Source organism: Paenilisteria riparia FSL S10-1204, assembly GCF_000525995.1.
GTDB classification, from domain to species: domain Bacteria; phylum Bacillota; class Bacilli; order Lactobacillales; family Listeriaceae; genus Listeria_A; species Listeria_A riparia.
Genome location: NZ_AODL01000024.1, coordinates 1 through 57,472, shown reverse-complemented (window position 1 = coordinate 57,472; position 57,472 = coordinate 1). Strand labels below are relative to the sequence as shown.

Annotated in this window: 57 protein-coding genes, 5 pseudogenes, 1 riboswitch and 3 other annotated features (1 of these 66 cut by a window edge); of the genes and pseudogenes, 55 read left to right on the top strand and 7 right to left on the bottom strand. The window is 41.3% G+C overall.

The annotated features are described in order from the left end of the window. The 4 genes and pseudogenes from menD to PRIP_RS12225 form a co-directional block, all read left to right on the top strand. Positions 1 to 1,137, top strand: partial view of a 2-succinyl-5-enolpyruvyl-6-hydroxy-3-cyclohexene-1-carboxylic-acid synthase gene (menD, locus tag PRIP_RS12240; RefSeq protein ID WP_036101407.1) — the 3' portion only. 609 nt of this gene lie to the left of the window's left edge; only the last 1,137 of its 1,746 coding nucleotides appear in the window; the start codon falls outside the window, past its left edge; it ends in the stop codon at positions 1,135 to 1,137. Further along, complete coding sequence (gene menH, locus PRIP_RS12235; RefSeq protein WP_036101417.1) at positions 1,137 to 1,964, top strand: 2-succinyl-6-hydroxy-2,4-cyclohexadiene-1-carboxylate synthase; 828 nt, start codon at positions 1,137 to 1,139, stop codon at positions 1,962 to 1,964. The genes menD and menH overlap by 1 nt, the downstream gene beginning before the upstream one ends. Then, positions 1,964 to 2,782 (top strand): 1,4-dihydroxy-2-naphthoyl-CoA synthase, encoded by an 819-nt coding sequence (gene menB, locus PRIP_RS12230; RefSeq protein WP_036101406.1) that lies wholly within the window; start codon positions 1,964 to 1,966, stop codon positions 2,780 to 2,782. Before menH ends, menB begins: the two co-directional genes overlap by 1 nt. A gap of 10 nt (positions 2,783 to 2,792) precedes the next feature. After that, positions 2,793 to 4,216 (top strand): annotated as a pseudogene (locus PRIP_RS12225) (o-succinylbenzoate--CoA ligase). 64 nt (positions 4,217 to 4,280) lie between these two features. Here the strand turns inward: PRIP_RS12225 and PRIP_RS12220 are convergent. Together PRIP_RS12220 and yidD are read right to left on the bottom strand one after the other, a co-directional pair. Next, positions 4,281 to 5,261 carry a metal ABC transporter solute-binding protein, Zn/Mn family gene (locus PRIP_RS12220; protein WP_036101405.1) on the bottom strand — a complete coding sequence of 327 codons (981 nt, stop codon included), beginning with the start codon at positions 5,259 to 5,261 and terminating at the stop codon, positions 4,281 to 4,283. Positions 5,262 to 5,438: 177 nt separating this feature from the next. Next, entirely contained in the window at positions 5,439 to 5,699 is a 261-nt protein-coding gene (gene yidD / locus PRIP_RS12215; protein WP_036101404.1) for a membrane protein insertion efficiency factor YidD, read from the bottom strand. A gap of 72 nt (positions 5,700 to 5,771) precedes the next feature. Here yidD and ytkD point away from each other — a divergent pair, with 72 nt between their 5' ends. Genes ytkD through PRIP_RS12200 form a run of 3 tightly spaced genes read left to right on the top strand, consistent with a single transcriptional unit; the run spans position 5,772 to position 7,433 of the window. Beyond that, complete coding sequence (gene ytkD / locus PRIP_RS12210; protein ID WP_036101403.1) at positions 5,772 to 6,248, top strand: RNA deprotection pyrophosphohydrolase; 477 nt, start codon at positions 5,772 to 5,774, stop codon at positions 6,246 to 6,248. 6 nt (positions 6,249 to 6,254) lie between these two features. After that, positions 6,255 to 6,497: a DUF2584 domain-containing protein gene (locus tag PRIP_RS17020; RefSeq protein ID WP_036101402.1), complete on the top strand. Its 243-nt coding sequence runs from the start codon at positions 6,255 to 6,257 to the stop codon at positions 6,495 to 6,497. A 12-nt stretch (positions 6,498 to 6,509) separates the two neighbouring features. Further along, complete coding sequence (locus PRIP_RS12200) at positions 6,510 to 7,433, top strand: L-lactate dehydrogenase (protein WP_052008903.1); 924 nt, start codon at positions 6,510 to 6,512, stop codon at positions 7,431 to 7,433. A gap of 17 nt (positions 7,434 to 7,450) precedes the next feature. Here PRIP_RS12200 and PRIP_RS12195 read toward each other — a convergent pair whose 3' ends face one another. After that, complete coding sequence (locus PRIP_RS12195; protein ID WP_036101401.1) at positions 7,451 to 7,735, bottom strand: hypothetical protein; 285 nt, start codon at positions 7,733 to 7,735, stop codon at positions 7,451 to 7,453. Between the two features lie 126 nt (positions 7,736 to 7,861). Between PRIP_RS12195 and PRIP_RS12190 the strand changes: the two genes are divergently transcribed. The 13 genes from PRIP_RS12190 to PRIP_RS12140 all read left to right on the top strand — a co-directional run bounded on the left by PRIP_RS12190 (position 7,862) and on the right by PRIP_RS12140 (position 18,511). Further along, positions 7,862 to 8,200, top strand: coding sequence for a thiol-disulfide oxidoreductase DCC family protein (locus PRIP_RS12190; RefSeq protein WP_036101400.1), 339 nt, complete (start codon positions 7,862 to 7,864; stop codon positions 8,198 to 8,200). Positions 8,201 to 8,761: 561 nt separating this feature from the next. After that, on the top strand, positions 8,762 to 9,058 hold the full coding sequence (locus PRIP_RS12185) for a WXG100 family type VII secretion target (RefSeq protein ID WP_036101399.1): 297 nt from the start codon (positions 8,762 to 8,764) through the stop codon (positions 9,056 to 9,058). A 66-nt stretch (positions 9,059 to 9,124) separates the two neighbouring features. Continuing rightward, a complete protein-coding gene (locus PRIP_RS18010) occupies positions 9,125 to 9,256 on the top strand; it encodes a hypothetical protein (RefSeq protein WP_277620097.1) in 132 nt (43 codons plus the stop codon). A 28-nt stretch (positions 9,257 to 9,284) separates the two neighbouring features. Continuing rightward, positions 9,285 to 9,389: a hypothetical protein gene (locus PRIP_RS18285; protein WP_420912125.1), complete on the top strand. Its 105-nt coding sequence runs from the start codon at positions 9,285 to 9,287 to the stop codon at positions 9,387 to 9,389. Positions 9,390 to 9,403: 14 nt separating this feature from the next. Continuing rightward, positions 9,404 to 9,745 (top strand): DUF3958 family protein, encoded by a 342-nt coding sequence (locus tag PRIP_RS12180; RefSeq protein ID WP_036101398.1) that lies wholly within the window; start codon positions 9,404 to 9,406, stop codon positions 9,743 to 9,745. Continuing rightward, complete coding sequence (locus PRIP_RS12175; RefSeq protein ID WP_036101397.1) at positions 9,742 to 10,479, top strand: T7SS effector LXG polymorphic toxin; 738 nt, start codon at positions 9,742 to 9,744, stop codon at positions 10,477 to 10,479. Before PRIP_RS12180 ends, PRIP_RS12175 begins: the two co-directional genes overlap by 4 nt. Further along, positions 10,436 to 10,924 carry a hypothetical protein gene (locus tag PRIP_RS17750; RefSeq protein WP_241434169.1) on the top strand — a complete coding sequence of 163 codons (489 nt, stop codon included), beginning with the start codon at positions 10,436 to 10,438 and terminating at the stop codon, positions 10,922 to 10,924. Before PRIP_RS12175 ends, PRIP_RS17750 begins: the two co-directional genes overlap by 44 nt. Before the next feature lie 666 nt (positions 10,925 to 11,590). Beyond that, a complete protein-coding gene (locus tag PRIP_RS12160) occupies positions 11,591 to 11,890 on the top strand; it encodes a DUF4176 domain-containing protein (protein ID WP_036101396.1) in 300 nt (99 codons plus the stop codon). Positions 11,891 to 12,110: 220 nt separating this feature from the next. Then, a riboswitch (SAM riboswitch) is annotated at positions 12,111 to 12,215 on the top strand. A gap of 142 nt (positions 12,216 to 12,357) precedes the next feature. Next, positions 12,358 to 13,566, top strand: coding sequence for a methionine adenosyltransferase (gene metK / locus PRIP_RS12155; protein WP_036101395.1), 1,209 nt, complete (start codon positions 12,358 to 12,360; stop codon positions 13,564 to 13,566). Between the two features lie 162 nt (positions 13,567 to 13,728). Continuing rightward, positions 13,729 to 14,499 (top strand): carbonic anhydrase, encoded by a 771-nt coding sequence (locus PRIP_RS12150; protein ID WP_036101394.1) that lies wholly within the window; start codon positions 13,729 to 13,731, stop codon positions 14,497 to 14,499. A 141-nt stretch (positions 14,500 to 14,640) separates the two neighbouring features. Then, the gene (asnB, locus tag PRIP_RS12145) at positions 14,641 to 16,506 is read left to right on the top strand and encodes an asparagine synthase (glutamine-hydrolyzing) (protein WP_036101393.1); all 1,866 of its coding nucleotides are present in this window, start codon (positions 14,641 to 14,643) and stop codon (positions 16,504 to 16,506) included. A gap of 807 nt (positions 16,507 to 17,313) precedes the next feature. Beyond that, a complete protein-coding gene (locus PRIP_RS17745; RefSeq protein ID WP_241434168.1) occupies positions 17,314 to 17,571 on the top strand; it encodes a glycosyltransferase family 2 protein in 258 nt (85 codons plus the stop codon). Next, the gene (locus PRIP_RS12140) at positions 17,552 to 18,511 is read left to right on the top strand and encodes a glycosyltransferase (RefSeq protein WP_241434167.1); all 960 of its coding nucleotides are present in this window, start codon (positions 17,552 to 17,554) and stop codon (positions 18,509 to 18,511) included. Before PRIP_RS17745 ends, PRIP_RS12140 begins: the two co-directional genes overlap by 20 nt. Before the next feature lie 930 nt (positions 18,512 to 19,441). Here PRIP_RS12140 and PRIP_RS12135 read toward each other — a convergent pair. After that, positions 19,442 to 20,509 (bottom strand): MupG family TIM beta-alpha barrel fold protein, encoded by a 1,068-nt coding sequence (locus PRIP_RS12135; RefSeq protein WP_036101392.1) that lies wholly within the window; start codon positions 20,507 to 20,509, stop codon positions 19,442 to 19,444. Between the two features lie 252 nt (positions 20,510 to 20,761). Between PRIP_RS12135 and tagD the strand changes: the two genes are divergently transcribed. The 5 genes from tagD to PRIP_RS12115 are packed head-to-tail and all read left to right on the top strand — an operon-like array spanning position 20,762 to position 25,322. After that, on the top strand, positions 20,762 to 21,139 hold the full coding sequence (tagD, locus tag PRIP_RS12130) for a glycerol-3-phosphate cytidylyltransferase (RefSeq protein ID WP_036101391.1): 378 nt from the start codon (positions 20,762 to 20,764) through the stop codon (positions 21,137 to 21,139). A 55-nt stretch (positions 21,140 to 21,194) separates the two neighbouring features. After that, positions 21,195 to 23,051, top strand: coding sequence for a CDP-glycerol glycerophosphotransferase family protein (locus PRIP_RS12125; RefSeq protein WP_052008898.1), 1,857 nt, complete (start codon positions 21,195 to 21,197; stop codon positions 23,049 to 23,051). Beyond that, positions 22,975 to 23,520: a CDP-glycerol glycerophosphotransferase family protein gene (locus PRIP_RS18005; protein WP_077913000.1), complete on the top strand. Its 546-nt coding sequence runs from the start codon at positions 22,975 to 22,977 to the stop codon at positions 23,518 to 23,520. Before PRIP_RS12125 ends, PRIP_RS18005 begins: the two co-directional genes overlap by 77 nt. 18 nt (positions 23,521 to 23,538) lie before the next feature. Continuing rightward, positions 23,539 to 24,546, top strand: coding sequence for an XcbB/CpsF family capsular polysaccharide biosynthesis protein (locus tag PRIP_RS12120; protein WP_241434166.1), 1,008 nt, complete (start codon positions 23,539 to 23,541; stop codon positions 24,544 to 24,546). Continuing rightward, positions 24,534 to 25,322, top strand: coding sequence for a DUF6270 domain-containing protein (locus PRIP_RS12115; RefSeq protein WP_338151594.1), 789 nt, complete (start codon positions 24,534 to 24,536; stop codon positions 25,320 to 25,322). The genes PRIP_RS12120 and PRIP_RS12115 overlap by 13 nt, the downstream gene beginning before the upstream one ends. Before the next feature lie 21 nt (positions 25,323 to 25,343). Here PRIP_RS12115 and mnmM read toward each other — a convergent pair. Beyond that, positions 25,344 to 25,931 (bottom strand): annotated as a pseudogene (gene mnmM, locus PRIP_RS12110) (tRNA 5-(aminomethyl)-2-thiouridylate-methyltransferase MnmM). Beyond that, a complete protein-coding gene (gene mnmL, locus PRIP_RS12105; RefSeq protein ID WP_036101389.1) occupies positions 25,928 to 26,887 on the bottom strand; it encodes a tRNA modification radical SAM protein MnmL/YtqA in 960 nt (319 codons plus the stop codon). Before mnmL ends, mnmM begins: the two are co-directional and overlap by 4 nt. A gap of 148 nt (positions 26,888 to 27,035) precedes the next feature. Between mnmL and PRIP_RS12100 the strand changes: the two genes are divergently transcribed. The 18 genes and pseudogenes from PRIP_RS12100 to PRIP_RS12015 all read left to right on the top strand — a co-directional run bounded on the left by PRIP_RS12100 (position 27,036) and on the right by PRIP_RS12015 (position 46,967). After that, positions 27,036 to 28,436 (top strand): amino acid permease, encoded by a 1,401-nt coding sequence (locus PRIP_RS12100; protein ID WP_036101388.1) that lies wholly within the window; start codon positions 27,036 to 27,038, stop codon positions 28,434 to 28,436. A gap of 81 nt (positions 28,437 to 28,517) precedes the next feature. Further along, positions 28,518 to 28,889 (top strand): hypothetical protein, encoded by a 372-nt coding sequence (locus tag PRIP_RS12095; protein WP_036101387.1) that lies wholly within the window; start codon positions 28,518 to 28,520, stop codon positions 28,887 to 28,889. Then, positions 28,880 to 29,152 (top strand): hypothetical protein, encoded by a 273-nt coding sequence (locus PRIP_RS12090; protein ID WP_036101386.1) that lies wholly within the window; start codon positions 28,880 to 28,882, stop codon positions 29,150 to 29,152. Before PRIP_RS12095 ends, PRIP_RS12090 begins: the two co-directional genes overlap by 10 nt. 41 nt (positions 29,153 to 29,193) lie before the next feature. Beyond that, positions 29,194 to 29,400 (top strand) — a binding site (T-box leader). A gap of 65 nt (positions 29,401 to 29,465) precedes the next feature. Beyond that, positions 29,466 to 31,880: a leucine--tRNA ligase gene (leuS, locus tag PRIP_RS12085; RefSeq protein WP_036101385.1), complete on the top strand. Its 2,415-nt coding sequence runs from the start codon at positions 29,466 to 29,468 to the stop codon at positions 31,878 to 31,880. A 143-nt stretch (positions 31,881 to 32,023) separates the two neighbouring features. Further along, entirely contained in the window at positions 32,024 to 32,671 is a 648-nt protein-coding gene (locus tag PRIP_RS12080) for a response regulator transcription factor (RefSeq protein ID WP_036101384.1), read from the top strand. Beyond that, on the top strand, positions 32,664 to 34,034 hold the full coding sequence (locus PRIP_RS12075) for a sensor histidine kinase (protein WP_036101383.1): 1,371 nt from the start codon (positions 32,664 to 32,666) through the stop codon (positions 34,032 to 34,034). The genes PRIP_RS12080 and PRIP_RS12075 overlap by 8 nt, the downstream gene beginning before the upstream one ends. 157 nt (positions 34,035 to 34,191) lie before the next feature. Further along, positions 34,192 to 34,713: a transglycosylase SLT domain-containing protein gene (locus tag PRIP_RS12070; RefSeq protein WP_036101382.1), complete on the top strand. Its 522-nt coding sequence runs from the start codon at positions 34,192 to 34,194 to the stop codon at positions 34,711 to 34,713. Positions 34,714 to 34,828: 115 nt separating this feature from the next. Next, entirely contained in the window at positions 34,829 to 35,713 is an 885-nt protein-coding gene (gene murQ, locus PRIP_RS12065; protein WP_036101381.1) for an N-acetylmuramic acid 6-phosphate etherase, read from the top strand. A 14-nt stretch (positions 35,714 to 35,727) separates the two neighbouring features. Further along, the gene (locus tag PRIP_RS12060; protein WP_036101380.1) at positions 35,728 to 37,194 is read left to right on the top strand and encodes a PTS transporter subunit EIIC; all 1,467 of its coding nucleotides are present in this window, start codon (positions 35,728 to 35,730) and stop codon (positions 37,192 to 37,194) included. A gap of 100 nt (positions 37,195 to 37,294) precedes the next feature. Next, positions 37,295 to 38,143 carry a MurR/RpiR family transcriptional regulator gene (locus tag PRIP_RS12055; protein WP_036101379.1) on the top strand — a complete coding sequence of 283 codons (849 nt, stop codon included), beginning with the start codon at positions 37,295 to 37,297 and terminating at the stop codon, positions 38,141 to 38,143. A gap of 78 nt (positions 38,144 to 38,221) precedes the next feature. Next, positions 38,222 to 38,463, top strand: a binding site (T-box leader). 135 nt (positions 38,464 to 38,598) lie between these two features. Continuing rightward, positions 38,599 to 38,832: a binding site (T-box leader), on the top strand. Positions 38,833 to 38,898: 66 nt separating this feature from the next. Beyond that, complete coding sequence (trpE, locus tag PRIP_RS12050; protein ID WP_036101378.1) at positions 38,899 to 40,266, top strand: anthranilate synthase component I; 1,368 nt, start codon at positions 38,899 to 38,901, stop codon at positions 40,264 to 40,266. Then, on the top strand, positions 40,263 to 40,874 hold the full coding sequence (locus PRIP_RS12045) for an anthranilate synthase component II (RefSeq protein WP_036101377.1): 612 nt from the start codon (positions 40,263 to 40,265) through the stop codon (positions 40,872 to 40,874). The genes trpE and PRIP_RS12045 overlap by 4 nt, the downstream gene beginning before the upstream one ends. Then, a complete protein-coding gene (trpD, locus tag PRIP_RS12040; RefSeq protein WP_036101376.1) occupies positions 40,846 to 41,865 on the top strand; it encodes an anthranilate phosphoribosyltransferase in 1,020 nt (339 codons plus the stop codon). Before PRIP_RS12045 ends, trpD begins: the two co-directional genes overlap by 29 nt. After that, positions 41,862 to 42,626 carry an indole-3-glycerol phosphate synthase TrpC gene (gene trpC, locus PRIP_RS12035; RefSeq protein WP_036101375.1) on the top strand — a complete coding sequence of 255 codons (765 nt, stop codon included), beginning with the start codon at positions 41,862 to 41,864 and terminating at the stop codon, positions 42,624 to 42,626. The genes trpD and trpC overlap by 4 nt, the downstream gene beginning before the upstream one ends. After that, positions 42,623 to 43,234: a phosphoribosylanthranilate isomerase gene (locus PRIP_RS12030; protein WP_036101374.1), complete on the top strand. Its 612-nt coding sequence runs from the start codon at positions 42,623 to 42,625 to the stop codon at positions 43,232 to 43,234. The genes trpC and PRIP_RS12030 overlap by 4 nt, the downstream gene beginning before the upstream one ends. Positions 43,235 to 43,236: 2 nt before the next feature. Beyond that, entirely contained in the window at positions 43,237 to 44,439 is a 1,203-nt protein-coding gene (trpB, locus tag PRIP_RS12025) for a tryptophan synthase subunit beta (RefSeq protein WP_036101373.1), read from the top strand. Beyond that, positions 44,436 to 45,193, top strand: a pseudogene (gene trpA, locus PRIP_RS12020) (tryptophan synthase subunit alpha). The gene trpB and the pseudogene trpA overlap by 4 nt, the downstream one beginning before the upstream one ends. Positions 45,194 to 45,345: 152 nt before the next feature. Further along, positions 45,346 to 46,967 (top strand): annotated as a pseudogene (locus tag PRIP_RS12015) (putative polysaccharide biosynthesis protein). A gap of 113 nt (positions 46,968 to 47,080) precedes the next feature. Here PRIP_RS12015 and PRIP_RS12010 read toward each other — a convergent pair. Next, the gene (locus PRIP_RS12010; RefSeq protein WP_036101372.1) at positions 47,081 to 47,923 is read right to left on the bottom strand and encodes an NAD(P)H-hydrate dehydratase; all 843 of its coding nucleotides are present in this window, start codon (positions 47,921 to 47,923) and stop codon (positions 47,081 to 47,083) included. Positions 47,924 to 48,024: 101 nt separating this feature from the next. Here PRIP_RS12010 and PRIP_RS12005 point away from each other — a divergent pair, with 101 nt between their 5' ends. From PRIP_RS12005 to tnpA, 12 genes and pseudogenes are all read left to right on the top strand, one after another. Next, positions 48,025 to 48,432 carry an NUDIX hydrolase gene (locus PRIP_RS12005; RefSeq protein ID WP_036101371.1) on the top strand — a complete coding sequence of 136 codons (408 nt, stop codon included), beginning with the start codon at positions 48,025 to 48,027 and terminating at the stop codon, positions 48,430 to 48,432. An 83-nt stretch (positions 48,433 to 48,515) separates the two neighbouring features. Next, positions 48,516 to 49,928: a dipeptidase PepV gene (pepV, locus tag PRIP_RS12000; RefSeq protein WP_036101370.1), complete on the top strand. Its 1,413-nt coding sequence runs from the start codon at positions 48,516 to 48,518 to the stop codon at positions 49,926 to 49,928. A gap of 142 nt (positions 49,929 to 50,070) precedes the next feature. Further along, entirely contained in the window at positions 50,071 to 50,934 is an 864-nt protein-coding gene (gene dat / locus PRIP_RS11995; protein ID WP_036101369.1) for a D-amino-acid transaminase, read from the top strand. A gap of 61 nt (positions 50,935 to 50,995) precedes the next feature. Next, the gene (locus PRIP_RS11990; protein ID WP_036101368.1) at positions 50,996 to 51,346 is read left to right on the top strand and encodes a nuclear transport factor 2 family protein; all 351 of its coding nucleotides are present in this window, start codon (positions 50,996 to 50,998) and stop codon (positions 51,344 to 51,346) included. Positions 51,347 to 51,497: 151 nt separating this feature from the next. Next, positions 51,498 to 51,929: a MarR family winged helix-turn-helix transcriptional regulator gene (locus tag PRIP_RS11985; protein WP_036101367.1), complete on the top strand. Its 432-nt coding sequence runs from the start codon at positions 51,498 to 51,500 to the stop codon at positions 51,927 to 51,929. A gap of 6 nt (positions 51,930 to 51,935) precedes the next feature. Further along, on the top strand, positions 51,936 to 53,411 hold the full coding sequence (gene mdrM, locus PRIP_RS11980) for a multidrug efflux MFS transporter MdrM (RefSeq protein ID WP_036101366.1): 1,476 nt from the start codon (positions 51,936 to 51,938) through the stop codon (positions 53,409 to 53,411). A gap of 319 nt (positions 53,412 to 53,730) precedes the next feature. Continuing rightward, positions 53,731 to 54,543 carry a phosphotransferase family protein gene (locus PRIP_RS11975; RefSeq protein ID WP_036101365.1) on the top strand — a complete coding sequence of 271 codons (813 nt, stop codon included), beginning with the start codon at positions 53,731 to 53,733 and terminating at the stop codon, positions 54,541 to 54,543. Next, complete coding sequence (gene trmB, locus PRIP_RS11970) at positions 54,534 to 55,175, top strand: tRNA (guanosine(46)-N7)-methyltransferase TrmB (protein ID WP_036101364.1); 642 nt, start codon at positions 54,534 to 54,536, stop codon at positions 55,173 to 55,175. The genes PRIP_RS11975 and trmB overlap by 10 nt, the downstream gene beginning before the upstream one ends. A 55-nt stretch (positions 55,176 to 55,230) precedes the next feature. Further along, positions 55,231 to 56,071 (top strand): annotated as a pseudogene (locus tag PRIP_RS11965) (MBL fold metallo-hydrolase). A 120-nt stretch (positions 56,072 to 56,191) separates the two neighbouring features. Continuing rightward, on the top strand, positions 56,192 to 56,425 hold the full coding sequence (locus tag PRIP_RS11960; RefSeq protein WP_036101363.1) for a metal-sensing transcriptional repressor: 234 nt from the start codon (positions 56,192 to 56,194) through the stop codon (positions 56,423 to 56,425). 100 nt (positions 56,426 to 56,525) lie between these two features. Further along, the gene (locus tag PRIP_RS11955) at positions 56,526 to 56,936 is read left to right on the top strand and encodes a cupin domain-containing protein (RefSeq protein WP_036101362.1); all 411 of its coding nucleotides are present in this window, start codon (positions 56,526 to 56,528) and stop codon (positions 56,934 to 56,936) included. Between the two features lie 197 nt (positions 56,937 to 57,133). Next, a partial coding sequence (tnpA, locus tag PRIP_RS11950; RefSeq protein WP_036101361.1) for an IS200/IS605 family transposase occupies positions 57,134 to 57,472 on the top strand: 339 nt, incomplete at its 3' end.

Below are 57,472 nucleotides of genomic sequence, written 5' to 3'. Positions count from 1 at the left end.
CATGAAGTGTTGGAGGACGCAGTAATTACGCAGATTATTGAAGCATGTGCTGGCAAGCGTGGTGTTTTTGTGGCGGGACCGCTAGATAAGAAGGCTTTCTCACCAAAAATTGTGGCGCTTGCAGAGCAGATTGGTTGGCCGATTTTGGCAGATCCGTTGTCGCAGTTACGTAGTTACGGGACGTATAGCGATGTCGTGATTGACCAGTATGATGCGATTTTGCAAGAGGAGACGGCACGTGTGGCGTTGCAACCGGAAGTCGTGATTCGTTTTGGGGCAATGCCGGTGTCGAAGTCGCTTTCGAAATGGCTGGAGGGACTGGAAGACGTGATGTTTTACGTGGTGGATCCTGGTGCAGCTTGGAAAGACCCGATTAAAGCGGTGACGAACATGATTCATTGCGATGAGCATTTCTTGGTGCAGGCATTGACGGAAGGCTGGCAGGAGAAGACAGAGCCTAGTTGGACGAGGATGTGGCATGATTTGAATGGAAAAGTGCAAGCGGTGATGCAAGAGCATATGGCGGAGCTTGAGCAATTGGACGAAGGCAAACTTGTGTATGAATTGCGTGAGTGGATTCCGGAACGTGCGGGACTGTTCATTGGTAATAGTATGCCGATTCGTGATGTAGATACGTATTTTGCGCAAATTGATAAGCAGGTACGGATGCTTGCTAATCGTGGCGCGAATGGGATTGATGGCGTAGTTTCTTCTGCGCTTGGTGCGAGTTTGACGGAACAGCCGATGTATTTGCTGATTGGTGATTTGTCGTTTTATCATGATATGAACGGACTTTTGATGGCGAAAAAGTATGGCCTGAACTTGACGATTATCGTTGTGAATAATAACGGCGGCGGGATTTTCTCATTTTTACCGCAGGCAAAAGAACCGAAGTATTTTGAGACGTTGTTTGGAACGGGAGCGGATCTTGATTTCCGTTATGCGGCGGCGCTCTATGAGGGGGATTTCCATGAGGTGAAGGATTGGAATGAACTGCATGATGCGCTAGATAAGGCGCAGTTCCACAAGGGACTCGATATTATTGAGGTGAAGACGAATCGGTATGAGAACGTCGACGGGCATCGGGCTTTGTGGGCGCGGATTGCAACGGAGATTCGTGAGGCGTTGACCGAATGATGCGGATTCGTGATGTGGCATACCATGTCGTGGAGACGAATCGGGCGATGATGGGACGCGGAACGTTGCTTTTGTTGCATGGATTTACGGGATCGCACGCGACGTATGATGGTATTTTGCCTATATTGGCCACGGATTGGCATTGTGTGACGGTGGATTTGTTGGGGCATGGTAAAACGGATGCTCCGCGGGATGCCGCGCGTTATGCGATGCGTGAACAGACGGCGGACTTGATTGCGATTTTGGACGGGCTTGGTGTGACGGAGGCCATGGTGTTGGGATACTCGATGGGAGGCCGTTTGGCGCTAGGCTTAGCGGTGGAATACCCGAATCGGGTGAGGATGCTGGTACTTCAAAGTGCTTCGCCAGGTCTTGAAAATGCGCAAGACCGGCAACTGCGCGCGGCTCGTGATGCGGAACTTGCGATGCGGATTGAGGCGGATGGTGTCGCCAATTTTGTGGCTGGGTGGGAACGGTTGCCACTTTTTGCAACGCAGGCGAGTATTCCAGAAACACAACAAGCGAAAATTCGCGAGGAGCGCTTAAATCAGCGTGCTAGCGGGTTGACAGGAAGTTTACAAGGAATGGGGACGGGTGTTCAGCCTTCTTTTTGGAAGGATTTGCCGTCGCTTGCTATTCCGACCTTGCTTTTAGCGGGGCATGAGGACCAGAAATTTTGCGGGATTGCGCGGGATATGAAAGACGCGTTACCTGATGCAAAATATATAACCATTTCCAATGCGGGGCATACGATTCATCTGGAACAACCGGAATGTTTTGGCTATGCGGTGCGCAATTGGCTACGAATTAGAGGAGGAACGAAATAATGGGTTTTGATTGGAAGAAAGAGAAGGATTACGAGGAAATTAAGTATGAAACTTACGAGGGTATCGCGAAAATTACGATTAACCGTCCGCAGGTTCACAATGCGTTTACACCAAAAACAGTGATTGAAATGATTGATGCGTTTACGATTGCGCGTGATGATGCAAAAGTTGGCGTCATTATTTTAACAGGGGAAGGCGAGAAGGCATTCTGCTCTGGTGGCGATCAGAAGGTTCGCGGCAACGGTGGTTATGTTGGGGATGACAATATTCCTCGTTTGAACGTGCTTGATTTGCAACGTTTGATTCGTGTGATTCCAAAACCAGTCATTGCAATGGTCGCTGGTTGGTCTATCGGTGGCGGAAATGTGTTGCAACTGGTGTGTGACTTGACGATTGCGGCGGACAACGCGAAATTTGGTCAAACAGGACCGAATGTTGGTAGCTTCGATGCAGGTTATGGTTCTGGTTACTTGGCGCGCGTTATCGGTCACAAAAAAGCGAAAGAAGTTTGGTTCATGTGTCGTCAATACACGGCTGCTGAAGCGCTTGAAATGGGCTGGATAAACACAGTTGTGCCGCTTGCAGAGCTTGAAACAGAGACAGTTGCCTGGGCGAAAGAAATGTTGAAGAAAAGTCCGACGGCGCTTCGTTTTATTAAAGCTGCATTCAACGCGGACACAGACGGTCTTGCCGGCATTCAACAACTAGCGGGCGATGCGACATTGCTTTATTATACGACGGATGAAGCGAAAGAAGGACGTGACGCGTTCAAAGAAAAACGTGATCCTGATTTCGACCAATTCCCGAAATTCCCTTGAGGTGACAATAATGGAACTAACCAATTGGTTGGAAAAACGAGTGCGGCTTTCTCCAAAGAGGACCGCGCTTGTTTTTGATGGTAAGCAAGAAACTTTTTTAGATATATATGATGCTGTGCAAAAAGTGACTGGGCAACTGGCTTCTTTTGGTGTGCGCGACGGGATGTTCGTGGCATTGCTCGGTAAAAATGACCGCGATACTTTTCTGATGATTCATGCGTTGCAGCAACTAGGGGCCAAGACGGTGTTTTTGAATAACCGGCTGACCGCGACGGAAATGGGATATCAAATTCGAGATGCGCAGGTAGAACGGTGTTTGTATGCGGCAGATTTCGCGGATGTGATGCTGAATGCGGCGGGGGATATACGGGCAGTGGCTTTTACGGAAGTTATGATGGTGGAGCCTGCTGGCGTGACGCAAGCAGTTTCTCATTTTGAAATGGAGGCGGTGGCTTCGATTATGTATACTTCAGGCACAACGGGCAAACCAAAAGGCGTGATGCAAACATTTGGCAACCATTGGTGGAGCGCGACGGGGTCTATGCTGAATCTTGGTTTACAGGAGGGGGACAGTTGCTTTGCGCCGTACCAATTTTTCATATTAGCGGCTTGTCGATTTTAATGCGTTCGGTGATTTACGGAATACCTGTATACTTAGAGGAACATTTCGACGCAGAACGTGTTGATCAATTGTTGCATAGTGGCAAAGTAACCATTATCTCCGTCGTAACAACGATGGTGCAGCGCTTGCTAGATACATACACAAAATCCTATCATCCGAAATTCCGTTGTATGTTGCTTGGCGGAGGCCCTGCTAGCAAAGCCATATTAGAATCCTGTTTCGCAAAAGGTATTCCACTCATTCAATCATACGGTATGACAGAAACCGCGTCACAAATCGTGACACTACCTCCAGAAGACGCACTACAAAAAATCGGCGCATCAGGTAAGCCATTATTTCCAGCAGAAGTTAAAATCAGCAACCAAGATGAAATACTGCTAAAAGGTCCTAATATAACGGCGGGCTATCTGCATAATGAAGCGGCAACACAGGCTGCCTTCGATGCTGACGGATGGTTTCAAACAGGAGATATTGGTTATCTCGATCAAGATGGCTTCTTATTTGTTCAAGAACGGCGCTCTGATTTAATTATTTCAGGTGGTGAAAATATTTATCCTACAGAAATTGAACATGTTTTGTTAGATTATCCAACAATCCTAGAAGTAGCTGTTGTGGCAAAGCAGGATGACAAATGGGGAGAAGTTCCTGTCGCTTTCTTAGTTAGTAGTAAAGAAACATCGGAAGCGCAATTACATCAATTTTGTAGAGAAAGACTAGCCAAATATAAAATTCCGCACCAATTTCATTTTCTTGATGAATTACCAAAAACAGCTTCACAAAAAATTCAACGGCATAAATTAAAACAACTATAATCAAGATAACAAAAAGAATCCAAACAAAGGGCTTCCCTCTGGAATTTGGATTCTTTTTGTTACTTTAATAATTCAATGCTGTCTTCAATGCCGCCAAATTATCTTTCATAATCGACATATAATCACGTTTTGCATCTATATCTTTTTGTGTCAATGTCTCTAAGTTATGCAACTTCATTGTTTTCGTGTTTGTTTCTTTTTGGATGACATCAGCGATTTTAGAGTTTGTATTTTGTTCTAGTAAAATATAAGGGATTTTCTCGCTTTTAATCGTATTTACAATCGTAGTTAGTTTCTTTTGGGAAGGTTCGTCGCTTGTGGAGATGCCAGCAATCGGAATTTGTTTTAAGCCATATTCCTTTTCCCAGTAGCCATACGCTGCATGCGCGGTGACGAAATCTTTATGTTTTGCAGTTTCAGCCATTGATTTGTACTCTGAATTCAATGATTTTAGCTCAGATACAACTTTATCGTAGTTTTTGTTGAATGTTTCTTTTTGAGCGGGTAGTTCTTTGCTGAGGTTGTCGCGAACGGTTGCGGCCATTGTAATCATATAGTTCGGATCAAGCCAAACGTGGGGATTAATATCGCCATGGTCGTGCTCATGCTCATGCTCATGGTCATGAGCATCTTCACCTTCATCTTCATCTAGTAGTTCTTTCTCTTCATGAGACATCGTCGGCAAATTCAAATTATCTGTTGTTACGACAAATTTCACGTTGTCGTTTTTCAAAGATTGTTTCGCTTTATCAACAAAGCCCTCCATACCAAGGCCGATATAGAAAAATAAATCGCTATCGGCAATGTGCATCATGTCTTTTTGTGTGGGCTCAAAGCTGTGTGCATCAGAGCCTGGGGGATAGACGGAATGTGCATCTACATATTTACCACCAATTTGTGATGCTAAGTATTGTAAAGGATACACAGTTGCATATACGGTCAATTTGTCGTTGTCTTTCTTCTGTGCATCGCTATTGTCACCACATCCTGTTAAGAAAACAGTCACAACTAATAATGTACTAAGTAAAAATGCTAATTTCTTCAAAAATGGAAACCTCCTAAATCGAAATGATTCTTATTTGATGTGCAAAAATAATAAATCGTAGTCGTTACGATTTAACATCAGAAATCTATAATAACGCATCTGGAATGAAAAAGCAAGACTTAATATGGATTTTTTCAGAAAAAATAGGAGAGGTCCACGCGTTCCTTGCACCGACTCCTACTTTTCATTATAATGGTGATGATGGTGGTGAGCTTTGTCATCGCATTTAAGAGGCACTAAATCAACGCCGCCTTTATGCAATGGATGACATTTTGAAATTCGCTTAATAGTAAGCCAGCCGCCTTTTAGCGCACCGTGTTCTGTAATGGCTTCCATGCCGTATTGAGAACATGTCGGATAGAAACGGCACGTACCAGGTTTAAGAGGCGAAATATAGTTGCGATAAAGCTGAATACCGCCTAACATAATTTTCTTCATTTTACTAATCACCTTCATTAAATAGGATATAATTATCGTACCACAAATTTGAAAAAAAGAAAGGGAAGAAGCATGTATACGTACCAAGATTCGCTAGGTAATGCCGTTTCGATTCAGTTTAATGCGACAAAAGAAGCAGATGATGTGCTTGTCATTGCGCGATTTCATGATGCATGGCTGTTTACGTCACACAAAACGCGAGGTATTGAGTTTCCTGGTGGTAAGGGGGAGCGTAAAGAGACCAATGAGGACACGGCAAGACGTGAAACAATGGAAGAAACAGGCGCCAAATTGGACAAGTTACATCGAATAGCGCAATATGAAGTAAAGACGGCAGAGCGTATTTTTAGCAAACGAGTCTTTTTTGCGAATGTGATGGGTTTTGTCAATCAGGTAGACTATATGGAAACGCATGGCCCAATTCTTATCGCGGGAGATTTAAGAGATATTGTCAAAGCTGAGTCATTTAGTTTTTTCATGCGTGATGAAGGAATGCAGGTCGTGATTCAGGAAGTTATGCACCAAATGCAAATAAATAATTGGAGGTAGAAAAAGATGGGAATGCCATTAGAAGTCAATACAATGATCGTAACAAAGGGCAAGGAAAAGCGAATTGAAGGTAATTTTTTTGAATTGAAGAAAGAAGGGTATCGTATTTATCCGATTGATGTGCCGGTAGAAGTGCGGACGACGAAGGAAAGCGAAACAAATGGAATTGCAGTGCCATCGAAGCTGATTTGGGAGAATAATACGACGATTATTACATATGAGCTCGTGTCGCTAAATTCAAGCAACTAAGGAGGAAATGATTTGACTCGGAAAGTTGGAATTATTGGGGTTGGAAATGTGGGTTCGCAAGTGGCTTTTTCGCTTTGTACGCAGGGCATTTGCGATTCTCTTGTTTTAATTGACAAAAATGCAAAAAAAGCGCAGAGTGAGGCGTTTGATTTGTTGGATATGATGGCGTACACGCATCCTGTTTCGATTACAACGCAAGATTACGCGGCGCTAGATGATGCGGATGTCGTTATTTTGGCGGCGGGTCCGGAAATGATGGCGCAGGAAGATCGACTCAGTGAGCTGGATGAAACGCTAGCGATTTTAGACGATGTTTTGCCAAAACTGCTACACACGGCTTTTCATGGGATTTTTTTGGTGATTACGAATCCGTGTGATGTGGTGACGCATTTTGTGCAGGAGCGAACTGGCTGGGATAAGCAGCGCGTGTTTGGGACTGGGACAGCGCTTGATACGGCGAGAATGAAGCGAATGGTTGGCTCTACTTTAAATGTGTCGCCAAGTTCTGTTGAAGGTTTTGTACTTGGTGAGCATGGCGATTCGCAATTTGTTGCTTGGTCGACGGTACATGTTGCTGGAAAGACAGTGAGTGGCTCTGTGGCTTTAGATAGAGATAAGGTAGAGCAGGAAACGCGAGATGCTGGATGGGCAATTTTGCAAGGCAAAGGTTGTACAAGCTTTGGCATCGGAACGACGGCAGCTATGATTACGAAAGCGATTTTGACGAATGAACAGCGAATAATTCCTGTTTCAACATTTGACGCGAAAAAAGGCGTGTATATAGGCTTACCTGCCCTCGTTGGACGATATGGAGCAACAACTTATTATCCGAAGCTAAACGACTCTGAGAAAGCGCGTTACGATACCTCTATAGCGGTTATTAGACAGGCAATAGAAAGTAAAAATAACACCAAACCAAAAAAGTTGAGCCCTTAATCAAGGACCCAACTTTTTTATGCATCTTTATTTTTAGCGGATAATCGACGAACCCAAGCCACGATACTGATAATAAGTGAGAAAATGTATTCACCAAGCGTTGCGATAAAGATTGAAATCGCGATTTCGGCTTGAGAAACACCGCCACCATAAAAGCTAATAAAGAAAACAATAGCACTTGCAATCAAGCCCATTGTTGCTAGAAAATACTTGAACCAGCGCCATTTTAAAATGAATTCAAAAATGCACACAGCGACAATGAAAATCGCAAAAATAATCAAAGTTAATGTTGAAAATATCATAGTTTCTTCTCCTTTGGTGAACCAAGCGTTCGTGTAGTATGAGACAAATCCCAGACCATAAAAACATTCTACCATAGTTTTGCCAGAATGATAAGCGGGAAACGAGATTTTAGGAGGTAAGTTCTCATGAAAGATATTGTATTGTATGATAGGAATTGCCATTTTTGTAAGGCCAGCAAGCGATTGTTTGAGAAACTAGACTGGATGAATGTCGTGGATTGGCAAGCTTTGCAGAGTGTGAATAGACCCGATTTTTCGCAGGAAGAATTAATGGAGGAAATTCATCTTATTACTCCAAAAGGAGAGGTGAAAAAAGGTTTCTTCGCGATTCGACGGATGTTGCTACGCTTTCCATTAACCGGACTTATCGGGCTTATTCTACACTTGCCATTTCTCAAACCTGCTGGTCGATTTGGTTATAAAGTTGTCGCGGATAATCGGACGTGTACATTTCGTAAAAAATAATGTTTTTTTGTTCGTGACAAGGACGAGGAAACATGTTTCAATAACGTGAAAACTAAATTAAACTCTTATCCAGAGAGGTATAAGAGACGTGAAGTCGTTTGATAGCAACGACTTCACGTCTCTTTTTGTATATCTTGCCCACCAACATGTATGTCAAGCTGATTTATTATTACGAGCAGATGATAGGTGGGGTGGGGCGCCATCATTTTATCGCCAAAAAGGAGATGTGATAAACGTAGTTGGCAGGTCCAAGAATGGTTGGCTAAAATGTACGTTAGGAACACGGTATGGTTATTTACCTAATTCGACAAGGTATCTCAAGGAAAAATAAGAGATGTAGCCTTAGTCGACAGATTATTCAGTGAAACTATGTTGCAATTAATATAAACCTGCATAGTGCCTTCTATTTGTTTCGAAGGCTTTTTTTGCGATGAAGATTAATTAGTGGAAGTTATCTGTTAGAAATTGAAATAAAATAAAAAATAGTTAACGATTTACAGTTAATTAATTACTATGATACAATATGTGCGTTACATAGCGAAAATGGCGAGGATGAAATGTATGTCAGGTCAAATTAGAATGAGTCCAGCGGAGTTATGTGATCGCTCAAAAACGTATGGTCGTAAAGGGCAAGATATTGAACAGATTTTACGAGAATTACAACAATTACAGGAACAATTGCGTGGGGAATGGGAAGGTGCCGCTTTCCAAAAATTCGATGAGCAATTCCAAAAATTGAAGCCAAAAGTAACCGAGTTTTCGAATTTAATGCACCAAATAGAACAACAATTGAGCATAACAGCTACAGCTGTGGAAGAGAATGATGTGAACTTATCGCGTAATTTTGGATTACAATAAATGATGATTGAATGGCCATTTGATATAGCGTGGCCTTTTGGCTATAGTCAAAAAGAGGTGAGATGAATGGATGGAGAAATCGCAAGTAATAGAAGCGTAGTACAAGATCAAGTGATTGCTTTACGGCAAACGGTAACAGATTCGAATGAGGCACAAAATCCAAATATAGATATGCAAAACAACGCTACAAGGAAATAGTAAGTTACATAGTGTTGTTGAGAAAGAGATGGATATTGTTCACCGTTTTCGCCAGGCTTTTCTAGTGGACGTCTCTAACCTTCAACGTGTGGCAGAAGCGATGGAAGCCCAGGATCAACAACTTGCCAAATGAAAGGGGCAACAGAGATGAATAAGGTCGATGAAATAACACGACAAATCAACTGTTTATCTGAGGAGATATGTGAAACAGAAAATGCACAGCATCAATTAAAACGAACAGAAGAAGCATTAGTAATGCATTTTCATCGTAAAAAGAAATTTTTTAATAGTATGCAAATTTACTGGCGAACGGGAGATATGGCAAACCGCATTGCAGACCGTATTCTTCAATTGCAACGAGAAGAAAATAAAACGATGGATTGTTTGGCAGAGCAACAAACTGGAGTTCGTCGCCAAATACTGGCATTGGAGATAAAAGAAGATGAGCTGTATCGTGCTAGAAAAAAAGCATGGGAGGAAGACGAATGAGTGTTAATATGTTTTTGGACAGTGCGGATGAACAGATGCAGTCTATTCAGAGTATGTGCCAAATGTATATCTCAGAAATGGAACAAGTCAAAGCAACTATCACATATTTTACAGCAGAAACAGCTTTAAAAGGGAGAGCATATGATGCTGCTAAAGAATATTTTGAAGCAACCTATGTTCCGCTTGCCAATGGGATTATATTGATTGCTGAAGCAGTACAAAAAGCGGCTAAAAAATTAGTAGAAGAGTATCGGACAGAAGTGGATGAGAATTCGTTGCAAGAAGATGCACTGCGAAATCAATTGCGACAGTTAGGTGATTTGATGGAGGAAAGTACGATGTGTTTCGCACCTTCCGCGACGTCATTGTCAGGGGCTGAGTTTAGTACAAATCCATTTTTACCGTTTTATGAAAATCAGAAACAAGAGATACAAGGTAAATTAGATAAATTACTCTCATATGATATCGCTTCAGCAACGTTATTCGCGGAAGTAGAGAGCATAATAGTTTCTGTAGAAACTGGCTTAAGGAAGGTAAACAGTGGAAGAAATTTTGATGTCGCAACAGGTATATATGCCACTCCCGCGGAAGATGATTCAGACTGGAGCCAGACAATCCAAAACAATTATCAGGAATATTTAAAGGTCACTAAAACTGGCTTATTGGCTGGGGGATATGCGTCAACGTTGAATGTTCTTAGGGCTGAAACAGTGGCTAGTAGCAAAAAAAATTAAGGGTGGAACATGGCATAATTCACCTGTAAAGAGTACAAAATCAGGGTTAAAAACGTGGAAGCAAGTAAATGGCGATGTGAGCCGATTTAAAGATGTTAAAAATGCTCGTAAAGTAGACTCAATTTTAAATGGTACAGGAAAAGCTTTTCCTAAAAGTCTAGGTGTTGCAGGCGCAGCGGGAGTTGTTTTGGATGGTGCTGCGACGTATTTAGAGCGAAAGGATGAGTATGGGGAAACAAGTGCTGCGATTGACGGAGTAGTGCATACTGGTACAGCTGTGGGGTCTATTTATGCAGGCGCAGCAATAGGGTCATTGATTCCAATTCCAGTTGTTGGGACATTAGCGGGCGCCGCTGGAGGTTACCTCGTAAATGGGGTTGCCAATACACTGTATGATGGGTTTGCTCATGGAAAGTGGAACCTAGATAATTTCAAACTCTGGTAAGGGGGATTAGTTTGAGGAAAATGATATATATAGGAGAGGCAGATGGATATACTATCTATTTCGATTCTAAAAAGAAAGACCTATTAAAGTCAAAAAAGAGTAGATTGTTAAATAATGAAAAGACGAAAAATAATTCTAAATATATTATCTTAACTCTCATCACACTATTGTTAGTAGGTAGTTTCACAGGATTCTTCGCAAAGAGACAGCTTTTTTCAGGGAAATATAATGACAGTATACTGATAATTTTATTATTAATTTGGATATTTGAATTCCTTTTTTTTAACTATTATTGTTCATCGTGCTTTATACAAGGACGTGAAGGAAGCGGAGCCTGCAACAAAAAAAAGAATTTGGCAAAGCTATTAATAATAGTAATATATGGAATATTTTCAATAGCAGAAAAGTAACTTTTATGAAGAAGATATTTGCTTGGGCACTCACTTTAGTGGTTGGATGTGCTACAATAGGGTTCATAATTGGTCTGTGCTTAGCTAATCAGCAGGGTTATTTCATAGGAGCTCCGATAGGCAGCGAGATTATAGTTTTAAGTTTATTCGGCGTTCTCCCCTTTTTAACTGTTTTCTTGATTTGGGATAATAACTTGATACGTTGGTTTAACATTGTTGGGAAATATCAAAATAAGAAATTGGAGGGCAAGTAATTATGGAAGATAGAGTATTACCATTAGGAACAATTGTACTATTGAAAGACGGAGATGGTTCAAGATTAATGATTGTGTCTAGAGCAAGTATTGTGGAGGATCGTAAGAAAGAGGTTTTCTATGATTACGGCGCAGTGCTAATTCCGCAAGGGATGTTATCACCAGAAGCAGTATATTTTTTTAATAAAGAAAATGTTGAAACTGTTCTATTTGAAGGTTTTAAAAGCGAAGAAGAAGAAGCATTTGCTGAACAATATGATGAAATGGTGAGCCAAACTAAAGTGCCTAAGGGATCCGTTTGATTGCAACAAATAAGATCTCAGTAGTATGCGAAATAAATTCTTGCCAAATATCTAATTTAGCTCTATAATAGTATTTACCGACAAGTTATATTGATTATTTGCCTATCATTTGCCCACCAACTTTTGAAAAAAGATGAAAAGTAATGATAAGCAAGAAATCAAGAATAATGATATACTAGCATTTTGAAACAAAATGAAAAATAGTGAAAACTAAATTAAACTCTTATCCAGAGCGGTAGAGGGACTGGCCCTTTGAAACCCGGCAACCTACAGTAATGTAAGGTGCTAACCTGTGGCAGGAAGTAATTTTCCTGATCGATGAGAGCGAAGGTATTGTAAATAGTAGCCTTTTCTCTAGTTCCGCGCGCAATTGGCAAATTAGAGGGAGGGCTTTTTGTTTTTGTTATCATTTTAACGAAACAAAGCCGCAACTTCGCGATGGAGAAGAATAAAGGAGGAAATAAGAAATGGCAAGAAATCGTCATTTATTCACATCAGAATCGGTTTCTGATGGACATCCAGATAAGATTGCGGACCAGATTTCTGACGCAATTCTGGATGCAATTTTAACGAAGGACCCTGATGCTAGGGTTGCCTGTGAAACAACAGTAACAACAGGACTCGTACTAGTAGCGGGGGAAATTACAACATCCACTTACGTAGACATCCCAAAAATTGTGCGAGATACGATTAAAGAAATTGGTTATACGCGTGCAAAATATGGTTTTGATGCAGAAACATGCGCGGTTTTAACAGCGATTGATGAGCAGTCGCCTGATATCGCGCAAGGTGTAGACGTAGCGTTAGAATCCCGTGATAATGAAGAGGCAACGATTGACGCCATTGGAGCGGGGGATCAGGGATTAATGTTTGGTTTTGCAACGGATGAAACCGAAGAACTAATGCCGCTTCCAATTTCGCTTGCGCATGCCTTATCCCGCAAAATTGCCGAATTACGAAAAAATAATGTGTTAACATACCTACGTCCAGATGCGAAAACACAAGTGACAGTCGAGTATGATGACAATAATCAACCAGTTCGTGTTGATACCATTGTCATTTCGACACAACACCATCCGGATGTTACACAAGAACAAATTGCAACAGACTTGCATAAATTAGTCATTGAAGAAGTCATCGATGTCCGATTGCTTGATTCTGAAACGAAATATTTCATCAATCCAACAGGACGCTTTGTTATCGGCGGACCTCAAGGCGATGCAGGCTTAACAGGCCGCAAAATCATCGTGGATACCTACGGAGGCTATGCGCGTCATGGTGGTGGCGCATTTTCTGGTAAAGATCCAACAAAAGTCGATCGTTCAGGCGCTTATGCCGCGCGCTATGTTGCCAAAAACATCGTCGCAGCAGGCCTTGCGAAAAAAGCAGAAGTCCAGTTAGCATATGCAATTGGTGTTGCTCATCCGGTGTCAATTTCTATCGATACTTATGGCACGAGTGAATATAGCGAGCAAGAGTTAATCAATGCAGTGAATCAATTTTTTGATTTACGTCCAGCAGGTATTATTCAGATGCTTGACTTACGCCGACCAATTTACCGCCAAACAGCAGCATTCGGCCATTTTGGGCGCCTTGACTTGGACCTGCCATGGGAACGCACAGATAAAGCGGTTCAAATGAAAAATTTCTTACAAAATACAGCGAATGTGAAATAAATAAAGAACGAGAAACTAGCTTTGGCAATTGTCAAGCTAGTTTTTTGGATAAAAAGTAATATTTTTTAAGAGGATATGGAAATTCTGTCACAAAAAATACACATACAAATGAATCGTTATGTAATATAATAATTAAGTTACATAACGAAGGGGGTTTTCACCATGAAAACAAAATTACTGGCAGCATCAGCAATCGCGGCATCACTTGTTTTGGTAGCAGGATGTGGCAATAGCGAGGCAAGTGATTCAAAGAAAGAAGAGAGCAAGAAAACAGAAACAACAGCAAAGCATGAAGATCACTTAGATTATCATGATCAAAAGTCGTGGCAATTTGAAGCAGGAGACACGCAGTCGCCAATCAATATTGAAACAGCAAAAACAACGAAGATGGAAGACAAAGGTACTATTGAATTGAATTACAACCAAAAAGTAACAGACGAAGTTGACAATGGCCATAGCATCCAAGTTGATGATGGCGGTACAGCACTTATTAACGGACGTAACTTTGAGTTAAATCAATTTCATTTCCATGCCGAGAGCGAGCACACAATGAATGGCAAACATTACCCAATCGAAGCGCACTTTGTAAACGAAAGCCAAGATAGCCGTCTAGCTGTTATTGCTGTTTTCTTTAAAGAAGGAAAAGCAAATCCAGCGTTTGAAACCATCTTATCCAACATTAAAAAAGGTGAGAAAACAACTGTTAGTGAGCCAATTAATGTCGCTGCACTGCTTCCAACCAACAAAACATATTACCACTATCTAGGTTCCTTAACAACACCACCACTATCTGAGAACGTAGAATGGTATGTCATGGCAAATCCAGTGGAAGTTTCTAAAGAACAAATCGCTGAATTTAACAAATACTACGACGGCAACAATCGTAAAGTACAACCACTGCACGATCGTCCAGTCTTGAAACATACAGACTGATATAGCTATGTATAAAGAGTTTGGAGGCAACTTCAAACTCTTTTTTGCGCGATGCTGTTCAAACAAACCCTATTTATGATATGATAGACGTTGTTGAAAAAGAGAACAAGACTAGTATAATAATAGAGGAGAAATGTGACGATGTGTGGATTTATTGGATGCGTGCATGACCGCATTGCTGAAATTACCGGCGAACAAAAAGAAACATTTAAACAAATGAATGATATGATTACCCACCGTGGCCCTGATGATGAAGGGTTTTTTACAGACGAGCATGTTCAGTTTGGTTTCCGTCGCCTAAGTATTATTGACGTAGAGAACGGTCATCAGCCGCTGACTTATGAGAATGAGCGTTATTGGATAATTTTTAATGGTGAAGTGTATAACTATGTGGAGCTGCGTGAGAATTTAATGAAAGAAGGCATGACTTTCGAGACAAGCAGTGATACAGAGGTTATTATTGCTACATATGCCAAATACAAAGAAAAAACGGCAGAACAATTACGCGGTATGTTCGGTTTTGTTATTTGGGATAAAGAAGAACAGACCGTCTATGGCGCGCGCGATCCATTTGGTATCAAGCCATTTTTCTATGCAGAAGAAGACGGCAAATTGTACATGGGTTCCGAGAAGAAATCGATTTTACACGCGTTAAAATCAACCAAATTAGATGAAGTATCTTTACAAAACTACATGACATTCCAGTTCGTTCCAGAACCTGATTCCCTAACACAAGGCGTGAAACGTTTAGAGCCAGGTCATTATTTCACGAAAAAAATCGGCGGAGAAATGCAAATTAGCCGTTACTGGAAAGCCCAATTCCAACCTGTAAGCAAATCGGAAGATACATTCATTAAAGAAATTCGAGATGTCATGTACGATTCTGTAAAAATGCATATGCGCAGTGATGTGCCAGTTGGTTCGTTCCTATCAGGAGGTATTGATTCTTCTATCATTGCAGCTATTGCAAAAGAGTATCATCCAGCAATTAAAACCTTCTCAGTAGGCTTTGAGCGCGACGGTTTTAGTGAAGTCGATGTTGCCAAAGAAACTGCCGAGAAATTAGGCGTAGAAAATATTAGCTATATCATTACACCACAAGAATATATGGACGAATTACCAAAAATTGTTTGGCACATGGACGATCCGTTAGCTGACCCAGCTGCGATTCCTTTGTACTTCTTATCCCGCGAAGCACGCAAACATGTAACTGTTGCTTTGTCTGGAGAGGGTGCTGACGAGCTGTTTGGCGGTTATAATATCTACAATGAACCAAACTCTCTTTCTGTTTTCAACAAGATGCCAGGTGTCCTAAAATCGATGCTACGTGGTGTTGCGAATGTAATGCCGGAAGGAATGCGCGGCAAGAGCTTCCTAGAACGCGGAACAACACCGATGGAAGAACGCTACATTGGAAATGCCAAAATGTTCACGGAATCAGAGAAAAAGATTTTGCTACCGAAGTATCAAACAGGGCACGACTATACAAAAATTACTGATCCATTATACGCAGAAACAGTTGGTTATAACCCTGTAGAACGCATGCAGTATATCGATATTCACACATGGATGCGCGGTGATATTTTGTTAAAAGCAGACCGTATGACAATGGCCAACTCGCTAGAAGTTCGCGTACCGTTCTTAGACAAAGAAGTATTTCGTGTAGCAAAAGACATTCCAGCTTCCATGAAAACAACTAATGGCACAACAAAATATGTCTTGCGTAAAGCAGCAGAAAGCTTTGTACCAGATCACGTGCTGAATCGCCGCAAATTAGGTTTTCCAGTGCCAATCCGCCACTGGCTAAAAGATGAGATGAACCAGTGGGTGAAGAATTTGATTCGAGATTCAGGAACAGACCATCTTATCAATAAAAAATACGTATTACAATTGTTAGAAGATCATTGTGCAGGAAAACATGATTATAGCCGTAAGATTTGGACAGTTGTTATCTTTATGATTTGGTACGATGTATATGTAGAGAATAAATATAATTTTGGTAAGTAATCTAAAGCGATTAAAATCCTTACATGGGTTTTAGTCGTTTTTTATTTTTAATAGGATATTATTTCTAAAAATGGCTAATGCGAAACGTGTCTCATTGTCTTATTGTATGTCCATAGCACAGTGAAAAATTTAATGAACGCGTTTGCAAGTAGGTTTAATGTGTATTTATTGTGAAATATATCGCAAAAGGTTGAAACTGCTATTAGTAGGAGTATACTTAGCTTTAGAAATTAAATATCACATGTAACGAGTCTGGGACATAACCCAAGTAAATCGGCGACAAGCGCTCGCATTCAGGGAATTTGGCGGACTTCCGGTTCTCACATACACCAGTATGCTCCGCTTCCGGCTTCCACCAAACTCCCTGAATACAAACGCTTTCGCTCGATTTGTGTAAAGCAAAATTTTTCGTATTACCCAAAGTAAATGGCTCGGCGGTTTTGCTTTATCTTGAGTTTTGTCCCAACCTCGTGTGGTTTTATTTTTCATAATGTGACATTATTAGCGTTTGAATAGTCGAAAGGAAGTGGACCTTAGGAAAACTAGAATGATTCTCACCCAAAATCTGGCTGAAATAGTTCAAGATATTTTTAGTGCAAGGGAATAAAATATACAGTGTAAAAAAACAGGTGCTTCTTATGACTAAAGGGTGTTTAGATTTTAATCATTATTTTTAGAATAATAATTAATTAATATTTAACAGAATAATATGTATATTGAAATTTAAAGGAGCTAGTGTGATGTATGAAGTAAAACGAAAAAAAATCATCTTTTCTTATTTCTATCATCGGTTTTGTATTATGCTTTATGATGCTAGAAATGATTGGTTTCTGGAGGACAGGTAATATTTCGACATCATTTAGTATTTATGGGTGGGGAATGGTTATTTATCTCATCATCAAAATGACATTATCGATGTTCTACAAACCAAAGACAAATGCACCACCTGATTTGAAGGTGACGGTCGTTATTCCAGCATACAACGAATCGAGTGAAGCGGTTTTACGTCTGATGGCTACGATTCAAAAACAGACCTATCCGATTCATGAAATTTTTTTTTGTTGAAGATGGTAGTAAGTCAAAAGATGCGGTAAATGCTTTGCGAAAGTATGTGGCGGAGAATGATCTACCTAACACGAAAAATATTATCATTCATGAATTAGAAAAGAATCAAGGAAAACGTCACGCTCAGGCGTATGCGTTCGAGCATTCGACGGGAGATGTTTTCTTTACAATGGATTCGGATGGGGAAATTTTTGAAGATACATTGTATGAGTTACTGCGCCCGTTTGCAGATCCGGAAGTAATGGCAGTAACTGGGCATATTAATGCGCGTAATCGGGCTACTAATTTGTTAACACGATTACTGGATATGCGTTACGATAATGCTTTTCGTGTGGAACGAGCATCACAATCGGTAACAGGGCATATTCTTGTCTGCTCTGGGCCGATTAGTTGTTACCGACGCGAAGTAGTGATGGACAATTTGACACGATATTTGAATCAGACAGTGCTTGGTGTTCCGGCTTCTGTTGGGGATGACCGTTGCCTAACCAATTATGCCATTGAAAAAGGAAAAACAATGTATCAGTCGACAGCAGAATGTATTACAGATGTTCCAGATTCCATGGGTGTCTTCTTGAAACAACAAACGCGCTGGAGCAAGTCGTTCTTCCGCGAAACCTTTATCTCCATGCGGATGATTCTGACACACCCAATAGTCTTTCTTTGGTCGTTCCTAGAATTAGGACTGTGGCTTCTTTTTCTAGCTGCTATTGGCTATAATGTGTTCTGGCATTTCTGGGATTTAACATGGGTAGATTGGATATTTTACTTGGTACTAGCATGTTTATCAGCCTATGCGCGAAATGTGCATTATATTTTTAAATATCCACTATGTTATATGATGGCACCGATTTACGGATTGATCCATTTTTTCACAATTCATATTGTTCGTTTAACTGCATTGGCAACGTTACGTGTAGACAAATGGGGCACACGTTGATTGCTAGATGACAAAAGATATGTTGTCATTTGATGGATGAAATTACAAAAGAGAAATAGGGACACCTCTCTGTCAGCTTTCACTGGCATCGGGTGTCCCTATTTATTGTGTAAACGTAATTTCAACAAGCAAAGGAGAAGTATGTGTTTTGATGCTATATATAAAATATTTGTATAATCAGAAATTCCTCAAATAACGTAAAAAATGTATAGAATATGTATATATTGTGAAATAAAAAATAAAGTATTGTATTCATGAAAAAATGCTTGTATAATTTATTTATGTTGGGGGTGAATCTAAGATAATGCAATCAGGTTTATTGAAATTAGCAAATGAATTTTTATACTCAGTTTAGTATGATTATAATTTTTTGTTATTTTCGAATTATTGTTTTATATAACCAATCTGTTTCCAAAGTATTCTATACGAAATACAAATTAGAAACGGATATTTTTGGGGAGTATTACATAAAATGATTTTTAAAAATTCGCGGATAACAAATTTCTTTCGCTAAAGCTAATTATTAAGCGATTGTAAAATAAGTTCCATAAATTTCAGCAAGAGCATAGGGAATATGTATTTACTGTGAAATAATTGAGAATCCCTTGTATTTGAAAAAAGTTGGCTGTATAATTTATCATGTAACGGGGGGCGAATGGCTGGTAAAAATCGGTTAGAAAATAGCCAATAAGTTCATTTGCGAGACACGACTTTTGTAAAATTATTCTAGTTATTTTACGGATTTACGTAGCAATCATTGAAAGGCTACTCTATTTGTGAGATGCTTTTTTCATTTTCACTAGCTGAACCAAGTTATTTTATACAAAACCAGCAAAAATGTGTAAATAAGGTGAAAGATGCCAAGAACTATTGAATAAATGCATGTCGTTGTGCAATAATGAAAAGCGCAGAGTTGCGATGTTAGTAAGCTTATTCTTGAATGATTGGGTGTAGCTTGACAGACTGTCCGGGCTTTATAAATGGAAGTAGCAATATCGCCTGCTTTGTTAGACAGCCAATATTATTTGATTTGAGATCGACAGGTAGGTCTTTGCATGTAATACAAATTTCTCCTTGATAACGACCAAATAAAACATTATCAACTGTAATAGTGCCAACAGGTCTTGTATTTTTACTGGTGGGTTGGATTTCAAAATGACTGAGTGCTGGGCGTGAATTTTCTAAACGGATAAGATCACGAGCGGGATCCATACGATTTCTGTCAGTGGAATGGAGCTGTTTCACTAGTTCTGGTGCCAACATCTCTGTTAGGACACAGTCAAGCATTATTGTACCATCTTTTGCGTAAGCTGCAAATTGTTGTGTTGTTTCATTGCGCAATGCTGGATCACCAATATACACATGATCAACACCCAGACTTTCTAGTTCTAGTGCAGCTAAAAATGGATGACAAGTGCGATGTTTCTCTAAAGTTGGGAGCCCTTCAAATAGTGGTTGCCGTAGTATACCATCACCTGGAACAAATGCGGCAATTTTCAAACCGTATTCATGAAGAAAGTCATTGGTTTGTTTGAAAAATAGGGTATCTAAACCAGTATGCGGTTTTGGATAGTAGTTATGAAATGCCTCAACTTGTGTTATATCAACCCCAGCTTGCAAAAGCGCCTCTAAAAATGGCTGGTTAATCGTACTGGCATTCAGAAAAACTTTGATTTTTGTTGAAAGTTCGGCAATTTCAAGTGTAGAAAGACCATAATCAACGCGAAGTCCAGCTACTCCAAGGTTCGTTAGTTGGTCGGCATGCTGAATATCTAAATCTAGGTATTCTAGTGATTTTGCAGAAATATCAAGAATGAGTTGCATGTTATTTTTCATGGCTGCGTTGGCAAGCCTCGTTAACAGATGTTTGTAATTCGTTGGATTTTCTTCAGGAATATGTAGCGAACTAAAAATAAGTGAGAAATTATTTTTTGCCGCTTTCTCGATGGTTGTTTCAAACTCATTATTTTCGGAAAGATATACGGAAATACCAAACATGTGAAAAACACCTTACTTTCATATATTTTAGCTTAATTATACCTACTATGAAATTTTATTTCAAACGATATAAAGGTTTTTATAATTCGGAAAATTAGCTTAATTTCATTATATTTTCAAAAACAAAAATTTAAATATTAACTTAATTACGTTTTTTGGATGTAAAATTTTTTATTTTCGAAAATTTAATATAAAAATACTTTTTTGAAGAAAAACTAAAACGGGAAGGTGGAGATTTGATGAAAAAAAGTTATTACTTACGGTACTTTTGATTTACTACACTGGGGGCATATTCGCTTGCTAGAACGTGCAAAAGCACTTGGAGATCATCTTACCGTTGTGCTATCTACCGATGAGTTCAATAAACTAAAAGGAAAAGAAGCATTTCATAATTTTGAGCAACGCAAATATTTACTGGAAGCTATTAAGCATGTGGATGTAGTGATTCCTGAAACGACATGGGATCAAAAAATAACGGATATTCAATCAAATGAGATTACCATTTTTGTAATGGGAGATGACTGGAAAGGGCAGTTTGATTTTTTGACGCCTTATTGCGATGTCTGCTATTTAGAGCGAACAAAGGATATATCAACAACCTATATCAAAGAACAATTAGCTCGAGCCTAATCTTCAGTCGAACCTATGAAACTATTTTTTTTGAGAAAGCAAGGAGCTATGAATCATGAAAGTTGGAATAATCGGATTTAATATTTTTTCGCCAGGTGGAACAAGCAGGAGTAATTTGAATGTAACAAAAGAATTCAATCAAGAAAAGGTGGATGTTGTTATTTATAATGCGCGACCGTTTTCTGCAACTGATATACTTACGCTTCGCCATCAGGAAAAATTGAGCAATCGCGTAACTTTCCAGATGATTCAGGAAATAGGCAAGGATCAGACAATTGATGTGTATATTATTACGCGGGAAACTTTCTTTGTTCTAGGCCAGTTGATTAAACATCATTTTCCAAATGCGATGGTTATTGGTGAAATTCATGCGCCATTAAGCCTGCTTCCAGAAAATTTAGCGCAGGATTTGTACGGCTTGGATTGGGTAAGAGTTGCGACAGAATCAATCAAAAAAGAGTTTCAGACGAAATATAATTATTCCTCTATATTAGTGCATCATGTCAGCACGCATCACCTGTCACTGCCTGAGAGCAAGCTACAAAATGAGACGAGTAATTTGTATGTTCTTTCTCGTTTTGAGGATGATGTGAAAGATATTTCTTACGCAATTCGACTTTTAGATTATTTAGTACATTATTGTGACGCAAAGCATATGAAGCTCTATATTGAAGGATATGGGCCGTCGGAAATGTTGTATCGCAATTTAATTAATGACTATGGTTTGCACGCCAATGTTTTTTTCAATCAGGGGACGCCAGTAGACTATATCTACTTTTCTACATCGCGGTACGAAACGTTTGGCTATTCCATTATTGAAGCATTAGCGAAGGGAAAGCGGGCTATTTTGTATCCAGGAGAAGACGGGGTACTTCGAGAGATTTATGGGAACCCGAATAATATTCAGTGGATTTCTAAAGATGTTCAAAGAGATGCAATGCGCATACTACGATTCGTTGATGCAGTTCAAAAAGTCAATTATCGTCAGGCCCTAGCGGTTATTGCTAATCCGAGAAACTACGTGGCGCTTTATGAACAAGCATTACTACAATTTAAAAAGCAAAAGCAAAAAAATTGGAAATTACTAAAAAGTGAAGAAGAGATTTGGGGAAGTATTCTTGCAGATCAAGTAGAACGAATTCCACTTATTTATAAACTATATAATAGTGTGAAAGACAAACCAATTGTTGGCCCATTGGTGACTAGTGCACCTGTTAAAAAAACAGTGAAATCGGTTTTTGATTTTGTGCAAGAACGAAAGAACAATCGGAAGCAAAGTCTTGAGGTGCAGGAGGACATATTTTTTATCGAATCATTTCATGGTAAATCTTTTTCGGGAGACCCGAAGTATATCGCACTTTGGATAAAGAAAAATAGACCGAATGCAAAGATTTTTGTTAGTTCGGTAAACCAGTTAGTTGATATGGAAGTTCGACATTTCGGCATGGAGTCGGTTCGTCTTGGTAGCTTACGTTATCAACAAATGTTTCGGAAAAGTAAATATGTCATTGTCAATGGCAATACATTGGATAAAGTTGGGAAATCTCCGAATCAGGTTATTATTCAAACTTGGCATGGCTTACCTTTAAAGAAAATGGTAGCTGATTTGGAAGATCCGAAACATCGCAAACAAGAACTTACTGCGTTTTTGCCGAGAATGAAAAAATGGGATTATCTTCTCAGCTCGTCTACCTTCAACACAAAGCTATTTACTTCGGCTTTTGCACTCTCAGAAAATCCAGAATTAAAAATATTGGAATTGGGCGCACCGCGAAATGCGTACCTCATTCAGAATAGAAGTTCGTATAGCGAAAAATCGCGAATTCATATGAAGTATTTTAACCGTCCGTTTAACCCAGAAAAAAAAGTATATTTTATTCTGTCCAACGTGGCGAAAGCAAGCACGAGATGAAATAACTAGTGTGAATTTAAAAGAATTGATAAACCTTCTGCCAGAGGAATATGAAATCATCGTAAAATTGCATCCATTAGAAACAAAGTTACGTAGGTTTTACAAGTCACTGGATGCAAGGATTCATTGCTTCTTTAATGAGCTGGTAGATATTCAGGAGCTTTTTTTGCTAGCAGATATATTGATTTCGGATTATTCTTCTGCGATTTTTGATTACGCGCATTTGAATAAGCAAATTATCATTTTGCAAGAGGATTCGGAGAAATACGCAAAAAAAGTTGGTTGGTATTTTGATATGAAGAAAACGTGCCATTTAGAAGGTAAGTCCTATACGACAACAACATTAGCAAATGCCATATTACAGCATGATTCGCATGTGCTTAGCTATTGTCATGCGATTCAAAGACGCATGCTAAGCAATGATAGCGTCACATTAAACGATATTTTACTACATCAATTGTTTTCTTAAGAAAGGTTGTGAAGAGATTTGGCAACAAATAATGACATCGAATTTACAGATATTTATAAATTTCAATGTGGCTTTGAAAAAATGAAAGTGGTTGTTAAAACATTCTCCAATAAGAATATTTTGGAGTTAGCACGAGAAACACAGCCTATTTTGGACATGTATAAAGAAATTTTGGCACATGATTATGTACTTTACATGCATGTTGGGCAGTCTTCTTATTTTATTCGTCGCCAAGATGTGCACTCGATTTGGCAAAGAAAAGATTTAATTCAGTATGGCGATTTATTTTATTCGTTACATGCTGTTCCTGCTGAGAAAGAGAATAAGCTTGCACCAAAACGGTTAGTTGTTATCTTTTCGCCAATGCCAGGGAAGGATGAGTATCATAGTGCGAATATAGCGCACCGTTGTTTTACACCATCATTTCCGAGTATTCAAAAGCATTTAGTGAAGAATACGCTGGTGATGCGAATTATGGACTTGAATTTATCGTATGGTAGTCATTATGTGAATACGTTTAACTATACGAATATGGAGGATGATATTCAAGGCGCGATTCGTTTTGTCGTGGAATCGAATCATGTCGATTCAGATGATGTCGTTTTGTATGGTGGTTCTAAAGGAGGAACTGGGGCATTGTATCACAGCATGCTAGGTGATTATAATTCGGTAACAGTAGATCCGATTATTAGTACAGAGCAGTACAACCAAGAGAACGATCTCCATTTCTTGCGAGATTTCCGTAAAAAGAGTCTTTTGAATGATTTGAAACGGCTAGCAAATCAAGAAACGACGCGTCGAAGAATTATTTTTGGTTGTCCACTCATTTCTTTTAATTATAATTTATATACGCAAATTCCGTCTGATTCTATCGAGATTCGTAATGTGTTTGATTCTGCTGTGCACAAACATGCGGATATTTCGAGGAATACAATTATTGAGCAGACAACATGTATCAACGAATTATTGCTTACATCGAAGAATCTCATTAACACGGTAGATCAAATAGCCGCATTGACGGAGTAAAGGAGACGAGTAAGATTACACTTACAAAAATCGCAATTGTAGGTTCCTGTATGACACGAGATAATTTTAATACATTGTTTAATCCAACGTATAAGGAGGATTTTGAATGTGTTTTGCATCAGCATCAATGTAGTATGCTGAGTTTGATGTCTCCTGTTTTATCCATACCAGAAGACGTAGCTATGGACCAGATGAACGCTTTTACGAGTTGGCACTATTGTACAGAGCATACAAAAGAATTTCTATCGCAGCTACACGAGCGCCAGCCGGAATATTTGTTGCTAGACTTGTATGCGGATATTTATTTAGGGGTTGTGGAAACCGCAAATGGATATTTTACGTATAATCCAAAGTTTGCTACATTTCCTCCTGTTTCTAATCAGGCAGGCAGGCTAACTTTGGATGGGGAGTTTGAACGCTATTTAGCGGTTTGGAAAGTGCATGTGCGCCGGTTTTTTGACCATGTGAAAAAAGTTGCACCGTCGTGTCAGGTTATTCTTGTAAAAGCACGGTTTGTCGATGTTTTTGCAGATGGTAGCTCGCTTAATGCTTGGCGAGAAAGTCGCAAGTATCCAACGGTGGATACGGAAATGTTGAATACACTGTGGGATGAACTGGATAATTATGTAGAAGAAAATTTTCCAGTTCGTGTGTTAGATATGAGCAAAGACGCTTACACACTAAACGCCGAACATCCTTGGGGTTCTTTTTACGTACATTATACAGCCGATTTTTATCACGATTTTTTAGCGAGACTGATTACCTTAACAAAATGAATAACACAAAAACCAGTTTCGTTAATGAACGCGAGCTGGTTTTTGTGTACGTTTTTCGATTGCGATGACGAACGGTGGGTTATTGCGTTGGTTGGTAAAACGATATTGTAATACATGGAATTGATTTTGTGGAAGTAGTTCGGTGTACGCTAAGACCGCATTTTTTTCGGCTTGTCCTTCTGGATGACCGTGGTAGATGACTAATATGACAATTCCTCCGACGGAAAGCAGAGATAGCGTTGCTGTGATGGCTTCGATGGTCGAATCGGCAAGTGTGGTAATTGTTTTGTCGCCTCCAGCAAGTAGCCGAGATTGAAAATAGCTGCCTTGATGGTCTGGGAGCCTACTTTATTTGCTATGTTGGCATGTGACTCTTGAAAAAGCGTGACTTGTTGCTGTAGCTTTTTTTCAGTGAGATTGTGTGTAGTTTGTTTCTATCGCTTTCTGTTGAATATCAAAGCCGTAAACATGTCCGTTGACGCCGACTAGTTCTGCAAGAAAAGCTGTGTCATGGCCATTTCCGACGGTTGCATCAACGACCGTATCGCCAGGCATGACAATTCGTGTTAATAAATCATGGCTAAAAGGTAAAATCGCTTTTAAGTTCATATGTGGCCACCGACTTTTGCTGTGCTATAAAACTTACCTTGCCAACTATCTCGGCGCACGAGTTCGGCATCGATGGAATTGAGAACTTCCCATTTATTTAGGCTCCAAATTGGTCCGATTAAGTCATCGATGGCACCATCTCCTGTAATGCGGTGAATCACCATTTCAGGTGGCAAAATCTCAAGTTGATCGCAAACAAGGCTCACATAGTCGTCTTTTGTTAGAAATTTCAGTTCGCCGTTTTGATATTGTTGCACCATTGGCGTACCTTTTAATAAATGCAATAGATGAATCTTAATTCCCGCCACGCCGCTTTCCACTACTTTTTGCACGGTTTGCATCATCATTTCTGGTGTTTCTCGAGGCAAGCCGTTAATGATATGTGTGCAGACGCGAATGCCACGGGCGTGTAGTTTTGCGACACCTTCGACATAGCAGTCATAATCATGTGCTCGGTTAATCAAAACGCCTGTCTCGTTGTGCGCGCTCTGAAGTCCTAATTCGACCCACAAATAAATCCGATCGTTTAGCTCGGCCAGATAGTCTACAACGTCGTCTGGCAGGCAGTCCGGACGTGTGGCAATTGATAAGCCGACAACACCTGGTTCACTTAACACAGATTCATATTTCTCGCGAAGTTCAGCGACAGGGGCATGCGTATTCGTAAATGCTTGGAAATAAGCCATGTATTTGCCATCTTTCCATTTCGTATGCATTTTTTCTTTAATCGTGTGAAACTGGGTTTGCAAATCATCCACACGGTCCCCAGCGAAATCACCAGAACCCGCTACACTGCAAAAAGTACACCCCCCGTGTGCTGCAGTGCCATCACGGTTCGGGCAGTCAAAGCCACCATCTAGCGCCACTTTAAACACTTTATAACCAAAGTGCTCGCGCAGGCAGTAGTTCCATGTGTGGTAACGTTTATTGTCATTGGAATATGGAAATGGGTTCATTGTTTGTCAATCTCCTTCAATTATAAAAAAGTATCATCCTTGCTATTTTATCACATTTTTTCGGGCTTGCGGTGATGGATTCGTTGTGCTATGATATAAAAATACTTTAGTTTGGTAATGTGTTAAACTTATTTTGGAGGCAGAAGTGATGAGTAAAACAAATAAGAAAATGGGCTATCTTGTATTAACATCCCTCGTTGTAGGGAATATGATTGGATCGGGGATTTTCATGTTACCACGACAAATGGCTGCAGTGGCAAGCCCACTTGGGATTACGTTAGCGTGGATTTTAACGGGAACAGGGGTGCTAATGATTGCTCTTGTATTCGGGAATTTGGCTGTGCGACGACCAGACCTGACGAGTGGTGCGCAAAGCCATGCATTCGAATTATTTCGTAACCCAAAATGGAAACGACTTGCGGGATTTATCGCGGTTTGGAGTTATTGGGTCGCGAATTGGGCGGGAAATGTTTCAATTATTACGTCGTTTGCGGGCTATTTATCGGTATTTTTCCCTGTTTTAAATAGTAAACAAATTGTGTTTTCGTTGGGGTCTTATACGCTTGGGCTTGGGCAATTGTTGACATTTATTATTTGTTCGTTGCTACTTTGGGGCGTTTGTTTGATTATTATTCAAGGTGTTGGTAGTGCTGGACGGATTAATTTCGTTGCTACTGCCGCAAAAATTATCGGATTCTTTCTGTTTATCGTTGTCGGTTTATTTGCTTTTCAGTCGTCGGTGATGGGGGAATGGTATCACCCAGTTGTGGACACGAGCGGTTTAGAGCACGGCTTGCTGTCACAAGTGAATAGTGCGGCGATTGTAACATTATGGGCATTTATTGGGATTGAATCGGCGATGATGTTTGCTGGGCGCGCAAAATCTGGAAAAACAGTTCGGGCGGCTACGATTTCAGGACTTATTATCTCGGTTTGCTTGTATACGACGATTACAATTTTGGCTCTGGGGCTTATTCCTAAGTCGAAGTTGCTACATTCGGCGAGTCCGCTTGCTGATGCGTTGAATGTTGTGACGGGGAGTGGTGGTTCAGCTGTGATGGCGTTACTTGCGCTTGTTTGCTTATTTGGTTCGGCAATTGGTTGGATTATGATGAGTTCAGAAGCACCATATCAAGCAGCAAAAAATGGGCTTTTCTTGCCGTTTCTGGCGAAGGTGAATAAGAATGGGACACCTGTTCTTGTGTTGGTTTTGACATGTTGTGCATCACAGTTATTTATTTTGTCGACATTGTCGGGAAATATTGCGGCGGCTTATGATTTCGTCGTGAAAGTATCAACGCTTGCGTTTCTCGTGCAGTATTTCATTTCACCGCTTTTCCAATTGAAGCTAACGCTTACTGGCGCAACGTATGAGACGAATTCAGTTGCGAAACGATGGTTTGACGGTTTCATCGCCGCACTAGCGCTGACGTATGCGTGTTGGATTATAAAAAGTGGGACGGAAGATTGGCATGTTTTTGTGCTAAGTATTGGCTTATTTTTGTTAGGCTTCTTACTTTATCCTTTGATGAAGTATAAACGTTCATAATACGGCTTATTTTCGTTGCTTTATTCGCATAACTATGCTATTTTTTAAGAAGACTTTGGGAAATGTGAAAGAAGTGGGAGAATGATAATTTTATATCTGGTTTTGGCGATTCTTTGTTTGATGGTTGCCACTGCTTTTTACGGGAAATTTAATATGAAGAAACATTGGCTTGGTGTCGCGGCGCTTGTTTTGCTGGCGGGGCTAATGGTAGTGTTTTTTAGACAGACATTCTTTGTGACTGGGAGCCCTTATTATGAGATTCATAAGCAAGTTGCGTCCACGGACCTTTCTTCGGAATCGGTAGAAGGAACGAAAGTAAATCAGGTACTGGATGAAAGTACGCAGAAAAAAGATTTTACTTCAAAGCCTGTGACGGATAAGTCACTTGCGAAACAGATGAAGGTTTTAGTTCCTAAAAAAAGGAAAAAAAAGCGTCGTATTGGGTGTCGATAGAAGATGCGGATAAGAATCGAGTTATTCATATCGAGTATGCAAGCGATAATTTAAAAACGGGTCGCGGCATTGGTTTTGGCGATTCTGTAAATCAGGTAACGAAAGCTTATGGGTCATCGTATCGTGATTTGACGAAATCAGATCGATATGAGCAGGAGCTTGTTTATGAAGATAAGGATAATAATATTGAATTACGTTTTGGTTTTTGGAATGATAAAGTAGAGATGATCTGGTTGACTTCACTTGATAAAGCGCCTATTTAAAAGGTTGTCAAAGCGTTTCTTATAGGCTACAATAGAGCTATTGATTCGCGAAGAAGAGGAGTAGTAGTGCGATAGATTCGTGTATAGAGAGGTGACGGTTGCTGCAAGTCACACACGTTGGCGCATGAACTTGCCTTGGAGCATAGATGTGGTTTTAGACCGCCGTATTATCTGCGTTAAAGATATTGAGTTGAGTGGACACACTAATTTGGGTGGTACCGCGGGAGCTGGATACTCTCGTCCCATGGCATTTTTTTGCTATGGGATTTTTTTGTTTACGCCCATAGCACGATACGAAAGGGAGTTTTGGAAAATGACGTTTAATCACAAAGAGTTGGAGCCGAGATGGCAGAAGAAATGGGAATCTGAGAAGACTTTTAAAACAACGGAAGACGCGGATAAAGCGAATTTTTATGCACTCGATATGTTTCCTTATCCATCGGGAGCTGGTCTACATGTAGGACATCCGGAAGGCTACACGGCGACAGATATTTTGTCTCGTATGAAGCGGATGCAAGGCTATAACGTGCTTCACCCGATTGGTTGGGATGCATTTGGTTTGCCTGCTGAGCAATATGCGATTGATACAGGAAATGATCCAGCTGAATTTACGGCGCATAATATTGCGAACTTTACTCGCCAAATTAAGGCGCTAGGTTTCTCATATGACTGGGATCGTGAGATTAATACGACTGACCCTAGCTATTATAAATGGACACAATGGATTTTTACAAAACTATACGAAAAAGGCTTGGCGTACGAGGCTGAAGTTGCGGTGAACTGGTGTCCTGCGCTTGGAACGGTGCTTGCGAATGAGGAAGTTATCGACGGCAAAAGTGAACGTGGAGGCTTCCCGGTTTTCCGTAAGCCAATGCGTCAATGGATGTTGAAAATTACGGCGTACGCGGATCGTTTGTTGGATGATTTGGATTTGGTAGACTGGCCGGAGAATATTAAAGATATGCAACGCAACTGGATTGGACGTTCGGAAGGTGCGGAAGTGTCTTTCCAAGTGAAGGATAGCGATGCGGAATTTACGGTGTTTACGACGCGCCCGGATACGCTTTTTGGAGCAACGTATGCAGTGCTTGCACCAGAGCATGATTTGGTGGATAAAATCGTGACGGCAGATCAAAAAGAAGCGGTTGCAGCGTACCAGAAACAAGTTGAGCTTAAAAGCGAACTAGAACGTACAGACCTTGCGAAAGATAAGACGGGCGTATTTACGGGCGCTTATGCGATTAATCCAGCAAACGGAGAAGAAATGCCGATTTGGATTGCTGATTATGTATTGATTCAATACGGAACTGGTGCGATTATGGCGGTACCTGCACATGATGAGCGCGATTACGATTTTGCGAAACAGTTCGGTTTGCCAATTAAAGCGGTACTTGCTGGTGGAAACGTGGAAGAAGCAGCCTATACTGGCGATGGCGACCATATCAATTCTGCATTTTTGGATGGACTAAATAAAGACGATGCGATCACCAAAATGATTACTTGGTTGGAAGAAAACGGCGCTGGTACGCGTAAAATCAGTTTCCGTTTGCGTGACTGGTTATTCAGTCGCCAACGCTATTGGGGTGAGCCTATTCCTATTATTCATTGGGAAGATGGCGAAACAACGACGATTCCAGAATCAGAATTGCCACTGTTGCTTCCGAAAGCAACGGAAATTAAGCCGTCTGGAACTGGTGAATCGCCACTTGCTAACCTAACGGATTGGGTGAATGTGACGGATGCAAATGGCCGCAAAGGCATGCGCGAAACAAATACGATGCCACAATGGGCTGGCTCAAGCTGGTACTTCTTGCGTTATATCGATCCTGAAAACACAGAAGAACTTGCCGATAAAGCAAAACTTGAAAAATGGCTTCCAGTCGATGTATATATTGGCGGTGCTGAGCATGCTGTATTGCACTTGCTTTACGCTCGTTTCTGGCATAAATTCCTCTACGATATCGGTGTTGTTCCAACAAAAGAACCATTCCAAAAACTGTTTAACCAAGGGATGATTTTGGGTGGAAACAATGAAAAAATGAGTAAATCTCGCGGCAATGTTGTCAATCCGGATGATGTTGTCGAACAATACGGTGCTGACACGCTACGCCTTTACGAAATGTTCATGGGACCTCTGGAAGCTTCGATTCCATGGAATGCGAGTGGTTTAGAAGGCGCGCGTAAATTCTTGGACCGAGTTTGGCGTTTGTTCATTGAAGAAGAAACAGGTGAAATTAACGCGAAAATAACGCCAGAAGCCAATGTTAATCTTGAGAAATCTTATCACCAAATGGTTAAAATGGTTACCGAACACTACGAAAACCTGCGTTTCAATACAGGTATTTCGCAATTGATGATTTTTATTAATGACTCCTACAAAGCGACTACCGTGCCGAAATCTTACGCAGAAGGATTCGCACAACTGCTCTCACCAATTGCGCCTCACTTGGCCGAAGAACTTTGGCACCGTCTAGGCCATACGGAAACAATTACGTATGAAGCGTGGCCAACATTTGACGAGTCAAAACTAGTCGAAGATGAAGTAGAAATCGTCTTGCAAGTAAACGGCAAAGTAAGAGCGAAAGTCACAGTTGCTAAAGACCTAAGCCGTGAAGCTTTGGAAGAACTAGCACGTAATAATGATAAAATCAAAGAAGAAATCACTGGCAAAACAGTACGCAAAGTCATTGCTGTGCCAGGGAAACTAGTCAATATTGTTGCTAACTAAGTAGCATACCGAACCACTTTTTCGCCTTGATGGGATGAAGTGGTTTTTTGATTTTTAAAGAATTCTTAAAGGTTTCCTTTTTGTCAATTTGGCGTTACAAATATATGATATGATAATAAAAAAGATATATTAGGGTGATGAACATGAATGTACTTATTGCCGATGATCAAAAAGATATGTTAAGGATAGTATGTGCGTATTTTGAAAAAGAAGGTTTTACTGTCTTTCAAGCAGAAACTGGCGAGGAAGCATTAACGATATTTTACGAAGAAAAACTAGATTTAGCGGTACTTGATTGGATGATGCCAGGTATTAATGGTATCGAAGTTTGTAAGGAAATGAAGGCGACTAGCGGATTGAAAGTAATGATGTTGACAGCTAGAAGTGAAGGAGAGGATGAATATTTCGCATTGGAGGCGGGAGCCGATGATTATGTGAAGAAACCTTTTTTTCCAAAAGCGTTACTAGCGCGTGCCAAGAATCTAACTGGATTTCATAATGTAATTCAAATAGCGGATATCACGATCGATACATACGCCAAAAAACTATACAAAGATGGCAGTGATTTAAACGCAACGAAAACCGAATATGGATTGATGCGCGTCTTATGCCAAAATAAAGGCGGGATTTTAAATCGAACACAGCTATTAGATCTTGTTTGGGGTATTGATTATGAAGGCGAGGAACGGACCATTGACACACACATTCGCAGACTCCGTGAAAAAATAGGCGGTTCACTGATTAAAACACATCGTGGAATGGGATATAGTCTCGAGGCTTCGGATGAGTAGACTTGGCAGGAAGCTTACATGGCGAATTTCTGCCGTTGTGATTGGTGTCTTTGTGTTATCAATCCTTTTGAACCAATTTTTCTTGCCGAAATATTATTTTCATGAGATGAATCAGCGGGTAACACAGGCGATGAAAGCAGTAGAGCGCTGGGATAAGCGAAAGATTGAGACCGATATGACGCAGTTGGAGAAGAAGTATGATGTGACAATTGTTTCAGAGCCGCTTAGTACGAGTGTGGAAAATCTCAATGAAATGTTGGGGCTGGCATTGTCACGTAAGCAAATCGCACTGAACCGTTTCTGGGTAACTGATGAGACAGTAAATCAGCTGAAAAACGGAGCTATTGTGAATAAATTGTATGATCAAGGGAAACAGAAATCGAGTTTTCTTGTGAGCCTGAATGAGAAAGATGGCTTACTTGTTTTGGCGGGAGTTTCGATCGCAGATTACAATGAAACGGCGAAAATTATTAATGAATTCAACTTTATGATCATGCTGTTCGGTACGATTTTAGTTGTCGCGCTCACGGTTTTCTTCTCTCAAAAAATAACGAAACCGCTGGAGGAACTTCGGATTGTTGCAGATCATATTTCGAAATTAAATTTTGAAAAAGTGGCAATCAATACAAAGGACGAACTAGAGGACTTGGCGACAAGTATTAATGTGATGAGTGATGATTTGAAAACAGCGCATCATGAGTTGCTGCGACGGAATAAAGATTTGAAGTATTTCATGGCGGATTTAACGCATGAATTGAAGACGCCGCTTGCTTTAATTAAGGCTTATAGTATGGGTATTGAGGACGGTTTGGACGACGGAACATATATGAAAACGATTGTGAAGCAGACGGATCAAATTGGTCTAATTATTGAGGAGCTACTACGGTTCTCTAAAATGGAAGCAGACCCATTAAATATAGAAAAGATAGAGGTTCGAGCGTTATTTGACGGCTTACTAGCGAATTATCAAGACATGATGGATGTCGATGTGCGAATAAAATCAGAAGCAGACCCAAAAATCACGATTTTAGCGGATCGTGTGAAAATGGAAATGGTGTTCAATAATTTACTGACAAACGCGATGAAATATGGTGTTACAAAGCAAATGAAAATAGAATGGCATGCGCAAGACGGTAAACTTTACTTTCTGATTCAAAATAAGACAACCATCCGTGATTCGGCTGTTTTAGAACATCTTTGGAAGCCGTTTTACGTACGCGAAGCATCGCGCAATAAGAATTTTTCTGGAACAGGGCTAGGCCTTGCGATTGTTCAGGCTGTGATGGAGCAACATAAATATGACTTTGGCGCCACATTACAAGATGACTGGATTACATTTTATCTTATTTTTGATATAGCTTGATTTAGGAGAGGGGAAGCAAGTATGAAAACAAAAAACATTATAACGAGCATAGCACTTGTGGTACTTGTCGCTATTGCGCTAATGATATGGATATGGAAGCCAGAGGAGACAATGCAAGCTGCAAATTTATTATCTTATTATTTGAGAGGTTAAGGTTATGAAAAGAGAGACATTTATTTTTATACTGGGTGTACTGGCTAGTTGCGCGCTCGTGTTTCACTTTTATCAAGTACATCAGGAACGCGCTGAAATGATGACGATGATTACCGAAACAGCAAAAAAACATGATATTCCGGCGTGGATTCCACTTTCTATAGCAGAAACAGAAAGCGGCTTTGATCCTAAAACAATCGGTGACCATGGTAGCTCGTTTGGCTTATTTCAACTTCATCGTGGCGGTTTAGCTCCAGAAGAATGGAATGATGACGACCTATTAGATCCAACCAAAAATATTGAAGTTGCAATTACAAACATGACGAGAGCTTACGAACGCGCACAAGGAAAAGGCTTAGAAGGAATCCAAATGCTAACCTATATTGCGAACACATCAGGCTGGCCGACACAACGCGGCACAGACTGGACGGATCAAAACACGAATTATAATAAAAAACTAGCAAAGAATTTTAAAAAACATATTAAAGTAAAAGAATTAACAAATAATGAATGGCTTAGCAACTAATGTTAGGCTGTTTTTTTTGACACAAAAATGAAACTTTATTTCAAAATATGAAAATAAATATTGAAATTTAATTCCGAATGAGGTACAATAAAATCATGAAAGAGGTGTTCTTACAATGTTAGAGAATTTATCTACGGAAAAACGAAATGAAAAAACAGCATCTTTAGATACGCTATCAGTGAAAGAAGCGTTACAAATAATGAATGATGAAGATGCAAAAGTGACAGGTGCGATTGCTGCAAATCTTGCGTCAATTGAAACCGTTATCAAAGATGTGATTACAAGTTTTAAAAAAGGTGGTCGATTGGTTTATGTCGGCGCTGGAACAAGTGGCCGTCTTGGTGTACTGGATGCCGCAGAATGTGTTCCGACGTTTGGAGTTCCGGCGACAATGGTTGTTGGTTTAATAGCAGGCGGCGAGAAAGCATTTTTACAAGCGATAGAAGGTGCTGAAGACTCGGTGATTTTGGGTAAAGAAGACTTAGAGGGTATTGCGCTAACAGCAGATGATTATGTATTAGGTATTGCGGCAAGTGGTCGTACGCCTTATGTTATCGGTGCGTTAGATTATGCCAAACAAATTGGTGCCAAAACAGGTGCGCTATCTTGTAACACAGGTGCAGCAATCTCCGCACATGCAGATACAGCGATTGAAGTGGATTGTGGTCCTGAAATTCTTACTGGTTCCACACGTTTGAAAGCGGGTACAGCGCAGAAACTCGTACTAAACATGATTTCCACGATTTCTATGATTGGTATCGGAAAAGTCTACAAAAATTTGATGGTCGATGTGATGCCTACCAACGAAAAACTGGTAGAACGTTCGAAACGTATCATCATGGAAGCGACAGAATGCGATTACGATACAGCAGCAAACTATTACGAATTAGCAAACCAACACGTGAAAACAGCAATCGTCATGATTTTAACCAAAACGGACTTTGCGACAGCCACAGAAAAATTAGCAGATGCAGACGGTTTCATCCGACGGACATTATAAAGGAGTGAGCGAACATGACAAAAGAACAAGACTTAGGTCAAAAGATTTTTGAAGAAGTTGGCGGCATGGAAAACGTTTCTAAAATCGCACATTGTATGACTCGCGTGCGTTTAGGAATTAAAGATACAAGTAAAGTAAATGTGGAAGGTCTTAAAAAGGCACCAGGCGTTTTAGGTGTCGTAGAAGACGACACACTTCAAATCATCGTTGGACCGGGCTTTGTAAATAAAGTAGCCGGCGCGATGTGTGACATGGCTGGTGTGAAGCTAGGTGAAGTATTACCTGATAATCTTGACAGCGCAGTAACAAGTGATGATACAGCGAAAACAGGGAAACAACTCGTAGAAGAAAAAGCAGCAGCGACAAAAGCAAACATGAAACAAAAGCAAAATAATACATCAGGTTTTAAACGTTTATTAAAATCAGTAGCTAATATTTTTGTTCCACTAATTCCAGGGTTTGTTGGAGCAGGCCTAATTGCGGGTATTGCGGCAATTCTTTTCAATAATATTCAAGCGGGCAATCTCGATACAGCAACTTGGATGCAATATGTAACGATTTTAACTGTAATCAAAAATGGTATTTTCTCATTCTTAGTTATTTATGTTGGTATTAATACAGCGCAAGAATTCGGTGGCACACCCGTACTTGGTGGGGCTATCGGTGGGGTAACCTTATTGATGGGTGTGACGCCTGAGACACCGATTAAAAACATTTTCAATGGTAGTGATATGGTTGCAGGACAAGGCGGTATTATCGGGGTACTTTTAGCGGTTTACTTGCTTTGTGTGTTAGAGAAATTTTTACGTAAATGGATTCCAAATTCATTGGATATTATTTTAACACCGATGATTGCGTTGCTTATTATTGGCTTGTTTACGGTATTCATTATTATGCCGTTTGCCGGGGTTATTTCGACTAGCCTTGTTGGTAGTATCAACTGGATTATCGCAAAAGGTGGGCTGTTCGCTGGATTTGTTCTAGGGACGCTGTTCTTGCCGATGGTAATGCTCGGGTTACACCAAGTGTTGACTCCTATTCATGTTGAAATGATTGCACAAAATGGATATACAATCTTACTTCCAATGCTTGCAATGGCAGGTGGCGGACAAGTTGGCGCGTCAATTGCACTTTGGATGCGTTGCCGTAAAAATAAACCTTTAGTTAACATGATTAAAGGTGGCCTACCTGTAGGTATTCTAGGTATTGGTGAGCCGTTAATCTACGGTGTTACAATTCCGCTAGGTCGTCCGTTCATTACGGCATGCCTAGGTGGTGGTATTGGTGGAGCGGTCATTGGCTTCTTCGGAAACGTTGGTGCGATTGCCATTGGTCCATCAGGCGTGGCATTAATTCCGCTTATCGCTAATAATACATGGTTGGAGTATGTCATTGGTTTACTTGCGGCTTATATCGGTGGTTTCATCCTTACGTATTTGTGGGGAACACCAAAAGATGCAATGGAAGCTGTGGAAGCATAACAAAAAGATGGTGGGACGAGTTTTTCGTCTCACTTCTTTTTGCAATTCGTGCTATAATTGAGATATTAGAAAAGCAATGATGGAGGTGGCAACGTTTATAATGGGAAGCATCATTAATCGCATTCAAGGAATGCTGGAAGAATTGCCGAAATCAGAGGCGAAAGTGGGACGCGCCATTTTGGACGACCCTAGCAAAATTGTTAAAATGTCGATTCATGAATTGGCGGGATGTTCTGGTGCCAGTGGGGCTGCGGTCATTCGTTTTTGCCATTCCATGGGGCTAGATGGTTTTCCCGAACTGAAAATGAAACTTTCGGTGGAGCTTGTGAAGCCTGAGAAAACGGGTTATTATGATATCGAGCCGAATGAAGATTTTGAAGAAATTACGCGTAAATTAGTATCGAACACGGTTCAGACGTTGAATGATACAGTAGGACAGTTGGATAAGGAAAAAATATTACTGGCTTGTGATATGTTACAGCAGGCGGATACGATTTATGCTTACGGTGTCGGTGCTTCTTGGTTGATTGCCGAGGATATTGCACAGAAGTGGATGCGTGCTGGAAAACACGCTGTAGCGATAGCTGATCCGCATATTTTAGCGATGGCTTTTGCGGCTGGTTCTAAAAAGGCATTGTTCTTCGCGATTTCAAATAGTGGTGAGACGAGCGAAGTGTTGCAGTTGGCAGATGAAGCGCAAAATAATGGGCTGAAGCTGATTAGTTTAACGCGTTTCGGTCAAAATAAATTAAAACAAAAAACAGATGTGGCACTGGAAACGTCGCGTGCACCGGAAACAGAGTTGCGAAGTGCAGCGACAAGTTCCAGACAGGCACAATTTCTGGTGATTGATATTTTATTTTATTTCTATGCATCGCATCATTATGAGGATATGATTGAACAAATAAGGGCATCACGCGCGGCAACAAATCGATTTAGAGAATCGTGAGTTACATAGGTTGCGCTATTTCTTGAAAAGAATTGCTTGACTTCTGGCGAAATATCCGCTATTATAAGTTCTATATTAATTCTTGCGTTGATGAAGAGTAAGTAACATGATGGACGTTTTTTAGAGAGCTGATGGTTGGTGCGAATCAGTAGCGAAAATGATGTGAATGGACTTCGGAGCGACTAAGCTGAACAGGATTTTCCTCAGTAGGAGTTAGCGATTAGGCCTTATCGTTACACAAGGCAACCCATAGTTATGTGGGATTGAGTGAATCGTTTTTCGATTAATGAAGGTGGCACCACGGGTCTCCCGTCCTTATCTAATTTTATTAGGTATGGAGGGAGGCTCTTTTTGTTGGGGGCGTTCGAACAAAGCGAGAATGTAATCCCCTAGTACAACGAAGCAAAGCAAGAATGAAATGCGTAATAAGATGAAAAACCAAGATTGACCATAAAACCAAAGCATAAAGCAAGAAGAGTAAGCAAAAATGATTTTTATAGAGAGTCAGTGGCTGGTGTGAACTGATAAAATCCTTTTGCTGAAGTGGTCCTTGCGCGTGCGGCTTTGAACGAAGAAGTAGGAGCTGCCGGGTTCTCCCGTTAACGAGATAGAGTATGAACGTGTACTCGAATGAGATGGAACTTTGTTAGTTCTAATATGAGGTGGTACCGCGAATTTTCGCCCTCTAAAGATACAGTGTATAATGCTGTCGTCTTTAGGGGGCTTTTTTGTATATTGAAATGGAGGAATGGAAGATGAGATTAGTGAAAAAAATGCAGGCGGATACGATTACGGCGATTTTGGCGTATGAACGTTTAGATGGGAAAAATAAAGCATTGCTGGAAGGTGCGGCTCGGGATGCGGATGTGGGGCGCTATTCGATTATTGCGATGGACCCGGTACACGAGATTGCGATTCATGGGACGAGGTTCGTAATGGATGGTGTGGAAAGAACAGTGACGGATCCGTTGTTGGAACTGGATCGGTTGATTCGAACGGAGAGCGGGGCGGAGTCGGTTTTACCTTTTGAAGCTGGGGCGATTGGGTATGTTGGGTATGACACGATTGCATTGTATGAGGACTTGGGCGAGATGCCGATTGAGACGCGTGATGGACTAGCGGATAGCCATTTTATGTTGTATGAGTCGTTTTTGATTATGGATCATCAGGCGGAGGAAATCATGCTGGTACAGGATAATTGTTATACAGGGCGTGCAGAAAGTGAGATGGAGCGCGCGATGATGTTGATGCGGGAGCAGTTGGTGACGCCGAATGAGTGGGAGTTGCGTGATGTGATGGTGGCGCCGATGGAATATGCTAGCAATACGACGAAATCGGAATACATGGCGTTGGTGGAACGTGCGAAGGCGCATATTCGTGATGGAGATTTCTTTCAAATTGTTTTGTCGCAGCGTTTAGAGGCGAAGTTTACGGGAGATGCGTTTGATTATTATCGGAAATTGCGATTGCTGAATCCTTCGCCGTACTTGTTTTTTGTGGATTTTGGTGAGACGAAGTTGATTGGGTCTTCGCCGGAGAGTTTGGTGAGTGTAACGGGGGACGTTGTGGTGACGAATCCGATTGCGGGGACGCGTAGACGGGGGGAGACGAAGCAGGAGGATGAGCGTCTGGCTGACGAGCTACTACATGATGAGAAGGAGCTGGCGGAACATCGGATGCTTGTGGATCTTGGCCGGAATGATATTGGGAAGGTTGCTGTGACAGGGACGGTGCGTGTTCCAGTGTACTTGACGATTGAGCGGTATCGCTTTTTGATGCATTTGGTGTCAGTCGTGGAAGGACAGTTGAAACCGGGGTTGACGGCAATGGATGCGTTGAAATCGGTATTGCCAGCTGGGACGGTTAGTGGGGCGCCTAAGATTCGCGCAATGGAACGGATTTATGAGTGGGAAAATGTAAAACGTGGGCCTTACGCGGGTGCTGTTGGGTATTTGACGCACCGCGGGGATTGTGATTTTGCACTGGCGATTCGGACGATGGTGTTGCATAACGGAACGGCTTATGTGCAGGCGGGCGCAGGTGTCGTGTATGATTCGGACCCTGAGAGTGAGTATTTAGAGACGTTGCAAAAAGCAAAAGCATTACTGGAGGTTGGGAAATGATTTTACTAGTGGATAATTATGACTCGTTTACGTATAACTTGGAGCAGTATTTGATGGAATATGCGAGTGAGGTTGTTGTGAGACGGAATGATGCGGCGGATTTGATGACGATGGCGGAGCGCGCGACGGGGATTGTGTTGTCACCGGGACCTGGGAAGCCGAGCGAGGCTGGATTGCTGGAAGAGGTTGTGCGGGTGTTCGCGAAACAAAAGCCGATGTTAGGTATTTGTTTGGGACATCAAGCGATTGGCGAAGTTTTCGGTGGGACAGTGAGCCAGGCAGAGAAAATTAGACACGGTAAAGTTTCGATGATGAAACAAAGTGGTGGTGCGATTTTTGCTGGACTGGGTGAGGAATTGGAAATTATGCGGTATCATTCGCTTATTGTAGAGAAGGCAGATTTTCCGGAAGATTTAGAAGTTTTGGCACGATCGCTCGATGATGATGAAATTATGGCGATGCAGTTGCGTGATTATCCAGTTTATGGGTTACAGTTTCATCCAGAATCGATTGGAACACTTGACGGAAAACAAATGATGGCTAATTTTGTGGCGATTGTAGAGAAGGAGGGAAAGCAGGATGGAAGCGTATTTGCAAAAAGTATATGACCAACAAAATTTAACGCGAGAAGAAATGCGTGATGTAGCGACAGCCATTTTTGCAGGGAAGTTGACGCAGGCACAGATGGCGGCTTTCCTGATGGCTTTGAAAATAAAAGGAGAAACGATTGAGGAGATGCAAGCAATCGCAGAAACGATGCAAGGGATGGCGATGCAATTACCGATGGATGGCGCGAATACGATGGATAACTGCGGAACCGGCGGTGACAAGTCGATGAGTTTTAATGTGAGTACGACGTCCGCGTTTGTATTGGCAGCAGCTGGTATCAAAGTCGCCAAACATGGCAATCGTAGCATTTCAAGCCGGTCGGGAAGCGCGGATGTGTGTCAGGAACTAGGCATAGATATTTCGCTTCAAGCGAGCGATATGGTATATTTACTGGAGAATGCTGGTATTGCTTTTCTATTCGCACCGCATGTTCATCCAAATATGAAATATGTGATGGGCGTGAGACGCGAACTGAATACACCGACGATTTTTAATTTAATCGGACCGTTAACAAATCCTGTGAAGCTTGAAACGCAGCTTATGGGCATTTACCGTCGTGATTTATTAGCGCAAACGGCTACGGTTCTTGGAAATTTGGGCCGGAAACGCGCGATTGTTGTGAACGGTGGTGGTTTTACCGATGAGGCTTCTCTTGCAGGTGAAAATCATTACGCACTACTTGAAAATGGTGAAGTGACGCTACACACGTTTACGCCAGAAGATGTGGGTATGGAAAGTCGTGATTTGGAGGCAATCAAAGGTGGCAATGCGAAACGAAATGCAGAAATTTTGTTATCCGTTTTACAAGCAGAGCCAGGTGCTTATTACGATACTGTTGTCTTAAATGCAGGACTAGGTTTGCTTGCTCACGGGAAAGTATCCACATTAGAAACAGGAATCGAGATGGCAAAACAATTAATCGATAGCGGCGCGGCATACGCCAAATTAACGAAATTACTAGAATGTCAGAAGGAGCGATTAGTAGGATGACGTTTTTAGAAGAAATTTTAGCTAAAAAAGCGCAAGAGGTGGCGGACATGCCATTAGAGAAAGTCAAATTGGAACGCCAAAAGCCTTATTTTTATGATTTTTTACAAACGAATAAAGAGGCGGTGCAACTTATTGCAGAGGTGAAACGAGCTTCTCCCTCAAAAGGTGCTATTAATTTGGATGTTGATCCTGTTGCACAAGCAAAAAGTTATGAGAAAGCAGGAGCTGGCGCGATTTCTGTTTTAACAGATCAGGCATTCTTCCAAGGAAATATTGAGGACTTGCGGGCTGTTGCGAAAGCAGTATCGATTCCTGTGTTATGTAAAGATTTTATCGTCAGCGAAAAACAATTAATTCGTGCGAAAAATGCTGGGGCTTCTATCATTCTGCTAATTGTCGCAGCGCTATCAGAAGACGACTTGGCAACGTTGTACAAGCAGGCGGTTTCACTTGATTTGGAAGTACTTGTCGAAGTGCATAATGAAGTGGAATTAGAAGTTGCGGAACGTTTAGGTGCGAAATTAATTGGCGTGAACAATCGCGATTTACATAGTTTTGTCGTCGATATTGCGGTTAGTGAGCGCGTTGCCAAGCAATTTTCGCGAACGGATGCTTGTTATATCAGCGAAAGCGGAATTCGCGAATCTGCCGATGTCGCCCGTGTTGCGAAGAACTACCAAGTGGTGTTAGTTGGCGAAGCATTAATGCGTGCAGAAAATGTAGAGCAAGCAGCGAGCAAACTGAAGGTAGACCGCGTATGACACAGGTCAAAATTTGCGGTTTGAAATACCGTGCAGACGTTGATGTAGCAGTAGCCAATGGTGCGGATATGATCGGTTTTGTTTTCGCAAGAAGCAAACGTCAAGTCACAGCAGATCAGGCGCATATGCTTGCTAAAAAACTCCCAAGCACAGTGAAAAAAGTAGGCGTTTTTGTGAATGAAAGCCCGTCCGAAATCAATCGTATCGCAGCAACAGTGCCACTTGATATCGTGCAATGTCATGGTCAAGAAACCCCAGAAGAAGTCGCTAAAATCAACTGTCCAACCATCAAAGCCTTCCAAGTGAAAGACGGCCAAATTAGCGGGAACATCGAAGTCTACCCCAATAGCCTCCTGTTGCTTGACGCACCAGCTTCCGAATACGAGGGCGGTAGCGGTGAAACGTTTGACTGGGAAAGCCTCAACGATACCATTTTGCCACAAGAAAAAATCATCATTGCAGGCGGATTAAACGCAGAAAATGTCCAAATGGCAATCGCAAAATTTCATCCATTCGCCGTTGATATCTCATCTGGTGTCGAAACAAACGGTACGAAAGATCCTGAAAAAATCATCACATTCATCCAAAAAGCAAAGGAGTCGAAATAAATATGAGTTACAACGCACCGAACAAAGCTGGTTTTTACGGCAATTATGGCGGACAATTCGTCCCAGAAACATTAATGAAAGCAGTCACAGAACTAGAAGCAGCTTACGAGCAATCCAAAAAAGATGAGGCGTTTCAAAAAGAACTAAACTACTATTTACGCGATTATGTCGGTCGTGAATCACCGCTTTATTTCGCGGAACAACTAACCAAACACGCGGGCGGCGCCAAAATTTACTTAAAACGTGAAGACCTCAATCACACAGGCGCGCACAAAATCAATAACTGCATCGGTCAAGCCTTGCTAACTCGCCAAATGGGCAAAAAGAAAGTCGTCGCAGAAACAGGCGCAGGCCAACATGGCGTCGCAACAGCAACCGTAGCGGCTCTGTTCAACCTTGAGTGTACGATTTTTATGGGAGAAGAAGACATTCGCCGTCAGCAGTTAAACGTTTTTCGAATGGAACTTCTCGGCGCAAAAGTTGTTAGTGTTTCAGGTGGTAACGGTACGCTCAAAGACGCTGTCAATGAAGCTTTGCGTTATTGGGTTGCCAACGTAGAGGACACGCATTACATCATGGGTTCTGTCCTAGGACCACATCCATTCCCGCAAATTGTCCGTGATTTCCAAAGCGTTATCGGCAAAGAAGCACGCGCTCAGCACCTTGAAAAAGAAAACCGCCTTCCAGAAGCAATCGTAGCTTGTATCGGCGGAGGCAGCAATGCGATGGGACTTTTCTATCCTTTCGTGAACGATAAAGCAGTCAAAATGTACGGCGTCGAAGCAGCAGGCTCCGGTCTTGATACCGCTTTTCACGCAGCGTCCTTAACGAAAGGTGAAATCGGCGTCCTGCACGGCGCGATGATGCACATTTTACAAGACGATGCCGGTCAAATCCAAGAAGCTTATTCGATTTCCGCGGGGCTTGATTATCCGGGAATTGGTCCAGAGCATAGCCATTTCCGTGATGAAGGTCGCGCCGAATACGCCTCGGTAACAGACGATGAAGCCGTCGAAGCGTTTCAATTACTTTGCCGCACAGAAGGTATCATCCCAGCATTGGAAAGCTCACATGCGATTGCTTTTGCCGTGAAACTAGCAGCCAAAATGAACCCCGAAGAAAGCATGATTGTGTGCCTGTCTGGTCGTGGTGATAAAGACGTGGATCAAATCCGCGCACGTTTGAAAGGAGATAACGAAAAATGAAATTACAACAAGCAATCGAAAAAGCGCATGTAGCCGTTGTCCCATACATGATGCAGGCGACGGAGGTCTTGGCCAATTAGAGTCTCAGATGCAACTTCTAAGCGATGCAGGCGCGACAGCTATCGAAATCGGTATTCCTTTTTCCGACCCAGTGGCAGACGGTCCAGTCATTCAAAAAGCCGGATCACGCGCACTAGCAGACAATATTAGCTTAGAACAAATTCTAAACCGATTAGCAACAAGCAAAATAGACATTCCACTCGTTGTTATGAGTTATTTCAACCCAATCTACCATTTAGGCGTAGAAAAATTTATCGAACTAGCACAAAAAACACCGATTAAGGGGTTAATTATCCCTGATTTACCGTATGAACATCGCGACCTAGTCCAGCCATACCTTGAAAACACAGATATCGCGCTCATTCCACTTATCTCACTAACCAGCCCGAAAGAGCGTATTGAGCTAATCGCCAAACAAGCGCAAGGCTTTATCTACGCAGTCACAGTAAACGGCACAACCGGAGAACGCGCCGTGTTCGGAGACACGATTGACGAAACCTTAACTTTCTTAAAACAGGTCAGCCCAGTCCCCGTGCTAGCCGGATTCGGAATTTCGAACTTAGACCACGTTGCTCGTTTTGCGAATGTTTGTGACGGTGTGATTGTTGGGAGCAAAGTGGTGCAGCTATTGCACGAAGGCAAGCATGAGGAACTTAGCGCATTTATAACAGGAGCGAGTCAGCTCACAAGATAAAAAGCGAAAATTTTTTTTCGCTTTTTTTTTTGATATTTTTCAACTAATGATTGCAAGCTTGTGCAAGAAGGAGTAAACTAAAATTTAGTTGTGTTTTCTTTTTACACTAAAACGGCTCCATTTTGAGCACTTTATAATAAAGGACGAGATCTATGTCTTCTTCAAAACTACTACGTGGCACATTTATTTTAACATTAGGAACGTTTATTTCTAAATTTCTAGGTCTATTCTATGTCATCCCTTTCTACTGGATTATGGGTGGCGCAGGTCCGATGACATTGTACAACTTCGGTTATGTACCGTATCAAATCTTTCTAGGAATAGCAACAGCAGGGGTTCCGCTTGCGGTCGCGAAATATGTCGCCAAATATAATGCTATTGGTGAATACGAGATTGGGCGTCGCTTGTTTAGAACGGGCGTGTACTTAATGCTTGTAACCGGTATTTTGAGTTTCATCGCGATGTATGCTTTAGCGCCAGTGCTTGCAGGCTTGCAATCAATTGAAGGCAGTGGTTATACAGTGGCGGACGTGACAACGGTTATTCGAGCAGTCAGCTTTGCTTTGATTGTTATTCCGGTTATGAGCTTGATTCGTGGCTTTTTCCAAGGCTATCAATCGATGGGGCCGTCTGCGGTTTCTCAAGTTGTGGAACAGATTGTGCGTATTGCCTTCTTGCTCGCGGGTTCAGCTTTCGTCTTGTATGTTCTCCACGGCACCATCGCGAGCGCTATTAGCCTTGCAACATTCGCTGCCTTTATCGGCGCACTAGCCAGCCTTATCTGCTTACTATGGTACTTCTTCAAACGCAAAAAAGGACTCGATGCCTTGTTGCGAACAAGTAAAGGAGAAGTCACCGTTTCGCTACCATCGATGTACAAAGACATTTTCATTACCGCGATTCCGTTCGTTGTCGTTGGGATTGCAAGTTCTCTGTATCAACAAATCGACCAATTCACGTTCGGACGTATTTTAACATGGATTGGCTACAGCGGGCATGAAGCGAGAATTTACTCGGTATTGTTAACTTCAGTGCGCAAAAATTAGTTATCATCCCAGTCAGCTTGGCCACGGCATTCTCGATGACGATTGTGCCACTTGTTACAGCTGCCTACATGCGCGGCGAACAAGAAAATGTAAAAAAACAATTAAACGATGTTTTCCAAGTCTTACTTTTCATTACGCTACCGGCTTGTATTGGTATGTCACTTCTAGCTGAACCGCTTTACACCGTGTTTTACGAGCATGATCCAGCAGGGATTCAGATTTTAGCGGCATATGCACCAGTTGCGATTTTACTATCTTTATTCAGTGTGACGGCTGCGATTTTACAAGGAATTGACCAACAGCGTTTCACGATTTTAAGTTTATTGCTCGGTTTATTGACGAAATCCGTGTTCCAAATGCCACTGATGATGTGGATGGGCGCGCGTGGTTCTGTTATGGCAACTGGATTAGGTTACACGGTTTCCGTTATTTTCGCGATGATTATTATTCGGAAATACGCCAACTATAATTTCAGCGTTATTTTAAGAAGAACGGTACTCATGTTGATGTTAAACTTAGCAATGGCAATCGTTGTCTTACTTGCTTACTACGGCTTCACATTATTCATCAACCCAGAATCGAAATTTGGTTCCATGATGTTGCTTATTCTTTGCGGCGGACTAGGAGCAATCGTCTATAGTTATCTAAGTCTGCGCCTACGGTTATTCGACAAAGTATTCGGACCAAGAGCAGCAGCAATCAGGAGAAAACTGCATATTAAAGCCTAATGAAAAAAGTTTGCGAGCCAAAAAATTTTGGTTTGCAAACTTTTTTTTGCTTAGAAAATATTTTTTTGCAATTAAAAGAACTAAAAGGCATAAAAACCTCTTAGTTCTGCTGATTAATAAGGATTGTCATCTGTTTCGCTGAATTTCTTCAAATAATACGGAATTTGTTCAGCAACTTCGGTTGGCAAAACAACGTATTTCTTTTTCGCTAATGTTTCGCCAATATAACTGTGCAAAAATACAGCGGTTAAAACGGCATGTTTTGGCGTTTCAAGTTGACCGAGTAAGCCTGCAATCATGCCTGCTAACGTGTCTCCCATGCCTCCAGTTGCCATCGCAGGTGTACCATATATGTTTTGCCAAATATCATCCTCGATATACACGCGCGTGCGATGATCTTTCAACACAACGATGGCATGCAATGCATCCGCGAAATCCTGATTTTTTGCGTCATTCAAGTTGTCTGTATGCGTATGCGTCAGGCGCTCCCATTCTTTTCGGTGAGGTGTGAAAATCAGCGTCGCATCCGGCGTCGGGTACTCCCCATTCGCATATAGCGTAATCCCATCACCGTCCACAATCACGCGCTGCTCGGCATGTGTATACTCACAAACAAGATGTAATAACGTTTGCGCCGTCTCGTCCAAACCAAGCCCTGGTCCAATCAAAATCGCATCAAACTGTGGCAGAGCTTTCACCAAATAATCCGTATCACTTGAATCAATAAACATCGCTTCAGGAAGCCTTGCATGAAGTGCAGACCTGTTCACATGATGCGTCGCCACAGAAACAAGACCTGCGCCGCTATGAATCGCACCTTGTGCCGCCATAATAATTGCACCGCCTAACAGTTCATTGCCACCGATTAACAAAACACGCCCATAATCGCTTTTATTCGTCTCATCATCCCTCTGTTTAATCCATGCACAAACTACTTTTGGTGTAATTTTTTTCATGATATATCGCCCTTTCTTAATTTTTTTTGTATGTAATTGCGCTTTTTCTTGCTTAATTGTTCAATATAGTATAACCTATCCACAAAAGGAGGGAAAGCAATATGAAACCGATTTTTCCAGCAGTAAAAGCAGTTATTGTACATAATGGTCATTTTCTTGCCTTAAAGAAGGCGGATGCGGACGGAGATGTCTGGGAGCTACCTGGTGGTAAGATGAACTTTGGTGAGACAAAAGGAGAGGCGTTATTCCGCGAAGTGCTTGAAGAAACAGGTTTACAAGTTCAGCCATTTATTTTGTATGATACGTGGGAATTTTTCCAACCAGAGTATCAAATTACCGGCGTGATTTATTTGTGCGAAAAACCAGAAGGTGAAGTTCGAATTTCGAGTGAACATGCAGCGTATGAATGGTTTCCGCTGGAAGCAAGCAGCTTAGAACGAATGGATGTCGTCTTTGCGTCGCGCATGGTTCGCTGGGATTTTGATGCGATTAAAGGATTTATGGCGTAATTCGCTTCAAAATGCTTTCATGTCACTACAAAAGAGTATACAATAGGGGAGTAAATATATCATTTGAAGGGATTGTTAGGAATATGAGTACAATCAATTGGCAAGAAGAAGCGGAAAAGCGTCGTGAGGATTTCAAACGTGATTTATTCGCCATTTTAAGCATTCCAAGTGTTCGCGATGATTCCCAGGCGACAGAAGATGCACCATTTGGCCCAGACGTGAAAAAAGCATTGGATTTTGCTTTAGAATTGGCCGAAAAAGATGGCTTTGCGATTAAAGAGGTCGGAAATGTAGCGGGACACGCAGAGTTTGGACAAGGGGAAGAACTTGTTGCAGCGCTAGGTCACGTTGACGTTGTACCAGTTGGCGATGACTGGTCGCATGATCCATTTGATCCAATTTTGAAAGATGGGAAAGTATTTGCCCGTGGCTCAGCGGACGATAAAGGCCCAGCAATGGCGGCATACTATGCTATGAAAATCATTAAAGAATTAGACTTACCATTATCACGTCGTGTGCGGATGATATACGGCTCAGATGAAGAAAGCGGTATGTCTTGTGTCGAACGTTATTTTGAAACAGAAGAACAACCAACAATGGGCTTTGTGCCTGATGCTGAATTTCCGATTATTCACGCGGAAAAAGGTATTTCTGAGTTGGATATTTCGTTCAAAGACGGCGAAAAAGACGGCAATGCGGACTTCCGTTTAATCAGTTTTGAATCTGGCGCACGTTACAATATGGTTCCAGACCATGCGAAAGCCGTTTTGGAGGATGCTAAAGATGTGGCTCAGCTTACAAAACAATTCGACGCTTACAAAAAAGAAACGAAGCTTAATGGTGAACTTGTAGTATCAGGAAACCAAGTAACAGTTTCTCTAATTGGTAAAGCGGCACATGCGATGGAGCCAAACAATGGTATTAACGCAGGCCTGCATTTAGTTGCGTTCCTTGGCAAATTCACATTGACTGGTGCGGCCAATGATTTCGTGATGTTCGGTAAAGATTACTTATACGGCGATTCACGTGCGATGAAACTAGGTATCCGTTACGAAGACGACGAAAGTGGCGAATTGACAATGAATGTCGGCGTGATTCGTTATAGCGTCAGCGAAGGCGGTCGTTATGGCCTCAACTTCCGTTACCCAGTGACAGCGAACATGGACAAGCTAAAACTAAAAATGGAAACTGTAGTGAACGAATATAGCGGTCAATACACGCACTACGATGACTCCAAACCACTATTCGTACCAAAAGACCATAAATTAATCCAAGTGTTGCAAGAAGTATACACAAGCCAAACAGGCGAAGAAGCAACATTGCTTGCTATCGGTGGCGGAACTTACGCGCGTCATATGGAGACTGGTGTTGCCTTTGGAGCCCTATTCCCAGGTCGTGAAGATACCATGCACCAAAAAGACGAATTCGCATATTTCGACGATTTAGTAAAAACAATCGGAATTTATGCAGAAGCGCTTTACAAATTAGCGAAGTAAGGTATATAATTGAAAAAAATTAAATGAAAGTAGAGATGCGGAAAAAAGAGGAACGTGTGGTCATGCAACCCTTTTTTTCCGTCGCTGCTTTGATTTGAATTTTTAGATAGTTGCAAAAATAGGTAATAAAGGAGTGCTCACAATGAAAGTATTAGTAAACAATCAATTAATAGAACGAGTAGAAGCAAAAATTGATATAGAAGATCGGGGATATCAGTTCGGAGACGGTGTGTACGAAGTTGTTCGTGCTTATAATGGCCAATTCTTTACATATGAAGAGCACATTGATCGCCTGTACGCCAGTGCGAATAAGATTGATCTTGTTATTCCTTTTGAAAAAGCAGAATTACGTGAATTACTGGAAGGCTTATTAAAAGCAAATAATATTGGAACAGGGAATGTGTACTTGCAAGTTACGCGCGGTATTCAATCACCGCGAAATCATGTAGTGCCTGATCTTCCTTTAGAAGGTGTGCTGACGGCTTCTGCAAGTGAAGTGTCGCGTGACACGACGCTATTTGAACAAGGACGCAAAGCGATTTTGGAAGAGGATGTTCGTTGGCTACGTTGTGATATTAAGAGCTTGAACTTGCTTGGAAACACGATGGCAAAGAACAAGGCGCACCAAGCTGGAGCTTTCGAAGCGATTCTGCACCGTGGTGAGGAAGTGACGGAAGGCTCGTCTACCAATGCGTATATTATTAAGAACGGTACGCTGATAACGCATGCGGCGGATAATCTTATTTTGAGTGGGATTACACGCCAAGTCATTCTAAAAGTAGCGCGCGATATCGGTGTTCCGGTTGCAGAAACTGGCTTTACGCTTACGGATTTAGCAGCGGCAGACGAGGTTTTCATCTCCAGTACGACAATTGAAGTAACGCCAATCATCGAAATTGATGGCAAACAAGTGAGCGATGGTAAACGTGGCCCAATTACGAAAAAAATTCACGACGCATTCGCAGCAGAAGTTCTTAAGCAATGCGGCGAATTAGCATTTAGTTAAATTTTCAAAATCGGAGGAGTCTTTTGCAGGCTTGTCCGATTTTTTTAAGGAGATGTTTACGATGAATCAAGATTTAAAAACGCTCTTGCAAAACCAAGAAGAACAGTTGCTTCTTCCAGAAATCCGAACATCAAAAGATGCGCTTAGCCAATTGCTTGCTACTGATTTTTTTGAATTTGGAAGTTCTGGTCGGGTTTTATATCGGGAGGAGGAAATAGCAGAAACAGGAATCGATGTTGTCGATATGCAACTCAGTGACTTTGAAATCAAGCCACTAGCTGAGGATGTTGTTCTTGCGACGTATCGTATTTTCAACGTAGAGCAGAAGCAGTCATCCTTACGAAGCTCTATTTGGAAATTTCAGAACAATCGCTGGCAACTTGTCTTTCATCAAGGGACAAAAACTATATAATTAATTACATATAAAAAATAATTGACGAATACGCCCAATGTTATCGTTTTCAGGAAAAAATAGGCTTGACAATGATAAAATTAGGCGTATAATTGCTAATAGTTCGTATGCGAATCTTTCGCTCTTGAACATTAAAGGAGGGGAAGTAAATATGGATGAGAAGTTGATACGAGAAGTGGTGCTATCCTTTCGATCGGTACAGCGCAAAATACACCAATACCTGCAAGAAGAGGCCGCGAAACGGGACATCACAACGGTGCAACTTTTTTCATTAGGAACGTTAAAAAGGGAACCGCACTTAACGCTTGGCGAACTAGCCGAACGGGTGCAGGTAAATAAAAGTACAATGAGCGGTATTGTGGACCGTCTTGTTAAAGCAAATTACTTAACACGCGGACGTGAAGAAGGAAACCGTCGCGCGCTTAATTTACAGCTAACTGCTGAAGGCTTAGCAAAAGTCGATGAAACGTATGATTTGTTTTTCAATCGATTGGAGCGTGTTTTGGAAATAGAGACAGAAGAGCTAGAGGCTATGTTAGAGACACACAAGAAAATGATTGCGTTATTGGAACGAAAGGAGTAAGAAAGAATGAACATGAAAGCAGCAACGAATGGTATTAAAACAAACGGTATCTTGATTGTGATGCTAATGGGTGCATTTGTTACGATTTTGAATCAAACATTGATGAACGTAGCGCTGCCAAGCATTATGACGGATTTCAATATTACAGCAAGTCAAGGTCAATGGCTGACGACTGGATTTATGTTAGTCAATGGTGTCATGATACCGATGACTGCTTTTCTAATTGAACGATTTACAACGAGACAACTTTATTTATTCGCAATGATTACATTTGCGATTGGAACAACGATTTCTGGTTTTGCTGGAGATTATACAGTATTAATTATTGGGCGAATGGTACAAGCGATAGGTGCAGGTATTGTTATGCCACTTCTAACGGTCGTTGTACTGAACTTATTTCCAATGGAACGACGCGGAAGGGCGATGGGTCTTATCGGGCTTGCCATGAACTTCGCGCCAGCAATTGGACCAACGTTATCAGGATGGATTGTCCAAGAATACGATTGGCGGAACTTATTTTATATTATTATTCCTTTTGCAATTTTGGACGTAGTGGTTGCCTTCTTCCTATTAAAAAATGTCGGTAAACGTACTTTTCCAAAATTGGATTTCCTTGGTGTTATTTTATCGACCATCGGGTTTGGTAGTTTATTATTAGGATTTAGTAACGCAGGGGATCATGATTTCTTATCTGCAAAAGTTATTGGTTTTGTCCTATTAGGGTTCGTTGTATTAGCTGTATTTATTTGGTATCAAGGCCGCGCCAAAGCACCTTTACTGAACTTCAAAGTTTTTCAACATCGGACGTTTACATTGACAACAACTATAAGCTTTTTCGTTATGATGGGGCTATACGGTGGCATGCTGTTATTCCCAATCTTCTTGCAAAGTGTGCGCCATTTCACACCATTAGAGTCTGGACTTGTCTTATTGCCAGGTGCAGTGATGACCGCAGCGCTATCGCCAGTGACAGGTATTCTATTTGACCGTTTTGGAGCTAAATACTTGTCCTTGATTGGGCTTATTATCATGGCTGTAACGACATTCATGTTTACAGACTTAACCGAAAGTACGACATTAACATATATCGTTATTGTGCAAACGGTTCGGGCAAGTGGTATGGCAATGGTTATGATGCCACTACAAACCGCAGCGCTCAACTCGTTGCCACTATCGATGGCAGCGCACGGATCGGCGATGTTCAATACCGTTCGGCAAATAGCGGGCTCACTTGGCACGGCTTTACTCATCACCACGATGTCCAAGAGTGCTTCAAGCTACGCCAAAAATTTAGGAGCAGCCGATGTTGTTGGTAAGACAAAAGAACAAATCGCCAATCATGTCTTAATTCACGGAATTGAAACAGCGTTCCTCGTATCATCTATTCTTTCTGTGATTGCTGTTATTTTGTCATTGTTCATTAAGAAAAAACCACAATCACTAGCACCAGTCGTTAAGAAAACAGAAGTAATGGATAGCTAAACTTAGAAACTTTGTACGCAGGGCCTAACCTTGTGTGCAAAGTTTTTTGTGTAAATTAAGTACATCGCAAGCGTAACATTTTTATACCGAATGTATTATTTCAAAACCGAACATATGTTGACTTGACGTGAGACGAGAAGAGAAGTAAAATTTAAAAGGTAGCTATTAGTGTAATGGCTCTTTTTTTATCCATCTTTCTAACATACATAGAAGACAAGTAGACCAATTCGTCTTAGCAAAGGGATTGATGTAATAAAGGCGAGTTCCACACGAAATATAGAGTGATAGACGACGCAATGTAAGCGAAGGTGAATGTAGAATGAAAGATAATTTGTTTGGCGATGATTGGGAAATAGAACCAGCTGGTGGTGAGACGGGGAAAGCTTTTGTAGCTGTTCATGAAGACGAGAAGTTCTTTTTAAAGAGAAATTCATCGCCTTTTTTAGCTGCGCTTTCTGTAGAAAATATTGTTCCTAAGCTTATCTGGACAAGACGTGTGGAAAATGGAGATGTTATTACCGCGCAGAAGTGGATTGATGATAGTCAAACGCTAGATGCAGAAAACATGCGCGAGCCTCGTGTTGCGAAACTACTAGGACGGATTCATCGCTCAGAACATTTACGGGATATGTTAGGTCGAATTGAGAAAAAAGATTATTCCTGTGCGTATTTATTGAAGCAAATAACGGTGGATATTCAAACGACGTCTTACAATGATACTTTAATTTTAGAAGCGCAACGCTATTTAGCAGAGAATATGGACACGTTAGAGGAAGCGCGTCATGTTGTTTGCCACGGAGATGTCAACCATAATAACTGGCTACTTTCAGGAGAAGATTCGCTTTATTTAGTCGATTGGGACGGGGCAATGCTTGCTGATCCAGCGAATGATGTTGGGGTTTTATTATATCAATATGTTCCGTCTGCTGAATGGAAAAATTGGTTAGCAGAATATGGACAGGAGTTGACGCCTGCTTTTTACAAACGACTGAAATGGTTTTCTGTTTGTCAGGTTTTAATGGCAATGAATTGGCAGTATGAACGCGGGCGTGAACCAGAACGCTTGCGATTAGAACAACTTTTGAAAAAAATATTAAGTGATAATGAGGTGTACGCAACGTTATGCGAGTAAAACATAAACCGTGGGCGAGAGAGAAAATCTTGGCTCATCCAGAAGTATGTGTGGCAAACCCAGAAGACTGGAAAGGGAAGTGGCACGAACTATTTGGAAATGAAAATCCGATTCATATCGAAATCGGAACTGGAAAAGGGCAGTTCGTCACTGGCATGGCAACAAAGCATCCAGATATTAACTATATTGGCATTGAAGTGGTAGAGAGTGTCTTGATTACGGCGCTGGACAAAGCACTGGTTGCTGGCATCCCGAACTTACGATTGCTATCGGTGGACGGGGCAGATTTATTAGAATATTTCGAGCCAGGTGAAGTGGCGCGTGTTTATTTGAACTTCTCTGATCCGTGGCCGAAGAAACGCCATACGAAACGTCGCTTGACGAATCCGCGTTTTTTAGATATTTATAAAGTATTACTACCAGCAGATGGCGAAATTCATTTTAAGACGGACAACCGTAGTTTGTTCGAATATTCATTAGTCGCGTTTTCAGAGTACGGTATGTTGTTGCATTATTTGTCGCTTGATTTGCATCATAGTGATTACGAGGGCAATATCATGACAGAGTACGAAGAGAAATTTTCCGCACAAGGTTTTCCGATTTATCGTTTAGAAGCAACTTTTAAAGCATAACAAGAGGCTGGAGCATATATGGCTCTGGCTTTTTTTCATAAAGGAGGTAAAAATAATGGATACATTGCAAGTAGGGGAGATAAAAATTCATTGGTTACGAGGTGGAATCGCGCATTTCGACGGTGGAGCGATGTTCGGCGTAGTCCCAAAAGCTCTGTGGCAGAAAAAATACGAGCCGAACGAAAAAAATCAGATTCGCTGTACGACAGACCCGATGTATTTCGAATATCAAGGCAAGCATTATTTAATTGATGCAGGAATTGGCGTTGGGCGTCTGACGGAAAAAACAACGCCGGAATTTCGGTGTAACAGAAGAATCCTTTGTGTTGGAAGATTTGGCGAAATTAAGCGTCGCCCCAGAAGCAATTGACGTTATTTTAATGTCACATATGCACTTTGATCACATTGTTGGCTTAACGGACACGAGTGGTGCGAGCTTGTTTCCGAATGCGACGATCTACACGACAGAAACCGAGTGGGAGGAAATACGCCATCCTAATATTCGCTCCAAAGCAACTTATTGGTCTGAGAACTGGCAGGGGATTGCGAATCAAGTAAAGACATACAAAGAGGAGCTGATATTAAACGACGCGATTTCCTTAGAAAAAACAGGCGGACATAGTAATGGTCATGCGGTAATTCGAATAGATAGTCTTGGCGAGTCGGCGATTCACATGGCTGACATCTTTCCAACACACGCTCATCAAAACGTACTCTGGGTCACCGCATACGACGACTACCCAATGGACTCCATTTTTGCAAAAGAACGATTGCGCGAGGAGCTTAACGGAACTGGAAAATGGTTACTGTTTTATCATGATTATTTTTACCGAGCGCTGCAGTTTGATAAGGACGGAAATACAACAAATTCGGTGCCTTTGAATCATATAAACTAAAGATACCTCTATATAGTATTTTAGTTTATATCCCTATATAGGGGTTATTTAGATGTCTGTATATAAGCATTACTGATTGTTTAATGAGATTTCATATTTTTTATAGTAGGGGGTATAGGGATGTCGGGAGTTCGTAAAGCAGTTTCCAATAGGCTAGCCAAAATAGAAGGTCACGTTAAATCCATCAAAAAAATGACGGATGACAATCGATCTTATGATGATATTATGTTGCAAATGGCTGCCGTCAAAAAAGCGTTACAAAGCGCCGAAAAAGTCATTTTCAGCGAACAAATGAAAGAAATGGTGGAACAAGGAGAATTTAACCAAAAGCGTGTAGATAGTTATATCAAATAAATGTTGTGGAGAGTCATCTAGGCTGTTATTGTAATAAATCACTTTACTTAGAGTGCACTTCAAGGTTTATACTAATTTTATAGAAAAGGAGAGGATTAGAATGATTGAAAAAGACTTAAACCAAAGTACCATTTTCCCAATTGGAGAAAAAATTGACAATGATTATTTCGTAGGAGATGCATACCTTTCGATGCTTACCACGCAATCGAATCCAATCGGAAATGTCACTTTCGCGCCGAATGCAAGAAACAATTGGCATACTCATGAAGGCGGTCAGATTTTACTTGTGATTGGTGGCGAAGGCTATTATCAAGAAGAAGGCAAAGTAGCGCAACGCTTGAAGGCGGGAGACGTCGTTGAAATCGCAGCTGGGATTAAGCATTGGCATGGTGCAGCGTCAGATAGCTGGTTTGTTCATCTGGCGATTGTTCGTGATCCAAGCAAAGGCGACACTACCTGGCTAGAACCGGTGTCTGAAAGCCAATATCAAGAAGCAAATCAGTCGAAATAAAGCGCACAACGCCAAAAAAACATACTAAGATTAGTAGGTAAGGCCACGGCCATGGTCTTGCCTACTATTTTTTTAATGATGCTAATAAACCACACGCTCTGCGTGTGCGGCGACGGATAGCTTTAGCGTTAAAAATCTCCTTTCGCTATAATAGAATTGGCCGCAAACCAAATTCTGTGCGAAAGGAGATTTTTTTTATGCCTAGTAACGATGATAGTAGTTTATCACATACTCGTTGGAATTGTAAGTATCATATTGTGTTCACTCCAAAATATCGACGAAAAATTATCTATGGTCAACTTCGAAAAGATATTGGGGCGATTTTAAGAAAATTATGCGAAATGAAAGATGTAGAAATCATTGAAGCTCATGCCATGCCAAATCATATTCATATGCTCGTACGAATACCGCCTAAAACAAGTGTTTCGAGCTTTATGGGCTTTTTGAAGGGGCGTAGCGCTATACTAATCCATGAGCGTCATGCCAATTTAAAATACAATTATGGCAATCGCACATTCTGGTCTAAGGGCTATTAT

What these genes read in the sequence shown, in the direction of transcription:
- PRIP_RS12140 (WP_241434167.1), top strand. Translation starts at nt 17,552, where the DNA reads ATGAAATTTTTTTTTGTTGAAGATGGTAGTAAGTCAAAAGATGCGGTA.
- PRIP_RS12135 (WP_036101392.1), bottom strand. Translation starts at nt 20,509, where the DNA reads ATGTTTGGTATTTCCGTATATCTTTCCGAAAATAATGAGTTTGAAACA.
- PRIP_RS12180 (WP_036101398.1), top strand. Translation starts at nt 9,404, where the DNA reads ATGAATAAGGTCGATGAAATAACACGACAAATCAACTGTTTATCTGAG.
- PRIP_RS11975 (WP_036101365.1), top strand. Translation starts at nt 53,731, where the DNA reads ATGAAAGATAATTTGTTTGGCGATGATTGGGAAATAGAACCAGCTGGT.
- PRIP_RS11990 (WP_036101368.1), top strand. Translation starts at nt 50,996, where the DNA reads ATGAATCAAGATTTAAAAACGCTCTTGCAAAACCAAGAAGAACAGTTG.
- PRIP_RS12075 (WP_036101383.1), top strand. Translation starts at nt 32,664, where the DNA reads ATGAGTAGACTTGGCAGGAAGCTTACATGGCGAATTTCTGCCGTTGTG.
- PRIP_RS12030 (WP_036101374.1), top strand. Translation starts at nt 42,623, where the DNA reads ATGACACAGGTCAAAATTTGCGGTTTGAAATACCGTGCAGACGTTGAT.
- mdrM (WP_036101366.1), top strand. Translation starts at nt 51,936, where the DNA reads ATGAACATGAAAGCAGCAACGAATGGTATTAAAACAAACGGTATCTTG.
- PRIP_RS12055 (WP_036101379.1), top strand. Translation starts at nt 37,295, where the DNA reads ATGGGAAGCATCATTAATCGCATTCAAGGAATGCTGGAAGAATTGCCG.
- PRIP_RS11960 (WP_036101363.1), top strand. Translation starts at nt 56,192, where the DNA reads ATGTCGGGAGTTCGTAAAGCAGTTTCCAATAGGCTAGCCAAAATAGAA.
- metK (WP_036101395.1), top strand. Translation starts at nt 12,358, where the DNA reads ATGGCAAGAAATCGTCATTTATTCACATCAGAATCGGTTTCTGATGGA.
- trpE (WP_036101378.1), top strand. Translation starts at nt 38,899, where the DNA reads ATGAGATTAGTGAAAAAAATGCAGGCGGATACGATTACGGCGATTTTG.
- PRIP_RS12010 (WP_036101372.1), bottom strand. Translation starts at nt 47,923, where the DNA reads ATGAAAAAAATTACACCAAAAGTAGTTTGTGCATGGATTAAACAGAGG.
- leuS (WP_036101385.1), top strand. Translation starts at nt 29,466, where the DNA reads ATGACGTTTAATCACAAAGAGTTGGAGCCGAGATGGCAGAAGAAATGG.
- PRIP_RS12190 (WP_036101400.1), top strand. Translation starts at nt 7,862, where the DNA reads ATGAAAGATATTGTATTGTATGATAGGAATTGCCATTTTTGTAAGGCC.
- trpC (WP_036101375.1), top strand. Translation starts at nt 41,862, where the DNA reads ATGACGTTTTTAGAAGAAATTTTAGCTAAAAAAGCGCAAGAGGTGGCG.
- menH (WP_036101417.1), top strand. Translation starts at nt 1,137, where the DNA reads ATGCGGATTCGTGATGTGGCATACCATGTCGTGGAGACGAATCGGGCG.
- PRIP_RS12100 (WP_036101388.1), top strand. Translation starts at nt 27,036, where the DNA reads ATGAGTAAAACAAATAAGAAAATGGGCTATCTTGTATTAACATCCCTC.
- trmB (WP_036101364.1), top strand. Translation starts at nt 54,534, where the DNA reads ATGCGAGTAAAACATAAACCGTGGGCGAGAGAGAAAATCTTGGCTCAT.
- PRIP_RS12080 (WP_036101384.1), top strand. Translation starts at nt 32,024, where the DNA reads ATGAATGTACTTATTGCCGATGATCAAAAAGATATGTTAAGGATAGTA.
- PRIP_RS17750 (WP_241434169.1), top strand. Translation starts at nt 10,436, where the DNA reads ATGTTCTTAGGGCTGAAACAGTGGCTAGTAGCAAAAAAAATTAAGGGT.
- yidD (WP_036101404.1), bottom strand. Translation starts at nt 5,699, where the DNA reads ATGAAGAAAATTATGTTAGGCGGTATTCAGCTTTATCGCAACTATATT.
- ytkD (WP_036101403.1), top strand. Translation starts at nt 5,772, where the DNA reads ATGTATACGTACCAAGATTCGCTAGGTAATGCCGTTTCGATTCAGTTT.
- PRIP_RS12185 (WP_036101399.1), top strand. Translation starts at nt 8,762, where the DNA reads ATGTCAGGTCAAATTAGAATGAGTCCAGCGGAGTTATGTGATCGCTCA.
- trpB (WP_036101373.1), top strand. Translation starts at nt 43,237, where the DNA reads ATGAGTTACAACGCACCGAACAAAGCTGGTTTTTACGGCAATTATGGC.
- PRIP_RS12060 (WP_036101380.1), top strand. Translation starts at nt 35,728, where the DNA reads ATGACAAAAGAACAAGACTTAGGTCAAAAGATTTTTGAAGAAGTTGGC.
- PRIP_RS12175 (WP_036101397.1), top strand. Translation starts at nt 9,742, where the DNA reads ATGAGTGTTAATATGTTTTTGGACAGTGCGGATGAACAGATGCAGTCT.
- PRIP_RS17020 (WP_036101402.1), top strand. Translation starts at nt 6,255, where the DNA reads ATGGGAATGCCATTAGAAGTCAATACAATGATCGTAACAAAGGGCAAG.
- PRIP_RS11985 (WP_036101367.1), top strand. Translation starts at nt 51,498, where the DNA reads ATGGATGAGAAGTTGATACGAGAAGTGGTGCTATCCTTTCGATCGGTA.
- asnB (WP_036101393.1), top strand. Translation starts at nt 14,641, where the DNA reads ATGTGTGGATTTATTGGATGCGTGCATGACCGCATTGCTGAAATTACC.
- PRIP_RS12150 (WP_036101394.1), top strand. Translation starts at nt 13,729, where the DNA reads ATGAAAACAAAATTACTGGCAGCATCAGCAATCGCGGCATCACTTGTT.
- PRIP_RS12045 (WP_036101377.1), top strand. Translation starts at nt 40,263, where the DNA reads ATGATTTTACTAGTGGATAATTATGACTCGTTTACGTATAACTTGGAG.
- PRIP_RS12160 (WP_036101396.1), top strand. Translation starts at nt 11,591, where the DNA reads ATGGAAGATAGAGTATTACCATTAGGAACAATTGTACTATTGAAAGAC.
- mnmL (WP_036101389.1), bottom strand. Translation starts at nt 26,887, where the DNA reads ATGAACCCATTTCCATATTCCAATGACAATAAACGTTACCACACATGG.
- murQ (WP_036101381.1), top strand. Translation starts at nt 34,829, where the DNA reads ATGTTAGAGAATTTATCTACGGAAAAACGAAATGAAAAAACAGCATCT.
- PRIP_RS18285 (WP_420912125.1), top strand. Translation starts at nt 9,285, where the DNA reads ATGGATATTGTTCACCGTTTTCGCCAGGCTTTTCTAGTGGACGTCTCT.
- pepV (WP_036101370.1), top strand. Translation starts at nt 48,516, where the DNA reads ATGAGTACAATCAATTGGCAAGAAGAAGCGGAAAAGCGTCGTGAGGAT.
- dat (WP_036101369.1), top strand. Translation starts at nt 50,071, where the DNA reads ATGAAAGTATTAGTAAACAATCAATTAATAGAACGAGTAGAAGCAAAA.
- PRIP_RS12070 (WP_036101382.1), top strand. Translation starts at nt 34,192, where the DNA reads ATGAAAAGAGAGACATTTATTTTTATACTGGGTGTACTGGCTAGTTGC.
- trpD (WP_036101376.1), top strand. Translation starts at nt 40,846, where the DNA reads ATGGAAGCGTATTTGCAAAAAGTATATGACCAACAAAATTTAACGCGA.
- PRIP_RS18010 (WP_277620097.1), top strand. Translation starts at nt 9,125, where the DNA reads ATGGATGGAGAAATCGCAAGTAATAGAAGCGTAGTACAAGATCAAGTG.
- PRIP_RS12195 (WP_036101401.1), bottom strand. Translation starts at nt 7,735, where the DNA reads ATGATATTTTCAACATTAACTTTGATTATTTTTGCGATTTTCATTGTC.
- PRIP_RS12005 (WP_036101371.1), top strand. Translation starts at nt 48,025, where the DNA reads ATGAAACCGATTTTTCCAGCAGTAAAAGCAGTTATTGTACATAATGGT.
- PRIP_RS17745 (WP_241434168.1), top strand. Translation starts at nt 17,314, where the DNA reads ATGATGCTAGAAATGATTGGTTTCTGGAGGACAGGTAATATTTCGACA.
- PRIP_RS12125 (WP_052008898.1), top strand. Translation starts at nt 21,195, where the DNA reads ATGAAAGTTGGAATAATCGGATTTAATATTTTTTCGCCAGGTGGAACA.
- PRIP_RS12095 (WP_036101387.1), top strand. Translation starts at nt 28,518, where the DNA reads ATGATAATTTTATATCTGGTTTTGGCGATTCTTTGTTTGATGGTTGCC.
- PRIP_RS11955 (WP_036101362.1), top strand. Translation starts at nt 56,526, where the DNA reads ATGATTGAAAAAGACTTAAACCAAAGTACCATTTTCCCAATTGGAGAA.
- menB (WP_036101406.1), top strand. Translation starts at nt 1,964, where the DNA reads ATGGGTTTTGATTGGAAGAAAGAGAAGGATTACGAGGAAATTAAGTAT.